At 71.2% G+C, this 56,807-nt stretch carries 54 protein-coding genes (2 of these 54 cut by a window edge); 28 read left to right on the top strand and 26 right to left on the bottom strand.

Translation table 11 applies throughout. The features are described from left to right. Window positions 1-410, top strand: partial view of a PadR family transcriptional regulator gene (locus EDF55_RS08160; protein WP_123654391.1) — the 3' portion only. 163 nt of this gene lie to the left of the window's left edge; the window shows 410 of its 573 coding nt (coding positions 164-573); its start codon lies off the left edge, out of view; it ends in the stop codon at window positions 408-410. Between the two features lie 232 nt (window positions 411-642). Here EDF55_RS08160 and EDF55_RS08165 read toward each other — a convergent pair whose 3' ends face one another. Continuing rightward, complete coding sequence (locus tag EDF55_RS08165; RefSeq protein WP_123654392.1) at window positions 643-1,431, bottom strand: MerR family transcriptional regulator; 789 nt, start codon at window positions 1,429-1,431, stop codon at window positions 643-645. Between the two features lie 130 nt (window positions 1,432-1,561). On the opposite strand from EDF55_RS08165, the gene EDF55_RS08170 reads away from it, so the two are divergent. The 4 genes from EDF55_RS08170 (at window position 1,562) to EDF55_RS08185 (ending at window position 5,553) form a co-directional block, all read left to right on the top strand. Further along, window positions 1,562-3,796 carry an APC family permease gene (locus tag EDF55_RS08170; RefSeq protein WP_123654393.1) on the top strand — a complete coding sequence of 745 codons (2,235 nt, stop codon included), beginning with the start codon at window positions 1,562-1,564 and terminating at the stop codon, window positions 3,794-3,796. Between the two features lie 30 nt (window positions 3,797-3,826). Continuing rightward, a complete protein-coding gene (locus tag EDF55_RS08175; RefSeq protein WP_123654394.1) occupies window positions 3,827-4,591 on the top strand; it encodes a hypothetical protein in 765 nt (254 codons plus the stop codon). A gap of 139 nt (window positions 4,592-4,730) precedes the next feature. After that, complete coding sequence (locus EDF55_RS08180; RefSeq protein ID WP_123654395.1) at window positions 4,731-5,006, top strand: DUF3072 domain-containing protein; 276 nt, start codon at window positions 4,731-4,733, stop codon at window positions 5,004-5,006. Between the two features lie 106 nt (window positions 5,007-5,112). Next, window positions 5,113-5,553, top strand: coding sequence for a DoxX family protein (locus EDF55_RS08185; RefSeq protein WP_123654396.1), 441 nt, complete (start codon window positions 5,113-5,115; stop codon window positions 5,551-5,553). Window positions 5,554-5,651: 98 nt separating this feature from the next. Here the strand turns inward: EDF55_RS08185 and EDF55_RS08190 are convergent, their stop codons facing one another. After that, window positions 5,652-6,764 (bottom strand): NAD(P)-binding domain-containing protein, encoded by a 1,113-nt coding sequence (locus EDF55_RS08190; RefSeq protein ID WP_123654397.1) that lies wholly within the window; start codon window positions 6,762-6,764, stop codon window positions 5,652-5,654. 162 nt (window positions 6,765-6,926) lie between these two features. Between EDF55_RS08190 and EDF55_RS08195 the strand changes: the two genes are divergently transcribed. After that, complete coding sequence (locus EDF55_RS08195) at window positions 6,927-7,151, top strand: DUF3073 domain-containing protein (protein WP_123654398.1); 225 nt, start codon at window positions 6,927-6,929, stop codon at window positions 7,149-7,151. Window positions 7,152-7,421: 270 nt separating this feature from the next. On the opposite strand, the gene purM is transcribed toward EDF55_RS08195, so the two are convergent. Beyond that, window positions 7,422-8,516 (bottom strand): phosphoribosylformylglycinamidine cyclo-ligase, encoded by a 1,095-nt coding sequence (gene purM, locus EDF55_RS08200; protein WP_123654399.1) that lies wholly within the window; start codon window positions 8,514-8,516, stop codon window positions 7,422-7,424. 72 nt (window positions 8,517-8,588) lie between these two features. On the opposite strand from purM, the gene purF reads away from it, so the two are divergent. Beyond that, entirely contained in the window at window positions 8,589-10,046 is a 1,458-nt protein-coding gene (gene purF, locus EDF55_RS08205) for an amidophosphoribosyltransferase (RefSeq protein ID WP_123654400.1), read from the top strand. 86 nt (window positions 10,047-10,132) lie between these two features. On the opposite strand, the gene EDF55_RS08210 is transcribed toward purF, so the two are convergent. Continuing rightward, on the bottom strand, window positions 10,133-10,528 hold the full coding sequence (locus EDF55_RS08210; protein WP_123654401.1) for a hypothetical protein: 396 nt from the start codon (window positions 10,526-10,528) through the stop codon (window positions 10,133-10,135). A 108-nt stretch (window positions 10,529-10,636) separates the two neighbouring features. Here EDF55_RS08210 and EDF55_RS08215 point away from each other — a divergent pair, with 108 nt between their 5' ends. After that, window positions 10,637-13,213 (top strand): LuxR C-terminal-related transcriptional regulator, encoded by a 2,577-nt coding sequence (locus tag EDF55_RS08215; RefSeq protein WP_123654402.1) that lies wholly within the window; start codon window positions 10,637-10,639, stop codon window positions 13,211-13,213. 335 nt (window positions 13,214-13,548) lie between these two features. Here EDF55_RS08215 and EDF55_RS08220 read toward each other — a convergent pair whose 3' ends face one another. Continuing rightward, complete coding sequence (locus EDF55_RS08220) at window positions 13,549-13,911, bottom strand: sterol carrier family protein (RefSeq protein WP_123654403.1); 363 nt, start codon at window positions 13,909-13,911, stop codon at window positions 13,549-13,551. Between the two features lie 57 nt (window positions 13,912-13,968). Between EDF55_RS08220 and purD the strand changes: the two genes are divergently transcribed. Then, entirely contained in the window at window positions 13,969-15,237 is a 1,269-nt protein-coding gene (gene purD / locus EDF55_RS08225) for a phosphoribosylamine--glycine ligase (RefSeq protein ID WP_123654404.1), read from the top strand. Then, window positions 15,234-16,115 (top strand): phosphoribosylaminoimidazolesuccinocarboxamide synthase, encoded by an 882-nt coding sequence (locus tag EDF55_RS08230; RefSeq protein ID WP_123654405.1) that lies wholly within the window; start codon window positions 15,234-15,236, stop codon window positions 16,113-16,115. Before purD ends, EDF55_RS08230 begins: the two co-directional genes overlap by 4 nt. 316 nt (window positions 16,116-16,431) lie before the next feature. On the opposite strand, the gene EDF55_RS08235 is transcribed toward EDF55_RS08230, so the two are convergent. Next, entirely contained in the window at window positions 16,432-17,634 is a 1,203-nt protein-coding gene (locus EDF55_RS08235) for a PP2C family protein-serine/threonine phosphatase (RefSeq protein WP_123654406.1), read from the bottom strand. Window positions 17,635-17,802: 168 nt separating this feature from the next. On the opposite strand from EDF55_RS08235, the gene EDF55_RS08240 reads away from it, so the two are divergent. The 5 genes from EDF55_RS08240 to EDF55_RS08260 are packed head-to-tail and all read left to right on the top strand — an operon-like array spanning window position 17,803 to window position 21,777. Beyond that, on the top strand, window positions 17,803-18,711 hold the full coding sequence (locus EDF55_RS08240) for an ABC transporter ATP-binding protein (RefSeq protein ID WP_123654407.1): 909 nt from the start codon (window positions 17,803-17,805) through the stop codon (window positions 18,709-18,711). Then, window positions 18,708-19,520 (top strand): ABC transporter permease, encoded by an 813-nt coding sequence (locus EDF55_RS08245; protein WP_243698157.1) that lies wholly within the window; start codon window positions 18,708-18,710, stop codon window positions 19,518-19,520. Before EDF55_RS08240 ends, EDF55_RS08245 begins: the two co-directional genes overlap by 4 nt. A gap of 53 nt (window positions 19,521-19,573) precedes the next feature. Beyond that, window positions 19,574-20,824, top strand: a complete 1,251-nt coding sequence (locus EDF55_RS08250) for a sensor histidine kinase (RefSeq protein WP_123654408.1) — start codon at window positions 19,574-19,576, stop codon at window positions 20,822-20,824. Next, window positions 20,821-21,447 (top strand): response regulator transcription factor, encoded by a 627-nt coding sequence (locus EDF55_RS08255; RefSeq protein ID WP_123654409.1) that lies wholly within the window; start codon window positions 20,821-20,823, stop codon window positions 21,445-21,447. Before EDF55_RS08250 ends, EDF55_RS08255 begins: the two co-directional genes overlap by 4 nt. Window positions 21,448-21,456: 9 nt before the next feature. Further along, complete coding sequence (locus tag EDF55_RS08260; RefSeq protein WP_123654410.1) at window positions 21,457-21,777, top strand: hypothetical protein; 321 nt, start codon at window positions 21,457-21,459, stop codon at window positions 21,775-21,777. A gap of 6 nt (window positions 21,778-21,783) precedes the next feature. Here the strand turns inward: EDF55_RS08260 and EDF55_RS08265 are convergent, their stop codons facing one another. The 4 genes from EDF55_RS08265 to EDF55_RS08280 form a co-directional block, all read right to left on the bottom strand. Continuing rightward, a complete protein-coding gene (locus tag EDF55_RS08265; protein WP_123654411.1) occupies window positions 21,784-22,800 on the bottom strand; it encodes a YhcG family protein in 1,017 nt (338 codons plus the stop codon). A gap of 63 nt (window positions 22,801-22,863) precedes the next feature. Further along, complete coding sequence (locus tag EDF55_RS08270; RefSeq protein ID WP_165931282.1) at window positions 22,864-23,691, bottom strand: AraC family transcriptional regulator; 828 nt, start codon at window positions 23,689-23,691, stop codon at window positions 22,864-22,866. A gap of 17 nt (window positions 23,692-23,708) precedes the next feature. Next, window positions 23,709-24,320, bottom strand: a complete 612-nt coding sequence (gene lepB / locus EDF55_RS08275) for a signal peptidase I (RefSeq protein WP_123654413.1) — start codon at window positions 24,318-24,320, stop codon at window positions 23,709-23,711. Next, window positions 24,317-24,784: a hypothetical protein gene (locus EDF55_RS08280; RefSeq protein ID WP_123654414.1), complete on the bottom strand. Its 468-nt coding sequence runs from the start codon at window positions 24,782-24,784 to the stop codon at window positions 24,317-24,319. Before EDF55_RS08280 ends, lepB begins: the two co-directional genes overlap by 4 nt. Window positions 24,785-25,033: 249 nt before the next feature. Between EDF55_RS08280 and EDF55_RS08285 the strand changes: the two genes are divergently transcribed. Further along, complete coding sequence (locus tag EDF55_RS08285) at window positions 25,034-25,918, top strand: VOC family protein (RefSeq protein ID WP_123654415.1); 885 nt, start codon at window positions 25,034-25,036, stop codon at window positions 25,916-25,918. Between the two features lie 140 nt (window positions 25,919-26,058). Continuing rightward, window positions 26,059-26,625 (top strand): GNAT family N-acetyltransferase, encoded by a 567-nt coding sequence (locus tag EDF55_RS08290; RefSeq protein WP_185017230.1) that lies wholly within the window; start codon window positions 26,059-26,061, stop codon window positions 26,623-26,625. 105 nt (window positions 26,626-26,730) lie between these two features. Here the strand turns inward: EDF55_RS08290 and EDF55_RS08295 are convergent, their stop codons facing one another. Together EDF55_RS08295 and EDF55_RS08300 are read right to left on the bottom strand one after the other, a co-directional pair. Then, entirely contained in the window at window positions 26,731-28,260 is a 1,530-nt protein-coding gene (locus EDF55_RS08295; protein WP_123654417.1) for a catalase, read from the bottom strand. A 103-nt stretch (window positions 28,261-28,363) separates the two neighbouring features. Next, window positions 28,364-28,807, bottom strand: coding sequence for a Fur family transcriptional regulator (locus tag EDF55_RS08300; protein ID WP_123654418.1), 444 nt, complete (start codon window positions 28,805-28,807; stop codon window positions 28,364-28,366). A gap of 215 nt (window positions 28,808-29,022) precedes the next feature. Between EDF55_RS08300 and EDF55_RS08305 the strand changes: the two genes are divergently transcribed. Further along, window positions 29,023-29,823: a cytochrome c oxidase assembly protein gene (locus tag EDF55_RS08305; RefSeq protein WP_185017233.1), complete on the top strand. Its 801-nt coding sequence runs from the start codon at window positions 29,023-29,025 to the stop codon at window positions 29,821-29,823. Between the two features lie 263 nt (window positions 29,824-30,086). On the opposite strand, the gene EDF55_RS08310 is transcribed toward EDF55_RS08305, so the two are convergent. Both EDF55_RS08310 and EDF55_RS08315 read right to left on the bottom strand, forming a co-directional pair. Then, on the bottom strand, window positions 30,087-31,718 hold the full coding sequence (locus EDF55_RS08310; RefSeq protein ID WP_123654420.1) for a DHA2 family efflux MFS transporter permease subunit: 1,632 nt from the start codon (window positions 31,716-31,718) through the stop codon (window positions 30,087-30,089). Then, on the bottom strand, window positions 31,715-32,323 hold the full coding sequence (locus EDF55_RS08315; protein ID WP_260235864.1) for a PadR family transcriptional regulator: 609 nt from the start codon (window positions 32,321-32,323) through the stop codon (window positions 31,715-31,717). The genes EDF55_RS08310 and EDF55_RS08315 overlap by 4 nt, the downstream gene beginning before the upstream one ends. A 145-nt stretch (window positions 32,324-32,468) precedes the next feature. Here EDF55_RS08315 and purS point away from each other — a divergent pair, with 145 nt between their 5' ends. From purS to EDF55_RS08335, 4 genes are read left to right on the top strand one after another with little or no spacing between them, the layout of a single operon-like run. Next, entirely contained in the window at window positions 32,469-32,723 is a 255-nt protein-coding gene (purS, locus tag EDF55_RS08320; RefSeq protein ID WP_123654421.1) for a phosphoribosylformylglycinamidine synthase subunit PurS, read from the top strand. 5 nt (window positions 32,724-32,728) lie between these two features. Further along, on the top strand, window positions 32,729-33,424 hold the full coding sequence (purQ, locus tag EDF55_RS08325; protein ID WP_123654422.1) for a phosphoribosylformylglycinamidine synthase subunit PurQ: 696 nt from the start codon (window positions 32,729-32,731) through the stop codon (window positions 33,422-33,424). Between the two features lie 50 nt (window positions 33,425-33,474). Next, window positions 33,475-35,856, top strand: a complete 2,382-nt coding sequence (gene purL, locus EDF55_RS08330; RefSeq protein WP_123654731.1) for a phosphoribosylformylglycinamidine synthase subunit PurL — start codon at window positions 33,475-33,477, stop codon at window positions 35,854-35,856. A 6-nt stretch (window positions 35,857-35,862) separates the two neighbouring features. Further along, on the top strand, window positions 35,863-36,783 hold the full coding sequence (locus tag EDF55_RS08335; protein WP_123654423.1) for a 2-hydroxyacid dehydrogenase: 921 nt from the start codon (window positions 35,863-35,865) through the stop codon (window positions 36,781-36,783). Window positions 36,784-36,893: 110 nt separating this feature from the next. Here the strand turns inward: EDF55_RS08335 and EDF55_RS08340 are convergent, their stop codons facing one another. Both EDF55_RS08340 and EDF55_RS08345 read right to left on the bottom strand, forming a co-directional pair. Further along, window positions 36,894-37,967 carry a beta-propeller fold lactonase family protein gene (locus EDF55_RS08340; protein WP_123654424.1) on the bottom strand — a complete coding sequence of 358 codons (1,074 nt, stop codon included), beginning with the start codon at window positions 37,965-37,967 and terminating at the stop codon, window positions 36,894-36,896. Next, window positions 37,964-38,269, bottom strand: coding sequence for a chorismate mutase (locus EDF55_RS08345; protein WP_123654425.1), 306 nt, complete (start codon window positions 38,267-38,269; stop codon window positions 37,964-37,966). The genes EDF55_RS08340 and EDF55_RS08345 overlap by 4 nt, the downstream gene beginning before the upstream one ends. A gap of 114 nt (window positions 38,270-38,383) precedes the next feature. On the opposite strand from EDF55_RS08345, the gene EDF55_RS08350 reads away from it, so the two are divergent. Then, a complete protein-coding gene (locus EDF55_RS08350) occupies window positions 38,384-38,788 on the top strand; it encodes a DUF1304 domain-containing protein (RefSeq protein WP_123654426.1) in 405 nt (134 codons plus the stop codon). A 41-nt stretch (window positions 38,789-38,829) separates the two neighbouring features. On the opposite strand, the gene EDF55_RS08355 is transcribed toward EDF55_RS08350, so the two are convergent. After that, window positions 38,830-39,846, bottom strand: coding sequence for an iron-siderophore ABC transporter substrate-binding protein (locus tag EDF55_RS08355; RefSeq protein ID WP_260235865.1), 1,017 nt, complete (start codon window positions 39,844-39,846; stop codon window positions 38,830-38,832). Window positions 39,847-39,904: 58 nt separating this feature from the next. Between EDF55_RS08355 and EDF55_RS08360 the strand changes: the two genes are divergently transcribed. Beyond that, on the top strand, window positions 39,905-40,780 hold the full coding sequence (locus tag EDF55_RS08360) for a shikimate dehydrogenase (protein WP_185017235.1): 876 nt from the start codon (window positions 39,905-39,907) through the stop codon (window positions 40,778-40,780). A gap of 14 nt (window positions 40,781-40,794) precedes the next feature. Here EDF55_RS08360 and EDF55_RS08365 read toward each other — a convergent pair whose 3' ends face one another. From EDF55_RS08365 to EDF55_RS08375, 3 genes are read right to left on the bottom strand one after another with little or no spacing between them, the layout of a single operon-like run. Next, a complete protein-coding gene (locus EDF55_RS08365; protein ID WP_123654428.1) occupies window positions 40,795-41,751 on the bottom strand; it encodes an SDR family NAD(P)-dependent oxidoreductase in 957 nt (318 codons plus the stop codon). Window positions 41,752-41,769: 18 nt separating this feature from the next. Further along, window positions 41,770-42,153: a YchJ family protein gene (locus EDF55_RS08370; protein ID WP_123654429.1), complete on the bottom strand. Its 384-nt coding sequence runs from the start codon at window positions 42,151-42,153 to the stop codon at window positions 41,770-41,772. Between the two features lie 4 nt (window positions 42,154-42,157). Continuing rightward, window positions 42,158-42,583 carry an organic hydroperoxide resistance protein gene (locus tag EDF55_RS08375; protein ID WP_123654430.1) on the bottom strand — a complete coding sequence of 142 codons (426 nt, stop codon included), beginning with the start codon at window positions 42,581-42,583 and terminating at the stop codon, window positions 42,158-42,160. A gap of 131 nt (window positions 42,584-42,714) precedes the next feature. On the opposite strand from EDF55_RS08375, the gene EDF55_RS08380 reads away from it, so the two are divergent. Both EDF55_RS08380 and EDF55_RS08385 read left to right on the top strand, forming a co-directional pair. Then, complete coding sequence (locus EDF55_RS08380; RefSeq protein WP_123654431.1) at window positions 42,715-43,386, top strand: hypothetical protein; 672 nt, start codon at window positions 42,715-42,717, stop codon at window positions 43,384-43,386. A 32-nt stretch (window positions 43,387-43,418) separates the two neighbouring features. Further along, a complete protein-coding gene (locus tag EDF55_RS08385; RefSeq protein ID WP_123654432.1) occupies window positions 43,419-44,150 on the top strand; it encodes an SOS response-associated peptidase in 732 nt (243 codons plus the stop codon). On the opposite strand, the gene EDF55_RS08390 is transcribed toward EDF55_RS08385, so the two are convergent. Next, window positions 44,131-45,252 (bottom strand): acyltransferase, encoded by a 1,122-nt coding sequence (locus EDF55_RS08390; protein WP_123701372.1) that lies wholly within the window; start codon window positions 45,250-45,252, stop codon window positions 44,131-44,133. The two genes, EDF55_RS08385 and EDF55_RS08390, sit on opposite strands and share 20 nt — an antisense overlap. 169 nt (window positions 45,253-45,421) lie before the next feature. Continuing rightward, entirely contained in the window at window positions 45,422-51,265 is a 5,844-nt protein-coding gene (locus EDF55_RS08395; protein ID WP_185017237.1) for an Ig-like domain repeat protein, read from the bottom strand. 150 nt (window positions 51,266-51,415) lie between these two features. Between EDF55_RS08395 and EDF55_RS08400 the strand changes: the two genes are divergently transcribed. Next, window positions 51,416-52,279: a VanZ family protein gene (locus EDF55_RS08400; protein WP_185017239.1), complete on the top strand. Its 864-nt coding sequence runs from the start codon at window positions 51,416-51,418 to the stop codon at window positions 52,277-52,279. Between the two features lie 85 nt (window positions 52,280-52,364). After that, entirely contained in the window at window positions 52,365-52,550 is a 186-nt protein-coding gene (locus tag EDF55_RS08405) for a hypothetical protein (protein WP_123654436.1), read from the top strand. Window positions 52,551-52,628: 78 nt separating this feature from the next. On the opposite strand, the gene EDF55_RS08410 is transcribed toward EDF55_RS08405, so the two are convergent. The 4 genes from EDF55_RS08410 to gmd form a co-directional block, all read right to left on the bottom strand. Then, a complete protein-coding gene (locus EDF55_RS08410; RefSeq protein WP_123654437.1) occupies window positions 52,629-53,186 on the bottom strand; it encodes a hypothetical protein in 558 nt (185 codons plus the stop codon). 391 nt (window positions 53,187-53,577) lie between these two features. Further along, on the bottom strand, window positions 53,578-55,398 hold the full coding sequence (locus EDF55_RS08415; protein WP_123654438.1) for a DUF4012 domain-containing protein: 1,821 nt from the start codon (window positions 55,396-55,398) through the stop codon (window positions 53,578-53,580). 35 nt (window positions 55,399-55,433) lie between these two features. Continuing rightward, on the bottom strand, window positions 55,434-56,405 hold the full coding sequence (locus tag EDF55_RS08420) for a GDP-L-fucose synthase (RefSeq protein ID WP_123654439.1): 972 nt from the start codon (window positions 56,403-56,405) through the stop codon (window positions 55,434-55,436). Then, window positions 56,405-56,807, bottom strand: partial view of a GDP-mannose 4,6-dehydratase gene (gmd, locus tag EDF55_RS08425; RefSeq protein ID WP_123654440.1) — the 3' portion only. It continues 626 nt past the right edge of the window; 403 of the gene's 1,029 nt are visible here — the last part of the coding sequence; its start codon lies beyond the right edge, outside the window; it ends in the stop codon at window positions 56,405-56,407. The genes EDF55_RS08420 and gmd overlap by 1 nt, the downstream gene beginning before the upstream one ends.

Genomic DNA, 56,807 nt, shown 5'->3' on the forward strand with positions numbered 1-56,807 from the left:
AGGACGACGGCCTGGTCACGAAGACCGCCGACGGCCGCAAGACCGTCTACGCGATCACCGATGCCGGCCGTGCCGAACTGGCCGCCCGTGCGGACGAGATCGCTTCGCTCGAGGAAGGCGTCAACGACTCCGTGAAGTCCCTGGCCGACGGCGTCCGCGCCTCGGTCGGTGACGCCATGCGGTCCCTCCGCGCCGACCTCGCCGCCTCCGCGCAGAGCGCCACCGCCGAAGAGCCCGTGTCGGTCCCGTCCGAGAGCGCCCGCGCCCTGCGCGAGCTCGAGATGGCGCTGTCCTCGTTCCGGCAGCAGGTCCGCGCCGACCTCCGTCGGCGGGCGACCCGCGGCACGCTCGGTCCGGACACCGTCACGCGCCTGCGCGACGGCCTCGAGGCGCTGCGCAAGTCGCTCTGACGGCCGTGCCGGCGGGGCGGCGGCGGCCACGGCCTCCCGTCGGCCCGCCGCCGGCCTCCCGTCGGCTCGTCGCCGGCCCGTCGCCGGCCCGTCGCACTACCGAAACCGGCCCGAACCACGGAATTCCGTGGTTCGGGCCGGTTTCGGTTGTGCGGAGCCGCCCCGCACCGCCGGCGACGGCGCCGCCCGCGGCGCACGCGGCGCCCGCGGCCGCGCCCCGTGACGCGGGCGCCTACAGCCCCGCGTCCGCCAGCGCGTACATCGCGTCGCGGAGCGCGCGCGACGCGCCGGCCCCCGCCCACTCGTAGGCGTGCGTGAACCGCTCGTCCGCGATGTACATGTCGGCGAGCGTGCGGAACCGCTCCGCGGTCAGCTCGGCGGGCGGGGTCGCCTGCGCGAGCCAGGCGAACTGCCGCCGCGCGAGCGCGATGCCCTGCTCCGAGGTCGGCGCCGCCCCGGACGCGGCGAGCGCTGCCGCATCCGTCGCGATCGCGCGCTGCTCGGCCTGGAACGCGTCCTTCGCGGAGCCGTCCTGCGCGCCCCACCACGCCGCCCCGCGTTCCCAGGCGTCGGCGCCCCAGCGTTCGGCCACCTCCTCCCGGAACCGGGACTGGTCGAATCCGTCGAACGTGTCGTGCATGGTCATGTCCTCTCCCTTCCGGAGCCTGGTGATGGTGGTGCGCACCGCCTGCAGTTGCCGGGCGATGCGGTCGCGTTCGCGTTCGAGACACGCGACGTGTGCGGTGAGTGCGACGACGTCGTCCTGCTCGCCGTCCAGGACGTCCCGTATCGCGGACAGCCCGAGGCCGAGTCCGCGGAGCAGCAGGATGCGCTGGAGCCGGACGAGCGCCCGGTCGTCGTACCGCCGGAGCCCGCCGTCCCCGACCGCGGTCGCGGGCAGCAGGCCGATCGCGTCGTAGTGCCGCAGCGTCCGGCTCGACACACCGGCGGAACGAGCGACGTCGGCGATGCCGTGGGGCGCTTTCGCAGCTGGGTCGTCGGTGTCTGTCGGATCACTCATGCAGGACACGGTACGGGTTGACGCTGCGTCAACCGCAAGGGTCAATCTGGGAACCGGTCGACAGAACGTGACCCGGGGCGGAATACCCCGTCCCGCACTCGTGTTGACTCGCGCCCGGAACCGAGTAGGTTTGCCGCTCGTGACGAACGAGATCCGGTCGCTGAAGTCGCGACTGATCGGGGATCCCCTCCCCTCCGAGAAGCTCGAGGGACAGCTGCTCCCGAAGCACCTGGCACTCCCGATCTTCGCGAGCGACCCCCTCTCCTCGGTGGCCTACGCCCCGCAGGAGCTCCTCATGATCCTGCTGCTCGGCGGGATGTCGTTCCTGACCTTCGCGCCGTGGGTCGCCGCACTCGTCGTCCTGCTGCTCCTCGTCGTCGTCGCGTCGTACCGGCAGCTCATCAAGGCGTACCCGTCCGGCGGTGGCGACTACGAGGTCGCGCACCGGAATCTCGGCGAGAAGGCCGGCCTGGTCGTGGCGAGCGCGCTGCTCGTCGACTACGTGATGACCGTCGCCGTGTCGGTGGCGTCCGGCGTGGACAACATCATCTCGGCACTGCCGGTCCTCAACCAGTGCCGCGTCGAACTCGCACTGGTCTTCGTGGTGCTGCTCGCGGCGGCGAACCTCCGTGGCGTCCGGGAGTCCAGCAAGGCCTTCGCGATCCCGACCTACCTGTTCGTCGCGAGCGTCTTCGTGATGGTCGTCACCGGCCTCATCCGGGTGCTCGCCGGCAACGCCCCGGTCGCCGAGTCCGCGAACTACACGATCACGAACGTCGAGCACACCACGCAGGCGGCCTTCATCCTGCTGCTCCTCCGCGCCTTCGCATCCGGCTGTTCCGCGCTGACCGGTGTCGAAGCGATCGCGAACGGCGTGCAGGCCTTCCGCCGCCCGAAGATCAAGAACGCGCAGGCGACCCTGGTGGCGATGGGCGGCATCGCGATCGTCCTGTTCGTCGGGCTGATCACCCTCGCGCTGGTCTCCCGCGTGCACTACGCCGAACGCGCGTGCGACCTGCAGGGCTTCGCGAACTGCGCCACCACCCCGCAGCGCTCCCTGATCGCCCAGATCGCCGCGGCGACCTTCGGCGACAACTCACTGCTCTTCTTCGTGATCCAGGCGACGACGGCGGCGGTCCTGCTCCTCGCGGCGAACACCGCGTTCAACGGGTTCCCGCTGCTCGGCTCGATCCTGGCGCGCGACTCCTACGCGCCGAAGGCCCTCTCGACCCGCGGCGACCGGCTGATCTACTCCAACGGCGTCATCGTGCTCGCGCTCGTCGCGGCCGCACTCCTGGTGGTCTACCGGGCGAACGTCACGAGCCTCATCCAGCTCTACATCATCGGCGTGTTCGTGTCGTTCACGCTCGGGCAGACCGGCATGGTCCGGCACTGGACCCGCCTGCTCCGCGAGGACCGGGCCGGCACCGCGGCCGAACCCGTCAACCGCGGCCAGGTGATGCGGTCCCGCGCGATCAACGCGACCGGCGCCACCTTCACGTTCGTCGTCCTCGTCATCGTCACCATCACGAAGTTCACGCACGGCGCCTGGCTGGTGTTCGTCATCATGCCGATCCTGTTCGTGCTGATGCTCGGCGTGAACCGCTACTACCGCGACGTCAAGCACGAGATCCAGGCCGACGTCGAGACCGAGTTCGGTGCGACCGGCGACCACGCGATCGTCCTCGTGAACAAGCTGCAGAAGCCCGTGCTGAAGGCGCTCGACTACGCGATCGCCGCGAAGCACGCCGGTCTCGAGGCGGTGCACGTCTCCATCGACGAAGCCGACGCGGAACTGCTGCGGCAGCAGTGGGCGGAGCACGGCATCGAGGTCCCGCTCACGATCGTCCCGAGCCCGTACCGCGACATCTCGATGCCCCTGATCAAGTACATCAAGGCGCACCGGATGCAGCACGGCTCCGAGGTCGTCACGGTCTACACACCGGTCTTCATCGTCGGCCACTGGTGGGAGGGCCTCCTCCACAACCACCGCGGCCGTCGGATCCGGAAGAAGCTGCTGCTCGTGCACGGTGTCACCGTCGCCCTCGTGCCGTGGCTGCTCGACTCGTCCGAGCTCCTCTACGGCCGCCGCTCGCGCCCGTTCCCGGGCCAGGACCGCCGCGGCGAGCCCGTCCGACCGGCGCTCCGCCGCTCGCCGAACGGCGTGTTCCGCAGCGAGGAGGAGGACCGCCTCCTCCGCTCGGCGCACCGCAACAGCCTCGCCGTGCAGCGCACCGGCGCACAGCCCCGCCGGGTGACCCGACCGGCCGGTCCCGCCGACGGCGTCGACCCGGCCCAGTGCACCGGCGAGCTGAAGGCCCTGGTGCCGGCGTCCCCGGGACGCACGCCGACGTCCGCGGAGTGATCCGGGCCTCCCGGCATACGATCTGAAGCCATGACCGACGTTCCCGACCTGCGCACCTACGCGACGTTCGACGGCCACGGCGGCAAGGTGTCCAAGCGCGTCGAGGTCCTCGACCATGCACCGCTCGACGAGCGGTACGCCGGCCTGGTCGCGGTCCGCGGCGAACACCCGCTCGGCGCGCTCGACGAACGCGCCGTCGACGACGACGCGGAACTCGCCCGCGGCGTCGCGAGCATCGGCTGGGTCGACCCGGCCACCCTCCGCGACTGGTACCGACCCGACCGGGTCGTCGTGCCGCTCATCGAGGCACGTCGCTCCGGCCTCGAAGCCGGGATCTACGCGGACACCCGCGGACGTGGTCGCGTCCAGATCGACGGCCTGGAGGCACACCTCGCCCCCGACGGTCGGCCCGCCTTCCGCGCACTGGCCGGCTCCGGGGCCGTCGACGCGCCGCTCCCGAAGGACCAGGTGGTCCGACTGGTCACCGTCACGGCCGACGCGACGACGACCTCCGGCGCAGCGGGCGTGGAGATCGTCACGACGCCGATCAGCCCGCTCCTCGCACCGGGGACGTACCCGGCGTACGCGGACGACGTGCCGGGCCTGCCGCCGCGCCCCGCGTCCGGGACCGTGCTGGTGAGCGCCTCGGTGCTCCTCGACGGGGTGCTGCTGCCGGTGGAGCGGCTCGACGAACCGGCGAACACGCTCTGGGTGACGCGCGACGGGCGGTCGGTGCCGCTCGCGGCGAACGAGGTCGGGCCGGACCTGGTCCGGTACACGGCGGTCCCGGGCTGACGGCGGTCCGGGCGTCCGCGTTCTGCGCCGGGCGGCCGGTCCGGGCGTCCGCGTTCTGCCCCGGGCGGCGGTTCCGGGCGTCCCCCGATCTGCGCCGGGCCTGATCTCGGTGTCGTGGGCCCGGCGTAGCGTCCACGGCATGAGTGATGCATCTGGTGAGACCCTCGGTGGCGCACGCCCCGACCCCTCGACCACCGCGAGCAAGGACCCCGAGCAGTGGGTCACCGGCGACGAGCCCATGACGGGCCCGCAGCGCAGCTACCTCGACACCCTCGCGCGCGAAGCCGGTGAGGAACTGCCCGCCGACCTCTCCAAGGCCGAGGCCTCGGAGCACATCGACCGCCTGCAGACGAAGACCGGACGGGGCACCCCGGACAGCACGGACACCTCCGGCACGATCGGGGCGACGTCCTGACGGGTCCGCTCTTGTGAGGACCCCGGGCTGGGCATGTCCTGGCGATACCCGGCGAGACCCCCGGACAGGGGTGATCGATGACACGTCAATCTCTACCGTCGTGGGAATGCGAACGACATCGACATCGATCGGCCTGACCGTGCTCCGCGTCGTCCTCGGGGTGGTGTTCATCGCCCACGGGGCGCAGAAGTTCGGGCAGGGCATCCCCGCCGTGGCCGACGGGTTCTCCGGGATGGGCGTCCCCCTCGCCGAGGTGGCGGCGCCACTCGTCGCCGGGCTCGAACTCGTCGGCGGGGTCCTGCTCGTCCTCGGGGTCGCGACGCGGATCGTGGGCGTGCTGCTCGCGGTCGACATGGTCGTCGCCGGGGTGCTCGCGCACTCCTCCGCGGGGTTCTTCTCGCAGGACGGCGGGTTCGAGTACGTGCTCGTGCTCGCCGCGGCTGCGCTCGCGGTGGCGCTCACCGGGCCGGGGCGGCTGTCGCTCGATGCGCTCGTGCTGCGGGCACGGCGGCGCCGACGCGGCGTGGCCGAGCCGCTGCCCGCGTAGCGCGGCTCCGCACGCTCCGCACGCGCCGCGCGCGCAGTGTGCGCCGGGTCCCGCAGTGTGCGGGGCCGCACCGGCGCGGGACCTCGCACCGTGCGAGGTCAGGACGCGGCGAGCTCGTCCATCACCTGGCGGGCGATGAGCCGGCCGGCCCGGTTCGCGCCGATCGTCGAGGCCTGGGGACCGTACCCGGCGAGGAACAGCCGCGGCTCCTCCGCCGAACGACCGTCCGCGACCACCACGCCGCCCTTCGCCGTCCGCAGGTGCAGCGGCGCGAGGTGCCGGAGGTCCGCGCGGAACCCCGTCGCCCAGACGATCGCGTCGGCATGCACGTGCTCGCCGTCCGCGGTGACCACCCCGGACGGCTCGATGCGCGCGAACACCCGCTCGTCACGGAGCACCCCACGGTCGAGTCCCGCCCGGATCCGCCGGGAGACCGGGACGCCCGTCCCGCTGACGATGCTCGGCAGGACCTCACCGGCCCGGGCTGCCCGGTCCTGCTCGTCGACCGCAGCGACCGCGGACTCGAGGTCGAGCGCCGACGTATCCGACCACGTCATCGGCCGTCGGGTGAACCACCGCGTGGACCGGGCGACGCCGTCGAGCTCGAGCAGGAAGCCGATCGCGCTCGTGCCACCGCCGACCACGACGACGTCCTGGTCCTGGAACTCCGCGGCGCTCCGGTACTCCGTCGTGTCGAGCTGTCGCCCGGCGAACGTGTCGCGTCCCGGGTACCACGGCACGAAGGGGGTGCCCCACGTGCCCGAGGCGTTGACGACCACCTCGGCGTGGATCCGGCCCTCGTGTCCGTCAGCGGTCCGGGTCGCCACGCAGAGCCCGCCGGTCGTCCGGGTGACACTCGTCACCGCGACCGGGCGGCGCACCCGGAGTCCGTAGTGCTCCTCGAACCGGCGGTAGTACGCGCCGACGACGTCCCGCGCGGGACGGGAGCGGTCGGCGTCCTCGAACGCGAGCCCCATCGCCCGCATCCCGGGCAGGTCGTGCACGCGGTGCGCCGACCCGAGCCGGAGCGCCTCCCACCGGAACTGCCAGGCGCCGCCCGTGCTCGGCGCCCGGTCGAGGACGACGAGGTCGGTGCCGGGCTCGAGGCCCAGTCGGCGCAGGTGGTAGGCCACGGAGAGACCCGCCTGCCCCGCACCGATCACGACCACCCGGGCGTGCTGGTCGTCGGTGGTCGGTGTCAGGTCCGTCATCACTTCCGATTCTGCTGGACGCGCACGGTCGCCGGCCATGTCCAGATAGGGGTACATGGTAGAGTGATCGGCAGATTTCCAACCACGAACCGTTCGGATTCTCCGGGTGATGACTCGTCTCCCGTAGCGCTGGACACGAGCCGACACACGAGGGGGTCACGCATGGGGCGCGGCCGTCAGAAGGCAAAGCACACCAAGGTCGCCCGGGAGCTGAAGTACTTCAGCCCGGAGACGAACTACGGTGCGCTCGAACGCGAGCTCTCCGCCGGGCACGACTCGGACGAGAACTCCTACGTCGACCGCTGGGCAGACCAATACGGACCTGACCAGTACGAGGAAGACGACGAGTTCGAGCCCCAGCAGGACCAGCAGAACAAGTCCGCCTGACTCGCGGATCCCGAACGCCGCGCACCCTTCCGGGAGCGCGGCGTTCGTGCGTGTCCGGCGCGTGCGCGGGCCTCTACGTCCGCATGAGTCGACACCGCACGAGTCGATCGACTTCGGCGGTGTCGATCCCTGCAGACGCATCCTCTGCGTCTGCAAGTTTCGACACGACACGAGTCGATCGACTCCAGCGATGTCGAAAGAGTCCTGCGGCAGCGCCGGGCAGCTGCGGCAGCGGGCAGCAGCGCGGCAGCGCCGCGAAGCGCCCGCGCCTCAGCCCGCGTACGCCCCGGTGAGCCGCACGGCTCCGCCGTCGACGCCCTTCGCGCCCTGCTCGAACCCGTCGAGGTCGCGCGCGGACATCGACACCGTCCCGACCGGCCACGACGCGAGCCCGGCCGACCCGAGTGATGCGATGACGTCGGACGCGGCGGCAGCGGACACCACGGCGAACATGCCGATGCCGAGGTTCCAGGTGCCCTCGGTGTCCTCGATCGGCGTCCCGGCCATGTCGGCGAGGACCCGGAACACGGGGAGGGGCTCCCACGTGGCACGGTCGACCTCGACCCAGGACCCGACGGGCAGCACGCGCGCCAGGTTCGCGGCGATGCCGCCACCCGTCACGTGGGACATCGAGTGCACGGCGCCGGGGTGGTCCGCCAACAGGCCGAGCAGCGGCGTCGTGTAGAGCCGGGTCGGCTCGAGGAGCGCTTCGCCGACGAGCCCGCCGAGCTCCGGGAGGGAGTCCGTGTAGGCGACCCCGCGGGACGACAGGATGTGGCGGACGAGCGAGTACCCGTTCGAGTGCAGCCCGGAGGACGCGATCGCGACGACGACGTCCCCGTCGAGCACGCGCTCGGCGCCGAGCACCTCGGAGGCCTCGACCGCACCGACGGCTGCGCCGGCGACGTCGTAGTCGTCAGGACCGAGGAGCCCCGGGTGCTCGGCGGTCTCGCCACCGACCAGCGCGGTGCCGGTCATCGCGCAGCCGCGGGCGATCCCGGCGACGATGTCCGCGATGCGGGACGGGACGACCCGGCCGCACGCGATGTAGTCCGTCATGAACATCGGCTTCGCGCCGACCACGACGATGTCGTCGACGACCATGCCGACGAGGTCCTGGCCGATGGTGTCGTGCTTGTCGATCGCCTGCGCGATGGCGACCTTCGTGCCGACCCCGTCGGTCGAGGTGGCGAGGAGCGGCCGTGAGAAGCCCTTCAGGAACGAGACGTCGTACAGGCCCGCGAATCCGCCCACACCGCCCAGCACGGAGTCGTTGTGCGTCGCCGAGACGGCGGACTTCATGAGCTCGACGGCCAGATCACCGGCTGCGGTGTCGACCCCGGCCTCTGCGTACGGGTTGGGCATGCGGAGTCCTCCGTCGTGGCATGGCAGACTTGTTCGGTACCACCCGATTCTACGGTCTGGAGCACTCCGCGAATGTGCGGCATCGTCGGCCTCGTTGCGCAGGGGCCTGCAAACCAATCCATCTACGACGCTCTGCTCCTCCTGCAACACCGGGGACAGGACTCGACGGGCATCGCCACGGTCGAGGGTCACATCCACCACATGCACAAGACCCGTGGTCACGTGCGGGAGTCGTTCCGCACCCGTGACATGCGTGCCCTCCTCGGCACGATGGGGCTCGGGCACGTCCGGTACGCCACGAAGGGTGCCGCCAGCAACGAAGAGGAAGCCCAGCCGTTCTACGTGAACGCGCCCTACGGCATCGTCCTCGTCCACAACGGCAACCTGACGAACACGCGGGAACTGACGCGTGAACTCTTCGACATCGACCGTCGGCACCTCAACACGAGCTCGGACACCGAGCTCCTGGTGAACGTCCTGGCGCACGAGCTGCAGGGCCAGGTGCGCGGCAAGGACCTCGACCCCGGTCAGGTCTTCGACGCCGTCGAGCGCGTGCACCAGCGCGTCGAGGGCTCGTACGCCGCCATCGCGACGATCGCCGGGCACGGACTGCTCGCGTTCCGCGACCCGTTCGGCATCCGGCCGCTCATCCTCGGGCACAAGTTCGACGACGCCGGCAAGTCCGAGTGGGTCGTCGCGTCCGAGTCGCTCGTCCTGGAGTCCGGTGGCTACGACATCGTCCGCGACGTCGCCCCCGGCGAGGCGATCTTCGTCGAGATGGACGGCACGATGCACGCCAGGCAGTGCGCGGCGAACCCGCGCCTGGTGCCGTGCTCGTTCGAGTACGTCTACCTCGCACGCCCCGACTCCGTGATGAACGGCATCTCGGTGTACGACGCCCGTCTCCGCCTCGGCAACCGTCTGGCGGACACGATCGCGCAGTACGCCCCGACCGGTGACATCGACGTGGTCATGCCGATCCCCGACTCGAGCCGTCCCGCCGCGATGCAGGTCGCGCAGAAGCTCGGCATCGAGTACCGCGAGGGCTTCTACAAGAACCGCTACGTCGGCCGGACGTTCATCATGCCCGGGCAGGCGGAGCGGAAGCGCTCCGTGCGCCAGAAGCTCAACGCGATGTCGTCCGAGTTCAAGGGCAAGAACATCCTCATCGTCGACGACTCGATCGTGCGCGGCACGACGAGCAAGGAGATCGTGGAGATGGCCCGCGCCGCCGGAGCCAACGAGGTGACCTTCACGAGCGCCGCTCCCCCGGTCCGGTTCCCGCACGTCTACGGCATCAACATGCCGACGCGGCAGGAGCTCATCGCGCACGACCGGAAGATCCCGGAGATCAACCGCGTGCTCGGCAGCGACCACCTGATCTACCAGGAGATCGGCGACATGCGGGACGCCATCATCGAGGGCTCGGACGTCACCGACCTCGAGATGAGCTGCTTCACGGGTGAGTACGTCACCGGCACGGTGAGCCCGGAGTACCTGTCCTGGGTGGAAGCCAACCAGCTCAGCTGAGCGGGGGTCGCGAACGCGACGACCGAACGGACGGGAGGCACGGTGCCAGCTGGCACCGTGCCTCCCGTCAATGGCTCTGGTCGCGACTACCGCTGCTGGTCGCCGTGGTCCTCGATCTCACCGTCGACGGTCTCCGGGGGCATGTCCACCGCGACGCGCTCCGCGGTGAGGCGGGCCGCCCGGCGGGCGAAGACCCGGTCGAGGACGATCGCGACGACCGCGCCGACGAAGCCGCCGATCGCGACGCCCCACAGGCCGAAGTAGCCGACGAGGCCGCTGAAGCCGACGGTCTCGGTCTGGTCGCCGCGGTCCAGGTTCAGGGTGAGGGCGATCACGATGACCGTCACCACGAAGCCGAGGACTGCGCCGCCGACGATGAAGACCCCGAACTTCGGGGCGCGGCGGATGGTGACCTCGTCCGAGGAGGACACGGTGGCGGGCTCAGGAACCGGAGCGTCGTCGGGTCGATCGGTGTTGCTCACGACTCCATTGTCCCCCACTGTGGGACGTGCTCCGGCCTGCCCGTGGAGCCCGTTCCGAGGCAAGATGGACCGTACCGAGTGGTATCCCATGGGTGGAGGTGACGCTGGATGACCGGTTCGACCGCTGCCGACCCCCGCCGACGCCCCGTCCCCGCTCGGATCGCCTGGCCGATCGTGCAGCGACGCGAAGAGGACCGCGCCGTGTCCGTCGTCGCGGAGCACCGCACCAGCGTCGCCCTCGTCGGAGCGCCCGGGCTCGGCAAGAGCACCGCCGCCGCCCGTGTCACCGACCGCGTCGCCGGACGCGAGGCACCCGGCCGCCTGCTCGTCGTCCCGATCACCGCCGTCGCGACCGGGGCGTCGATGCCCTTCGGCGCCGTCTCCGAACGTCTCGGCGACCTGCCGGCCGAGGTCCTCGCCGACGCGGCCGGCGCGGAACAGCGCCTGCGTGAGGCCGCGGACGTGGTCGACCGTGACCTGCTGCTCCGCGTGGACGACGCCGACCACCTCGACGCGATCTCCGCCCGGTACGTCGCGTGGCTCGTCCGGTTCCAGGGGGCGCGACTCGTGCTCACCTGCCGGGACTTCACCGCGCTCGCCGAGCCGCTGCGGTCGCTGTGGCAGGACGACCTGCTCGAGCGGATCGACCTCGGACCGCTGGACCTCCAGGACACCGCCGCGTTGATCGGCGACGCGCTCGCAGCCCCGCTCGAATCGGCGTCGGTCGAGCGGGTGCACCGCGCGACCGAGGGCAACCCGCTGTACCTGCGGGAGGTGGTGCGTGCCGCGCTCGCGTCCGGGGCGCTCGAGCACACCGCGTCCGGCTGGTACTGGCGCGGTCGGATCACGGCGTCGAACAGCCTGGCGGACATGTACCGGACGGAGCTCGGCACGCTGCCGGAGGACCTCCGCGACGTCGTGGACATCGTGGCGCTGGCCGATCCGATCCCGTTGTCCCGGTTGCTCAGCCTGGTCGGCGGCGGGGACGTGGACCGCGTCGTGGCGCTCGGCCTCGTCCGCATCGACTCGCTCGCCGACGGCGCTCCGGTCGTCCGCCCCTCCCACCCGCTCGTCGGCGAAGTGGTGCGCTCCCTGGTCCCGGTCGCCCGGCGCACGACCCTGTTCGCGCGGGCCAACGCCTTCCGCACCGATCACCCAGCCGGCGCCGTCCCCGCGGCACGACTCCGCGCAGCGCTGTGGGCGCTCGAGTGCGGGGTGCTCCCACCCGTGCCGCAGCTGCTCGACGCCGCACACGTCGCGACGCGGTTGCAGGAGCTCGAGAGCGCGGTCGCCCTCAGCTCCGCCGTGCTCCGCGCCGAGCTGTCCCCGACCGAACGCGTCGCGGCGCTCTGCCTGCGGTCCCTCGCCCACGGCTACAGCAGCGGTCGCGAGGCCGGCCGCGCCGACGCCGAGGCCGCGTGGGAGATCGCCCGGACCCGCAGCGACGAGGTCGCGGACTCCGCGGTGGTCGAGGCCTGCGAGACCCTGGCGAACATCCGGCAGTTCCACGACGACGACCCCCTGGCCGCCGCCGCCCTGACCGACGTGGCGATGGGACTGGTGCGCGCCGACGCGGCCGAACGACTCCGACTGCTCCGGCTCGCGCACCTCGGGTGGGGCAGCCGCTTCGACGAGATCCGCGCGGAGATCGACCGGACCGGCATCGTCGACGCACCGACCGTCCCGGTGTCGTTCCTCTGCGTCGCACCGTGCGCGGTGATGGCCCTCGCGACGGGCGGCCGGCTCGACGACGCGATGACGCTCGGGCGAGCGTCCCTGGCGACGGCGGCCGTGCACATCGAGGAAGCACCGTGGAGCGTCGGGGAGATCATCTCCGTCCTGCACCAGGTCCAGGTGTGGCGGGGCGAGATCGACGACCTCTTCACCGAGGTCTCGCTGAACCGGTCGAGCCCCTTCCTCAAGTACGACTTCACCCTCGAGCTGATCGGCGCCGGCAACCTGGCGCTCGGACAGCGCCGCTGGGACGACGCCATCGCGGCGTTCTCCGCCGCCTGCGAGCGGTACGCGGTGGCCGACCACGGCGGGTTCGGGGCGTACCCGTGGGCCCGGCTGGCGATGGCGCTGGCGTACGCCGGCCGTGCCGAGGAGGCCGGCGCGGCCCTCGAGCGCGCCCGGACGACCCCGCCACGCGCCATGCGCATCACCGGCGAACAGATCGCGACCACCATCTCCTGGACCGAGGCGGTGCTCGGCAACCCGGCCGGACTGCAGCACGCCGACGAGCTGATCGAGCGGGCGACCGCGAGCGGCGCGTGGACCCACGTCATGTACGCGCAGACGCTGCACTACGCGAACGACATGCTGAACGGGCAGGACACCACCGCGTCGCTCGACCGGATGCGGGACGCGGCCAGCCGGGTGGACGGGCCACTCGCCGGCGCGATCGTCGAGTACGCGGACGCGATCCGGGCGGGCGACCGCACCCGGACGATCGCGGCGCAGACGGTGCTGGCCGCGTGCGGGATGGCCGTCACGGCGGGGCGGGTGCGACCCCCGCTCACCCGGCGCGAGTACGAGGTGGCCGGGCTCGCGGCGCAGGGGCTGTCGAACCGGCGCATCGCGGAACAGCTCGGGTTGTCGGTGCGGACCATCGACGCGCACCTGTCGCGGGTGTTCGCGAAGTGGGACCTGCACGCGCGGTCCGAGCTGAGCGCGCTGCTCTGAGTCGACCGCTCGCGGGGGCCGCGTCCGCTGACATTGCGGCTTTCGGACTTGCGGGTGCGATGAAATCGCAAATCCGTTGCGGAATGCAGCACGCCACGCCGAATGGTTGACACGTGACGCGGAACATCGCGTAGCGTTGGGTCCGTCGCCGGGTTCGGACCCGTTCGGGTCGGGTCCGAATCCCGGCGGCTTCTACGCTACGGCCGTCGCCGTGGCCACCGCATCGGTAGGGCCTACCTAATTCGATCCCGGTCGGTACGCATCTGTTCGTGCCGCGTCGTGGCGGTCCCCGCGGTCGGTCGTGAGACGCTCGTCAAGTGCCCGTCAAGTGCTCGTCAGGCGCTCGTCCGCACCGGCAGGAACGGTGCCAGGTCGGCCCGCGAACCGGAGGCGCTCACCGCCGCTGCCGTCGCCGCGTCGTCCCAGCGCAGCGCCCCGGTCGCCAGTGCGATCCACGTCGTCGCGTCCGTCTCGATGACGTTCGGGGGCGTCCCGCGCGTGTGCCGTGGTCCGGGGACCGCCTGCACGGCGGCGAACGGTGGGACGCGCACCTCCACGGCGTTCCCGGGGACGTCCTCGGCCAGGCGCTGCAACGTCCACCGGACGGCCGTCGCGACGCTCGGGCGGTCCGTCGCCCCCGCGACCACCGCGGCCAGTGCAGCGGCGCCTTCCGCGTCGTCGATCGTCCTGCCAGGCATCTCCACAGGCTAGCCGGTGCATCGCAGCGCGGGCCCCTGGCTCGGTAGGGTGATCGGGTGCGAATCCTCGTCCTCGGTTCCGGTGCCCGCGAGCACGCGATCATCACGGCGCTCCTCGCAGAGTCCGCCGGTCACGTCATCACGGCAGCGCCCGGCAACGCCGGCATCGCAGCCGACGTCGAGACGGTGTCGCTCGACCCCACGAACGGGCCGCTCGTGGCCGAGTACGCGATCGAGAACGACATCGAACTCGTCGTCATCGGGCCGGAAGCGCCGCTGATCGCCGGCGTCGCGGACCCGCTCCGCACCCGCGGCATCCCGGTGTTCGGTCCGAGCAAGGCCGCCGCTGCGCTCGAGGGGTCGAAGGCCTTCGCGAAGCGGATCATGTCCGAAGCGAACGTGCCGACCGGTCGCCCGGTGTACGCCGGCACCATCGACGAAGCCGTCGCCGCGATCGACGAGCTCGGCGCCCCCTACGTCGTCAAGGCCGACGGGCTCGCGGCGGGCAAGGGCGTCCTCGTGACCGAGGACCGCCAGGCAGCCGTCGACCACGCCACCTACTGGCTGCAGCACGGCCCCGTCGTGGTGGAGGAGTTCCTCGACGGCGAAGAAGTGTCGCTGTTCTTCCTCAGCGACGGTCACGACATCGCGCCGCTCAGCCCCGCGCAGGACTACAAGCGCCTCGGCGACGGCGATGCCGGCCCGAACACCGGCGGCATGGGCGCCTACTCGCCGCTCCCGTGGCTCGCCGACCGCTGGGGCTCCGAGGCCGCCTTCGTGGCCGAGGTCGCGGACCTCGTCGCACTGCCCACCGTCCGCCGTCTCGAGCACGAAGGCACGCCGTTCGTCGGCCTGCTCTACTGCGGCCTGATCGTCACCGAGCAGGGCGTGCGGGTCATCGAGTTCAACGCGCGCTTCGGCGACCCGGAGACGCAGGTCGTCCTCCCCCGCCTCGCCACCCCGCTGAGCGAGCTCCTCCTCGCAGCCGCGTCCGGGCAGCTCGGCAGCCACCCGGCGCCCGTGTTCCACGACGACGCCGCCGTGACCGTCGTCCTCGCGAGCGAGGGCTACCCGGAGAACCCGAAGACCGGCCGCGTGATCACCGGCATCGACGCCGCGAACGCCCGTGACGGCGTCTCGGTGCTGCACGCCGCCACCGGGCTGCTCGACGGCAAGCTCGTCGCGACCGGCGGCCGGGTGCTCAGCGTGGTCGCCACCGGCACCGACTTCACCGAAGCGCGGGACCGCGCGTACGCCGGTCTCCACGACATCACCCTGCAGGGCTCGCAGTCCCGCACCGACATCGCCGCGAAGGTCACCCGATGAGCGCAGCAGCACCCCGGGTCGACGGATGGAAGCACGTCTCCTCCGGCAAGGTCCGTGAACTCTACGTCCCCGCCGACACCGCGAACGTGGCCGGCGCGACCGAGCTCCTCCTCGTCGCGTCCGACCGGGTCAGCGCCTACGACTTCGCCCTCGAACCGCCGATCCCGGGCAAGGGCGAGCTCCTCACCCGCCTGTCCCGCTTCTGGTTCACGCAGCTCGGCGACGTCCCGAACCACCTGCTCGGCCCGACGGGCACGAGCACGCCGGTGCCGGCGGACATCGCGAGCCGCTCGATGCACGTGATGCCGCTCCGGATGTTCCCCATCGAGTGCGTCGTCCGCGGGTACCTCGTCGGCAGCGGATGGGCCGAGTACCAGGAGTCCGGCAGCGTCTGCGGTGTCGCGCTCCCCGAGGGGCTCGCCAACGGCGACCGTCTGCCCGAGCCGATCTACACACCCGCGTACAAGGCGCCGCAGGGCGAGCACGACGAGAACATCTCGTTCGAGCGCACGGAAGCACTCGTCGGGCCCGAGATCGCGGCGCAGCTCCGCGACCTGTCGCTGCACGTCTACTCCGAGGCAGCGGCCATCGCCCTGCAGCGCGGGGTCATCATCGCCGACACGAAGTTCGAGTTCGGGCACGACACCTCCGGGCAGATCCGCATCGGGGACGAAGTCCTGACGAGCGACTCCAGCCGGTACTGGGACGCCACCTCGTACGACCAGGGCAACCGGACCGACTCGTTCGACAAGCAGATCGTGCGGAACTGGCTCAGCGACCACTGGGGCAAGCAGGGCGTGCCGCCGGTGCTCCCCGACGAGATCGTCGAGCGCACGGCCGCCCGCTACCGCGAGCTCATCGAGCGCCTCGGCGCGTAGCGCGCTCGCTCGCCCCCCCCTCTGCGAAGGTGGTCGAATCGCGCGTCGGTGGTCAGTTCTCCCGACCGCCGACGCGCGTTTCCGCTTTCCATGGCGCGCGTTGTGGGTCAGGACGCACCGCCTGGAGGCACGGTGCCACACCGCCGGACCGGCACCGGGCCTCCAGGCGGTCCCGTCCGGTCGCCGCGACCACCGCGCGTCGCTGAGATCGCAGTTGGTGTCGCCTATTCGGCGCAGGTTCGACACGAAGTGCGACCTCACCGAGACTGCGGGCGCGCGACGCGACGCGACGCGCGCGCGCGACGCGCGCGCTCGCTCAGGCGTTGCGCGCGACGACGACGACCGTCAGGTCGTCCCCCGGGTCGTGGGACGCCGCGCGGGCCCGGATGCGCTCCAGGAACACCGCGGCGTCCGCCGACTTCCGGTACAGCCCGCCGAGCCGGGACAGCGACGCGAGCGTGGAGTCCCACAGCTCGAGCGCGCCGTCGCTCACCAGGATCAGGGTGTCCCCCGGCTCGAGCAGCAGGGACCCGGCGGTGCGGGACAGCCCCGTCGGGTGCAGTCCGAGCGGCAGGTCGAACGAGCGGTGGATGGTCTCGGTGCCGTCGGTGTGCAGCTGCAGGACGAGGCCGTGCCCGGCGTCGACGAAGTCCACGCGACCCGTCGCCGGAGAGAGCACCCCGTGGAACAGCGTGGCGAAGGACTCGGCGCGGCTGAGCTCCGGGGCGACCTGGGCCTCGAGCGCGGTGACGGCTGCGTCCGCCGGGGACGTGGCGTGTGCGAGCAGCGCGCCGCGGATGTTCGCCGCGAGGAGCCCCGCCGACATCCCCTTCCCCATCACGTCGGAGACGGTGACGTGGAGTCCCCGGTCGGACACGTGCCAGTCGTGGAAGTCACCCGACACGACACCGTGCGGGACGGACATCCCGGTGACGCGGTAGCCGGGCACGTCGACGGCTCGGGGTTCGAGGTCGGCGAGCACCGAACGCAACCGGTCCTCGTCGGCGCCGGCCGCGAGCTCCCGCGCAGCCCAGGTGCCTAGCTCCTCGAGCAGGGCGACGTCGTCGGGTTCGAGCGTCCGCGGGGTCGGGTCGATGAGACAGAGCGTGCCGACCTTGACGTCCTCCGACCCGACGTGCAGCGGCACCCCGGCGTAGAACCGCACGTTCGGGTCGCCCGTGACCATCGGCAGGTCGCGGAAGCGTGCGTCGATCTGCGCGTCCGGCACGAGCACCGGCCCGGTGCTCGCGAGGGTCCGCCCGCAGAAGGTGTCCTGCAGCGGGATGACCGGCTCGAAGACCCTGGCGCTCTGCTGCGACTTGATGACCAGGTGGTCGTCGCCCGCCAGGTTGAGGAACGAGCCGGAGACACCGAACGCCTCTCGCGCGATGCGGGTGATCCGGTCGAAGCGTTCCTCCGCGCCACCCTCGACGACGTCGAGCGCGGCGAGCAGTGCCGCGCGCCGGACCGCGTCGGTCTGGGGTGTCGACGGCACGGTCGTCGCGGTCTCGGCTGTCATGGCTCCACGCTAACGCGCCAACCGGACAGGTCCTGTCCCCACATCGGAGGACCAGCGCCCCCAGTAGACGGGCCATCCCGCCGTGGACGGCCACCGTGACAGAAGTCACGGGAGATCCGTGACGGCTGCCCCATGGGCGAGTCGCGCCCGCCCCGGATGCTGGAGGACATGAACCCAGCACCCGTGATCCAGCTCAGCGGTCTCCGGAAGCGCTTCGGCCCGGTGACCGCGGTCGACGGTGTCGACCTCACCATCCGCACCGGCGAGGTGGTCGCCCTGCTCGGCCCGAACGGCGCCGGGAAGACCACGACGGTCGACCTCGCGCTCGGGCTCTCCTCCCCCACCGAGGGCACGGTGCGCCTGTTCGGCGACGACCCGCGCCGTGCGGTGATCGACGGCCGCGTCGGCGCGATGCTCCAGGGCGGCGCGCTGCTGCCCGACATGACGGTCCGGGAGGCGGTCGCCCTCGTCGGCGCCGCGCACCGGAGCCCGATGCCGATCGACGAGGCCCTCCGCCGCGCACGCTGCACCGAGATCGCCGGCCGCCGGGTGAACAAGCTCTCCGGCGGGCAGCTGCAGCGGGCACGCTTCGCGGTCGCCGTGGTCTCCGACCCGGACCTGCTGGTCCTCGACGAGCCGACCGCCGCGATGGACGTCGAGGCCCGGCACACGTTCTGGTCCTCGATGCGGGAGTTCACCGACGCCGGCCGCACGGTCGTCTTCGCCACGCACTACCTCGACGAGGCCGACACCTTCGCGGACCGCATCGTCATCCTGCGCTCCGGTCGCGTCGTCGCCGACGGCACCCCCGCCGAGATCAAGGCGATCGCCGCGACGCGGACGATCCGGTTCGGCGGGGTCCCCGAGACCGCGCACGACGCGCTCCTGGCACTGCCCGGCACGGTCGGCCTGGAGGCGCGGCACGGCTCCGTCACGCTCCGCACCGACAGCTCGGACGTCACGCTCAGGGCCCTCCTCGCCTCGTTCCCGGAGGCGCACGACATCGAGGTGGTCGCCTCCACGATGGACGACGCCTTCCTCGCACTCACCCGTGACCCGATCGGAGTCCCCGCATGACCACCACGACCTCCGCGGCCGCCGTCGCCGCGCCCCTGTCCGTCCCCGCCGGCCGCGGCGGCCGGATGCCCGTCCGCTACGTGCTCCTCGAGACCAAGCGTCAGCTCCGGAACGTCCGGGCGATGGTGTTCACCTTCGCCGTGCCGGTCGTGATGCTCCTCGTCTTCGGCGCCGCGTACGGCGCCGAGCACGACCCGACCACGGGGCTGCCCTACCTCGTCGTCACCACGCTGCAGATGGCGTCGTACGGCGCGATGATGGCGGCGCTCAGCCAGGCGTTCGCGATCGTCAACGAGCGCTCGATCGGCTGGAACCGGCAGCTCCGGGTCACGCCGCTCTCCGGATGGGGGTTCCTGGTGTCGAAGGTCATCGCCGCGATGGCCTTCTCCGCGATGTCGATCGCGGTGACGATCCTGGTGTCCGTCCTGGCGCTGCACGCGTCGCTCAGCCCGATGCACTGGCTCGCGGCGGCGTTCGGCATCTGGTGCGGGGTCGTGCCCTTCGCGCTCATCGCCATCCTGATCGGGCAGTTCGCGAAGCCGTCCTTCGCGCAGCCCCTCTTCATGGTCGTGTTCATGGGGCTCGCCATCCTCGGCGGGCTCTGGGTGCCGCTGTCGATCATGCCCGCGTGGATGGGGAGCATCGCGCACCTGCTGCCCTCGTACTGGCTGAACCGGATCGGGCAGATGGGTGCCGGCGCGACCGGGACGAGCGGCATGCTCGACCCCGCGCTGGTCCTCACCGGCTGGGCGATCGTGCTCGGTGCCGTGATCATGTGGCGCTACCGTCGCGACGCCGCGCGGCAGTGAGCCGCTCCACCGGCGCGCGCACGACCGGTGCTGACGGCCCTAGCCTTGCGTCCATGGACGAGGTGACGAGCGTGGCGGGCCCGAGCCGGGCCTCCCGTCAGGGGCCACGCTCGTTCCCGTGGGCCGCACCGCCCAGCAGCGACGCGGCGGAGATCGCGCACGCACGTCGACGCTGGTACGGCGGAGCGGTCTTCGGGCTGCTGTGGCAGGTGCTGCTCATCGTGGCGCTGTGGACCGACGGCCGCTCGCTGACGGACCACGTCGTCGCGACCGTCACGCTGACGCTCGTCTACGCGTTCTACCTGGTCGCGCCGGAACTGATGTGGCGGCGGGGGCTGACCGGACGCACCGTCGTCGTCGGCTTCTACGCCCTCTGCTCGGCGCTCCTGCTCGTCGTCGTCGGCCCCCTTGCGGTGTGGTCCTGGCCGCTCCTCGTGGCGCTCTCCGGGTTCGTCGCCGCCCGGTTCTGGGTCGCCCTCGTCGTCGTCGTGCTCACCGTGCTCGGCGAACTCGTCGTCGCAGCGGTCATGGGCTGGTCGAACGCGGCGGACCTGGGGATCCTGTTCGCTCCCGTCATCACCGTCTCCGTCGGTGCGTCGATGCTCTTCTTCGGCCGACAACGCGACGCCGAGCAGCGACTCGGCGTCGCCCAGGACGAGATCACCCGGCTGGCAGTGGTCGAGGAGCGCGCCCGCTTCTCCCGCGACCTGCACGACGTGCTCGGCCACTCCCTGACCGTGGTCGCGATGAAGTCCGAACTCGCGGCGCGCCTGGTGGAGGTCGATCCGGCCCGGGCCAAGGCCGAGATGCAGGACGTCGAACGGCTCTCCCGCGAGGCACTGCAGGGACTCCGGCAGGCGGTCAGCGGGTACCGGGAGGCCGACCTGTCCGCGGAGCTCGTGTCGGCACGGGCCGCACTGTCCGCGGCGTCGATCGACGCGGACCTGCCCGTGTCGGGCGACGTCGCCGCGACGGACGTGCGGAGCCTGTTCGCGTGGGTGCTCCGCGAGGGCGTGACGAACGTCGTGCGGCACGCTGCGGCGTCGGCGGTGCGGATCACGCTGACGCGGACGTCGTTGACGGTGGAGGACGACGGGACCGGGGTGCTCGGTGCCGGTGGCGGTGCCGGTGGTGCTGGCGCTGCCGGCCCTGCCGGTGGTCCTGGCGTCCGGGGCGGGGACACACTCGGGGGGAACGGGCTCCGTGGACTCCGTGAGCGGGCCGACGCCGTCGGTGCGACGCTCGTCACGGGCACGAGCGACCTCGGCGGCTTCCTGCTCCGGGTGGAACGAGGGAGACGATGACCGACACGATCCGGGTGCTGCTCGCCGACGACCAGGCGCTGGTCCGCGGGGCGCTCGCGTCCCTGCTGTCCCTCGAACCCGACATCGAGGTCGTCGCGCAGGTGGCGAGGGGCGACCTGGTCCTCGACGCCGCCCGTGAGTCCGGCGCCACCGTCGCGCTGCTCGACGTCGAGATGCCCGGCGCCGACGGGCTCACCGCAGCAGCCCAGCTCGCCGCGTCGCTGCCGTCCTGCCGCTCCCTCATCGTGACGACGTTCGGCCGCCCCGGGTACCTCCGGCGAGCGCTCGAGTCCGGCGCCGCCGGGTTCGTCGTGAAGGACACGCCCGCCGAACAGCTCGCCGACGCCGTCCGTCGGGTCGCCGGGGGCTTCCGCGTCGTCGACCCGGTCCTCGCCGCCGAGTCGCTCGCCGCCGGCCCGTCCCCGCTCACGCCACGGGAGACCGACGCGCTCATCGCGTTCCGGACCGCCCCCACCGTCGCCGGGGTCGCCGCAGCGCTGCACCTGTCCGAGGGCACCGTGCGGAACCACCTGTCCGCGGCGATCGGGAAGACCGCCGCGCGGAACGCCACCGAGGCGCTGCGCGTGGCCGCCGACAACGGGTGGCTGCTCGGTTCCGCGTAGGCTTGGCGAGTGCTCCGTCGTCTCCCCACCGTCCTCGTCCTCGGTCTCGCCGCGGGCCTGGTCCTGACCGGGTGCGGTGCACAGGACTCCACCGGACGGATCTCGATCACCGTCTCTGCGAACGAAGCCGAACACGGCTACCTGGTCGAGGTCCTCGTCCCGAACGGTCGGGCCGCGGCGCACCAGAAGGCGTTCCCCGGCGACACCCTGAACTTCGCGGGCATCGCCGTCGGCAAGGTCACCGTGCGCGCCGACGGCCTGTGCGCGAAGACCGCGACGATCGCGAGCGGCGAGGTCACCGACGTGACGCTGACGTCCAGCGGCTGCTGACCCGACTCAGTCACCGACACTCGCAGCCAACAAGCCCTCGAGTTCATGTTCTGAGGGCAGCGCGTCCCGTACGTCCTCCGGCAGCAGATCGTAGGTCGCGACGCCCACCGGGCTCTGGTGCGCTCCAAGGGAGTACCGCACGGTGGACTCGTTCTTGCCGGCGACGAGCAGGAGACCGACGGTCTCGGCGTGCGTGGACCGACGAAGACGATCGTCGACGACCGCGACGTAGAAGGACAACTGGCCCAGTTGCTCCGGTCGGAACTTCCCCGTCTTCAACTCGATCACGACGTAGCGCAGCTGGTCCACGTGGAAGAACAGCAGGTCCACGAAGAAGTCGTCCCCACCCACGTCGAAGTGCACCTGCCGCCCGACGAACGCGAATCCGTTGCCGAGTTCCCGGAGGGTGTCGGAGATACGGTCGACGAGCCGCTGCTCGAGCGCGCGTTCACCGCTGTCCCCGTCGAGAGCGAGGAAGTCGAGGACGTAAGGGTCCTTCGTGATCTGCTTCGCGAGGTCGGAGGCCCCGGGCGCGAGGGCACGCTCGAAGTTCGTCGGTGCGCCCTCGAACCGTTCATGCGCGTTCGCCCTGATGTGGTGTTCCAGGACGCTTCGTGACCACCCGTGGTGAACCGCACGCTCGGCGTACCAGTCACGTCGTGACCGATCGTCGAAGCGACTCAACAGCACGGTGATGTGGCCCCACGGTAATTGTGCAACAGGCTGTTGCAGATCCTCAGGGTCCTGCAACGCCCTCGCGAACGCGCGCATGTACGCCAGGTTGCGCGGCGAGAATCCCTTCATGGACGGAAACGCGGTTCGCAGATCGGCTGCCAGACGAGCGACGACACCCGACCCCCACCCCGACCGCCGCTGGCGATCGAGGATGATCGCGCCGATGCGCCAGTAGAGCCGGACGAGCTCGGTGTTCACGCGCCGCTGGGCGGTGAACCGTGCGCTGCGCACCTGCTCCTTCAGCAGGTCGAGCGTCTGGACGTAATCTCTCGGAACGGGGTCTCCCATGCCGGCGACGCTAGGTCCGCGGGCATCCGCAGACGAAACATGTTGTATTCACACCCGCCCGGGTCAGGCGCCGCCAGTCCGCGCCAGCGTCTCGTTCGGGCTCTCCCCGAACCGCCGGCGGTACGCGGCGGCGAAGCGCCCGAGGTGCGCGAACTGCCACCGCCCGGCGACCTCCCGCACCGTGACGACGCCACGACGGCGCACCTGCAGCTCGAGGTGCACCCGGTCGAGCCGGACCTCCCTGAGGTACTGCATCGGCGTGACGTCGAGCGTCCGGCGGAACAGGTCCTGCACCCCGCGCTCACTCAGGCCCGCTGCATCGCCGATGTCGCCGACGGTGACGTCGTGCGCGGCGTGTTCGTGCACGAACCGCACCACGCGACGCAACCGGTTCTCGACGTCCGAGCGTGACCGGGTGAACGTCGACAGGACGACCTTCGCCACCCGGCGGTTCACGGCCCGCCGGTCGGCGTCCGGCAGTCCCGGGTCGAGGATCTGCGTGGTGACCTCGCGGAGCAGCGTCCGGAGCGGCTCGAGCCGGATGTCGCCGGCGACGGGTTGGACGAACTCCCACGGGTCCGTCCCGGCGTCCGCCCGAGCCGCGACGGTGTGCAGGAACGACGGCGACAGGTGCAGCAGTGTCATCCGGGTGGCATCGGTCTCGAAGGCGTACGCGACCGGGGCGGAGAGCATCACCGGCCGCCCTGCCTCGACCTCCCAGCGCTCGCCCGTGTCCGCGGTGACGACCGCTCGACCGTCGGACAGCCAGAACAGCACGTGGTCCGGTCGGGGGCCGATCGTGCCGGCCTGCGGGCCGTTCGTGCCGATCCGCCGCAGACGGACGTCGTCGTCACCCCCGGTGACGTACTCGAACGGCGGTGTCTCGGCCACGCGACACGGTACCGCGATCAGTTCGGGTCCGGTACCGCGTCCCATTCGTTGCCGTAGCGCGACAGCGTCGACCACCGACTGATCGGCCAGGTGATGACGAAGGCGCGGCCGACGATGTCCGACTCCGGTACGGGGCCGTGCACCCGCGAGTCCGCGGAGTTGTACCGGTTGTCGCCCATCACCCAGATCTTGCCCGCCGGGACGGTCTCCGTGAAGTCGGTCGACACGCGATCCGATCCCTGGTCGTGCAGGACGTACGGTTCGTCGACCGCGTGCCCGTTCACCTGCAGTCGTCCCTGCGCGTCACAGCACGAGACCGTGTCGCCCGGCAGTCCGATCACCCGCTTGATGAGGTCGTCACCGAGTCCCGGCCCGAGCCAGCCGCCCGGGTCCTTGAAGACGACGACGTCACCGCGCTGCAGGCCGACGGTCTTCGGGACGAGCTCGTTGACGAGCACCCGGTCCCCCACGAGCAGCGTGTTCTCCATCGACGCCGAGGGGATGTAGAACGAGCGCACCAGGTACGCCTTGACGAGGAACGACGCGAGCAGCGCGGCCACGACGATGATCACGAGGTCCCGCAGGAACCGCCAGTTCGACCGTTTGCCGGTCGTCGAGGATCCGCTCAATGCGTCAACACCACCTTCACGAGGCCGATCACGAAGGCCACGGCGGCGAGCACGATGCCGCCCCACAGCCCGAGGAACGTCGGGCGCTTGCCACTGAACCGCTGCATGAACACGCCGACCATGCCGATGCGGACGACGAGGATCACGAGCGCTGCCGTCTGGGCCCACGGCGCCGGGATCCAGCCGATCCACGCCGCGGCGTAGAGCACCGCGGGGATCATGCCGGACGTGGCGATCGGGTTCGCGTTGCGCACGATGCTCACGACGGACTCGCGACGGGCGTCGTCGTCGGTCTCGTCGTCGCCGATGCCGTGCGCGACGAGGTGTGAGAGCACGTGCGCCAGGTACGTCAGGACCGCCGTCGCGAGCACCGCCCACACCGCCGAGCCGTGGTGGATCGCCTCGGGGTCGACGGCGATGGCAGCAGCGAGCACGGTGATGTTCCCGTAGATGTACGAGGACATCCGGTCGCGCATCTGCGCAACGGGGAACGCCCGCCCGCCCGGACCCCGCCGGTCCGGACCCTGCCCGTCCGGACCCTGCCCGTCCGGACCCCGACCGCGGGGAGGTCGGGCGCGATCGGTGGCGCGTCGTGAGCGTGGCATCCCTCCATCTTGGCCCTGCCCGACCGCGCTCCGCCGACAGGACGCCGAGTGCGATGCTGAGGGCGACGTTTGGTTGACGCGTCAACTATTTGGGCGGACACTGGTCCCATGCACACGCAGGACCTCCTCGCCGCCGACACCGGGATGGGCGCCGTCACGCTCCGGGTCGCGAACCTCGACCGGATGATCGGCTACTACCGCGACGGCATCGGACTGTCGCTCTTCGCGAACGACGGCGGCGTCGCCGTCCTCGGACGACCGTCCCCGTCAGGCGTCGCCGTGCCGATCGTGATCCTCGAGCACTCCCCCGCGCTCGCACACGCCGGCGCCCACGAGGCCGGCCTGTTCCACACCGCGATCCTCTTCGACACGAAGGCCGACCTCGCGGCCGCCCTGTACTCGGTCGCAACGAAGTACCCGCAGACGTTCACCGGCAGCGCCGACCACCTGGTCAGCTTCGCGTTCTACTGCACGGACCCCGAGGGCAACGGCGTCGAGCTCTACTGGGACCGCGACCGCACCGCGTGGTCGTGGACGCACGGCATGGTCGACATGGACACGAAGTACGTGGACCCGAACGCCTTCCTGCAGGAGCACCTGACGTCCTCCGCGCTGGAGTCCACAGCGACCACCCCTGGCCGGGTCGGACACGTGCACCTGTCGGTCGGCGACGTCACCGCCGCGAAGGACTTCTACGTCGACAAGCTCGGCTTCGCGACGACGGCGGGGTGGGGCGAGGCACTCTTCGTCAGCGCCGGCGGGTACCACCACCACATGGCGATGAACACGTGGAACTCGCGCGGAGCCGGACGGCGGCAACTCGGGCTCGGGCTCGGCCTCGTCCGCATCGAGGTCCCCGGCACGGACGACCTGGGCGCGCTGACGACCCGGATGCGCGACCACGGCGTGCAGACCGCGGACGACGGGCGGACGGTCGCGTTCGAGGACCCGTGGTCGAACCGCATCGAGGTGACGGCCCCCGGCCGAGGCTGACGCCTGTCGCGTTCCGGGATCACTCCACAGCCCCGAGGAGGACTTTCGTGATGCCCATGGTGGTCCCTGCCGATCCGCGAGCGCTTCGCAGTGACGTCCAACAGCGCAAGCCCCTGGGAGCCGTCGGGCAGGATGGACGCATGAGCGACGACATCCGGTGGGAGGTGGTCGAGGAGAGCACGCTGACCCTCCCCGACCACGAGGCGATCGCGGCGATGCTGGGGCAGGCGTTCCCGGACTGGTCGCACTGGTACGTGGGCGGCCGCAGCTGGTCCGGCATGCAACCTGAACGCCGGGTGATCGCGCGCGATGCGGACGGGGTGGTCCTCGCGCACGTCGGCATCCGGCGGATGTTCGTCACGGTCGGCGGCGAGGACGTCCTCGTGGGTGACACCGGCCTCGTGGCCGTCTCCCCTCGGCTGCAGGGCACCGGCGTCGGCCGCGAACTCATGACCAGGACACACGCCGTGCTCGACGGGCTCCGCGTTCCCTACGGGTTCCTCGGCGCCGGGGAGAACCGGATCCCGTTCTACAGCCACCTCGGCTGGCACGAGTTCCCGGAGGCGGTCGGCACGTTCTCGGCGTTCACCGCCGAGGGCGCCGGCGTCAGCAACACCGAGCAGGGCGGCTGGATGGTGCGGCCGGTGACCGCAGCGCTCGAGGACTGGCCGGCAGGCCCCATCTGGCTGAACGGCCAGCAGGTCTAGCAGACGGCCAGCAGCTCTCGCAGGTCCAGCAGGTCTCGACACAACCAACGGACGGGAGGCACGGTGCCAGCTCGCACCGTGCCTCCCGTCCGTGGAGATCGGGGCTTACGCCTCGACCGCGACCTTCTCCGGGTCCTCGTTCGAACCCGGCGCGCTCGGCGCGACCGCGGCGCGCACACGCGCACCGAGGTCGGCGTCGACGTTCGTCCAGTACGCGAAGACGCGCTCACGCAGGTCGTCGCGCGTCACCTTGGAGACGTGACCGGCGATGTTGCCGACCAGGCGCTCGCGGGCGGCGTCGTCGAGGACCTCGCGGTACATCGTGCCGGCCTGACCGAAGTCGTCGTCCTCCGGGTGGAGGGTCGCCGCGGAACGCTGCAGCGCACCGTCGGACTCCCAGCCGGGGGCGTCGTCGGTCGCGGCGGGGTCGGCGTGTGCGCCACCGAGGGAGTTCGGCGCGTACACGGGGACCTCGGACTTCTGGAAGTCGAAGCGCATCGCGCCGTCCTTCGAGTACGAGTGCACCTCGTTCTTCGGCGCGTTCACCGGGAGCTGCGCGTGGTTCGTGCCGACGCGGTACCGCTGGGCGTCCGCGTAGCTGAAGATGCGCGCGAGGAGCATCTTGTCCGGGCTCGCCGCGATGCCGGGCACGAAGTTCGACGGCGCGAAGGTGGCCTGCTCGATCTCGGCGAAGTAGTTCTCCGGGTTGCGGTTCAGCTCCATCGTGCCGACCTCGATGAGGGGGTAGTCCGCGTGCGGCCACACCTTCGTCAGGTCGAACGGGTTGAAGCGGTAGGACGCGGCGTCCTCGTAGGGCATGACCTGCACCTTAAGGGTCCAGCGCGGGTTGTCGCCACGCTCGATCGCTGCGTGGAGGTCGCGGATGTGGAAGTCCGCGTCCTCACCGGCGATGCGGTCGGCGTCCTCCTGCGTCAGGGTCGCGTGGCCCTGCTCGGTGAGGAAGTGGTACTTCACCCAGAAGCGCTCGCCCTCGGCGTTGACCCACTGGTACGTGTGCGACCCGAAGCCGTCCATGTTCCGCCATGAGGCCGGCAGACCACGGTCGCCCATCAGCCACGTGACCTGGTGCGCGGACTCGGGCGAGAGCGTCCAGAAGTCCCACTGCATGTCGTGGTCGCGGAGGTGCGAGCCGGGCAGACGCTTCTGCGAGCGGATGAAGTCGGGGAACTTGATGCCGTCGCGGATGAAGAACACCGGGGTGTTGTTGCCGACGAGGTCGTAGTTGCCCTCGGTCGTGTAGAACTTCAGCGCGAAGCCGCGGGGGTCGCGCCAGGTGTCCGGGGAGCCCTGCTCGCCGGCGACGCTGGAGAAGCGGGCGAGCATCTCGGTCTGCTGTCCGGGCTGCAGGAACGCGGCGCGGGTGAAGCGGCTGACGTCCTGCGTGACGGTGACGGTGCCGAACGCGCCGCCGCCCTTCGCGTGGACGACCCGCTCCGGGACGCGCTCGCGGTTGAACTGGGCGAGCTTCTCGACGAGGTAGTGGTCGTGGAGGGCGAGGGGCCCGTCCGCGCCGACGCCCATGGAGTGCTGGTCACTCGACACGGGGGCGCCGCTGTTGGTGGTCGTGGTGGGGGTGCCGGCCGGCTGGCCGGGCGTCGTGTTCTGGTCGGACACGGGTCCTCCTCGGTTGGAACGGTTGTGCGGTCAGGGGTGCTTCGGGTGGTCGGTGGGGCGGTTGCGCTGGTGCTCGCGCTCGCGCCGGTTCGTGCTGGCGGGGCTAGGCCGTGACGGGCTCGGCGTCGTCGCGCTCGGCCGCCGCACACTGCTCGCAGATCCCCCAGTAGGTGACCTCGGCGGTGGTGACGGCGAACCCGTGCGCATCCGACGGGGTCAGGCACGGCGAGTGCCCGACCGCGCAGTCGACGTCCGCGATGGTGCCGCACATGGTGCACACGATGTGGTGGTGGTTGTCGCCGGTGCGGCGTTCGTAGCGCGCGGGGCTGCCGGCCGGTTCGATCCGGCGGACGAGCCCGACGCCGGTCAGCGCCGCGAGGACGCCGTAGACCGCCTGGTGGCTGGTGGTCGGGAGCTCCGCCGCGAGTGCGGTGACGATGTCGTCGGCCGTCGCGTGCGGCATCGTCTCGGTCGCACGGAGGACCGCGAGCCGCGGGGTCGTGACGCGGAGACCGGCGGTGCGGAGCAGGTCTGCATCGGCGTCCATGGGGTCCCCTTCTTTTGCAGCAATCAAGACAACACCACTGTACACGGTTCTGCTCCTGAACCGGTTCTCACGGCGGACGGCCCCGATCCACCCGGTCGTGCGCGGAGGATTGTCGGTGCAGCGACCACAGGAGGCACCCCACGCCGTCACCGTCCGAGTTCTGGAGCACCTGGCACCTCGACCCCCTCGCCGCGGTCCTGATCGCCGTCGCCGGCGTGACGTACGGCTGGTGGGTCGTCGGCGCGCATCGACGCGGCGCGCCCTGGCCGTGGTGGCGGACGCTGTCCTTCGCCGGAGCCCTGGTCCTGTTCGGGATCCTGCAGTTCGGCATCGTCGGCGTCTACGACCAGACCCTGCGGTGGGCGTTCGTGCTGCGGCTCTCGCTCCTCTTCTTCGCGGTCCCCACGTTCGCCGCGTTCGCAGCGCCGGTCACGTTGCTCCGGACGGGAGGCCCGGATCGGCTCGCCCGCGGAGCCTCCGTCCTGATGGGGTCGCGTCCGGTGCGCGTGCTCGGCAACGCGATCGTGTCGCCACTGGTCGCACTCGCGCTGTTCTGCCTCCTGCTGACACCGCTGTCGGCGGCGATCCGGCCGTCCTCGGTCTGGGCCATCGCCATCACGGTGCTCGTCCCGGTGCTCGGGTTCGGGCTGCTCGCGCCGCTGTCCGAGCCCGGGGTGCTGCGCTCGTCGACGTTCGTCACGGCGGAGTTCCTGCTCGCGTTCGTGGAGTTGATGCTCGATGCGATCCCGGGCATCGTGCTGCGGATCACCGACCACGTGCTGGACGGTGCGACGCGGATGGCCGTCGGGCCGGGGTGGTTCCCGTCGCCGCTGCGTGACCAGCACCTCGCCGGAGACCTGCTGTGGTTCATCGCCGAGGTCGCGGACATCCCGGTGCTGATCTCGCTGTTCGTGCGGTGGCAGCGGACCGACCGCCGCGAGGCCCGCGCCGTCGACGCCCTCTCCGACGAGGAGATGGAGGCGCTCACGCGGGCGCACCTGTCCCGCCGCGGGTGAGCGCCGCGCGCCGGCGGGTCGGGTGGCGCGGCTGCGGGGCGTCGCGAAGGGTCGACTCGGAACGACAGGCCCGCTGTCGTACGACAACGACCTCGTCGTCAGGCGGTGTGCGCAACTGTTGCGCACGCCTGCGGACGACAGGACCGCTGTCGTACGACAGCGGTGTTGTCGCGCCGGGCCGAGCGGAGCAGGCCGAACGCGCCGGGCCAGGCACGACGGAGCCCCCGTCCACCGAGGTGGGCGGGGGCTCCGGGTGGCGCGGGTCACACGTCGGCGTGACGACCGTGGTGATCGGACGCGGCGAGCTCCGCTTCGGGGCTCGTCGGCGCGGCACCGGCGGCGTGCGAGCCGTGCTCGGCGCGGGCCGGCTCTTCCGGGGCGCCGGGCTGCGTCGCGACCGCACCGGTCTGCGCCCAGGCGACGGTCTGCTTCGGCTTCGCCAGGAACAGCGCGGCGACGATGGCCACCACGAGGACGACCGCCGGCAGGATCAGCGACTGCCCCATGGCCTTCGAGAACGGGTCGAGCAGGAAGGACGGCAGCGAACCGACCTGCTGCTCGGCGCCGCCCGCGGACGACCCACCCGTGGAGGACGGGAAGTTCGCGGTGATGCGAGCTTCGATCAGGGCAGCGATGCCGGCCGAACCGAGCACCGCACCGATCTGACGCGTGGTGTTGTACACGCCCGAGCCGGCACCGGCGAGGCGCGGCGAGAGGTTCCGCGTCGCGGAGACCGACAGCGGACCCCACATGCAGGCGTTGGCGATGCCGAGCAGGGCGCTCGGCAGCAGGATGACCTGCCAGCCGGCGTTCGCCGCGACGAGGCCGGCGAACCAGAACAGACCACCCGAGAAGCAGGCGAGACCGAACGCGGCGACCCAGCGCGGGTTCCAGCGGTTGAGGTTCTTGCCGACCAGCGGTGCGAGGGCCGCGGAGAGCACGGCCATCGGGACGAGGAGCAGCGCGGCCTGCGTCGGACTGAAGTCCTTGACGTCCTGTGCCCAGAGCATCAGCGGGAGGGCGAACGAGGAGATCGCGACGCCGACGGCCGTGATCGCGATGTTCGCGAGCGTGAAGTTGCGGTCCTTGAAGAGCCCGAGCGGCAGCAGCGGCTCGGTCTTCTGCACGCCCTGCCAGACCACGAACGCGGCGAGCACGACGAGGCCGGCGATGATGAGCGCCCAGACGGAGATCGGACCGGCGATGGTGCCCCAGTCGTAGGTCTCGCCTTCCTGGATGCCGAAGACGAGCAGGAACATGCCGACCGCGGAGAGCACGATGCCGAGGTAGTCGAAGCGGTGCTGGTGCCGGTCGAACGAGGGCACGAAGCGCTGCGCGAGGACGAACGCGACGACGCCGACGGGGACGTTCACGAAGAAGATCCACTCCCAGCCGAAGCCGTCGACGAGCAGGCCGCCCGCGATCGGACCGACGAGGGAGGCGATGCCCGCGGTGGCACCCCACAGGCCCATGGCCGCGCCACGGTTCTGCGGCGGGAACATCCGCGTGATGACGGACATCGTCTGCGGGGTCATCATCGCGGCGCCGAGGCCCTGCACGACGCGGGCGACGATGAGCATCTCGATCGAGCCGGAGAGCCCGCACCAGAGGCTGGCGAGCGTGAACACCACGAGGCCGACCTGGTACAGGACCTTCGGGCCGAACCGGTCACCGAGGCGGCCGGTGATCAGCAGCGGCACCGCGTACGCGAGGAGGTAAGCGCTGGTCACCCAGATCACGGCGTTGATGTCCGCGTCCAGCTTCTGCGCGATGGTGGGGGTGGCGACGGACACGATGGTCGAGTCGACGAGGATCATGAAGAAGCCGACGACGAGCGCCCAGAGCGCGGGCCACGGCTTCTTCTCGGTCGTCCGCGGGGGCGTGACGGTGGTCATCGAGTGGTTTCCTTGCTGTTCGTGGTGATGTCGTCGGGGACGGCCGGACCGTCCCAGGGGATGTCGCCGCTCGCGATCCGGTCGGCCGTGGCGGAGAGCCACTCGATCTGCGTCGTGAGCATGGCACGGACGTACGACACGTCCAGGCGGAAGCGTTCCGCGAGGCCCTTGGCGCGCATGTCCGCGAGTCCCTGGTCGTAGAAGGCCAGTTCGTCACGGAGCGCCGCCACTCGCACCCGGACGGCATCGACCGCCTCGGGCGCGGGGAGGTTCTCGATCTCCGCGAGGGCGAGGTGGAACTCCGGGTACTCCTCGGCGGGCTCGGCGACCATGCGTCGGAGCCCATCGCGGAGCGCGGAACGCCCGGCGTCGGTGATGGCGTAGGTGGTGCGTTCGGGGCGGTTGCCGTCCCGGTCGGTCCCGACGACCTCGGCCAGGCCGAGCTCCGTGAGACGGCCGACCTGGTGGTAGAGCGTGCCGGGCCGCACCTTGACGTGTCGGTCGTCCTTGCGGTGGATCATCGTCTGGAACATCTCGTAGGGGTGCATCGGCCCCTCGGCGAGCAGGCCGAGCGAGGCGAACGCGAGCGGCGTGAGCGACGTCACACGAGCCTCCAGTCAGATGTTCCGGGTGGACTATTCGAGTTGGAATATACGCGTTGGAGGAGTTCTCCACAACCGGTCGGGCGCGCCGCGCGCGCCGCATAGACTGATGCGGTCCCCACCCGACCCCCCGTGCTGGAGTGAACACGTGCCAACGATCGTCGTCGAGGTCATGCCGAAGGCCGAGATCCTCGACCCCCAGGGCAAGGCGGTGGGCAACGCCCTCGCCCGCCTCGGCAAGAACGACCTGACCAACGTCCGCATCGGCAAGCGATTCGAGGTGACCGTCGACGGCCCCGTCGACGACGCCAAGCTCGCCGAGGTCCGCGAGATCGCGGCCGACATCTTCTCCAACGCCGTGATCGAGGACGTCGTCTCGGTCAGCGTCGCCGACGCGGAGTGACCTCCATGCGCATCGGTGTCATCACGTTCCCCGGTTCGCTCGACGACCGCGACGCCCAGCGCGCCGTGCGTCTCGCCGGCGCCGACCCCGTCGCGCTGTGGCACGGCGACCACGACCTGCAGGGCGTCGACGCCATCGTGCTCCCCGGCGGGTTCTCCTACGGCGACTACCTCCGTGCCGGAGCGATCGCCGCCAAGGCGCCGATCATGGCCGAGGTCATCGACGCCGCGGGCAAGGGCATGCCGGTCCTCGGGATCTGCAACGGCTTCCAGATGCTCGCGGAAGCGCGCCTGGTCCCCGGCGCCCACACCCGCAACGCGCACCAGCAGTTCATCCGCCGCGACCAGAAGCTCCGCGTCGAGAACGCCGGCACCGCCTGGACCTCCGGGTTCACCGCGCAGCAGGAGATCACCATCCCGCTGAAGAACGCCGACGGCCGCTTCGTCGCGGACGCCGACGAGATCAAGCGCATCGAGGACAACGGCCAGGTCGTGTTCCGCTACCTCGGCGTGAACCCGAACGGGTCCATCGACGACATCGCCGGCGTCTCGAACGAGCGCGGCAACGTCGTCGGCCTGATGCCGCACCCCGAGCACGCGACCGAGCCCGGCTTCGGCCCGGACACCCCCGCGGCGATGGCCTCCGGCACGGACGGCCTCACCTTCTTCACCTCCGTGATCGAGTCGACGCTCGTCAAGTGACCGAGCCGACCGACGTGACCGACTCCACTGCAGCAGGGAACGACAACACCGTGACGACCTTCGTGCGCCCCGAGCCCGACACCGTCCAGGACGCCGCAGCGACGCCCGACAAGGACCAGCCGTACGAGGCCCTCGGGCTCAAGGCGGACGAGTACGCCAAGATCCGCGAGATCCTCGGCCGCCGCCCCACCTCGGGTGAGCTGGCGATGTACTCCGTGATGTGGTCGGAGCACTGCTCGTACAAGTCGAGCAAGAACTACCTCCGGCAGTTCGGCAAGAAGGTCACGCCGGAGATGACCAAGAACCTGATGGTCGGCATGGGCGAGAACGCCGGCGTCGTCGACGTCGGCAACGGCTGGGCGGTGACCTTCAAGGTCGAGTCGCACAACCACCCGTCCTACGTCGAGCCGTACCAGGGTGCTGCCACCGGTGTCGGCGGCATCGTCCGCGACATCATCTCGATGGGCGCCCGCCCGGTCGCCGTGATGGACCAGCTCCGCTTCGGCGCGATCGACCACGAGGACACGGCGCGCGTCGTGCACGGCGTGGTCGGCGGCATCTCGTTCTACGGCAACTGCCTCGGCCTGCCGAACATCGGCGGCGAGACCTACTTCGACTCCGTGTACCAGGGCAACCCGCTGGTGAACGCGCTCGCGGTCGGCGTGCTGCGTCACGAGGACCTGCACCTGGCGAACGCCTCCGGCGCCGGCAACAAGGTCGTCCTCTTCGGCGCCCGCACCGGTGGCGACGGCATCGGCGGCGCGTCGATCCTGGCGTCCGACACCTTCACCGAGGGCGGCCCCACCAAGCGCCCCGCCGTGCAGGTCGGCGACCCGTTCGCCGAGAAGGTCCTCATCGAGTGCTGCCTCGAGCTGTTCCAGAAGGAGCTCGTCGAGGGCATCCAGGACCTCGGTGCCGCCGGCATCTCCTGCGCCACCTCGGAACTCGCCAGCAACGGCGACGGTGGCATGCACATCTCGCTCGACGACGTCCTGCTGCGCGACCCCACGCTCACCGCCGAGGAGATCCTCATGTCGGAGAGCCAGGAGCGCATGATGGCGGTCGTCCGCCCCGACAAGCTCGACGCCTTCCTGGCCGTCGTCGACAAGTGGGAGGTCGAGACCAGCGTCCTCGGCGAGGTCACCGGCACCGGCCGTCTCGTCATCGACTGGCAGGGCAAGGAGATCGTGAACGTCGACCCGCGCACGGTCGCCGTCGACGGTCCGGTCTACGACCGCCCGGTCGCGTACCCGACCTGGATCGATGCCCTGCAGGCCGACGGCGCGGACTCGCTCGACCGCCCGGAGACGGGTCCGGCGCTCAAGGCGCAGTTCCTCCAGCTCCTCGGCTCGCCGAACCTGTCGTCGAAGAACTGGGTCACGAACCAGTACGACACCTACGTGCTCGGCAACACGGCGCTCTCCTTCCCCGACGACGGCGGCATGATCCGCGTCGACGAGGAGACCGGGCTCGGCGTCGCGATCGCCACCGACGCCAACGGCCGCTACTGCCAGCTCGACCCGAAGCAGGGCGCGCGTCTGGCCCTCGCTGAGGCGTACCGGAACGTCGCCGTCACCGGTGCCGTGCCCGCGGCGGTCACCGACTGCCTGAACTTCGGCTCCCCGGAGAACCCCGAGGTCATGTGGCAGTTCTCCGAGGCCGTCGAGGGCCTCGCGGACGGCTGCATGGAGCTCGGGATCCCGGTCACCGGCGGCAACGTGTCGTTCTACAACCAGACCGGGTCGACCCCGATCCACCCGACCCCGGTCGTCGGCGTGCTCGGCGTGATCGACGACGTCGCACTCCGGATCCCGTCCGGCTGGCAGGACGACGGTCACAACATCTACCTGCTCGGCACGACGAACCTCGAGCTGGACGGCTCCGCATGGGCCGGCACGGTGCACGGTCACCTCGGTGGTCGGCCGCCGCGCGTCGACCTCGCGCGCGAGAAGGCACTCGCCGAGCTCGTGCACGCCGCTGCGGACGAGCAGCTCCTGACGAGCGCCCACGACCTGGCGGACGGCGGTCTCGGCCAGTCGCTCGCCGAATCGGTCCTGCGCTTCGGCGTCGGTGCACGCGTCGTGCTCGACGAGCTCGAGAGCCGTGACGGCATCGACACCGCGACGGCACTCTTCTCGGAGTCGACGGCCCGCGTCATCGTGACCGTCCGCCGTGAAGACGACGTCCGCTTCCAGGGTCTCTGCAACGGCCGGGGCTTCCCGGTGCTGCGCATCGGCGTGACCGACGGCACCTCGCAGGCGCTCGAGGTCCAGGGCGCGTTCGAAGCGACCGTGGAGGAGCTCCGTGGCACGCACGGCGCGACCCTGCCCGGCCACTTCGGCGACGTGATCCAGGAGACCGTCACCGAAGGTGTCCTGGGCCGTGGCCCGCTCGCCTCGGACGGCACCTTCTCGCCGCGCACCGACAGCTGATCCCCGGTGCCGATCGTCACGCTGCCCTTCGCTGAACTCGTCGACCGTTTCGGCCCCGTGCCGGACGGCGTCGAGCTCGACGTCTGGGACCTCGAGGCGCCGTACCCGCGCGCGGACGAGGTCGCGGTCGCGCTCCTGCCGTTCTACTTCCAGGGGCGCCACCGCTGGCAGTACGTGCACGACCTGCCGAACCTGCAGCTCCTGCAGCTGCCGAGCGCCGGCTACGAGCACGCGGTGCCGCACGTCCCCGGGCACGCGCAGCTGGCGAACGGCCGTGGGATCCACGACGACGAGACGGCGGAACTCGCCGTCGGGCTCGCGCTGACGTCCCTCCGCGAACTCGGGCAGTTCCAGTTCGACCGTGCGAACGGCGTCTGGGACGTCCGGCAGACCCGGTCACTGGCCGACCGGCGGGTCACCGTCGTGGGCTACGGCGCGATCGGCGGTGCGATCGCCACCCGGTTCGAGGCGTTCAAGACCGAGGTGACCGTGGTGGCTCGGACCGCCCGCGAGCAGGACGGCCGGCACGTGCACGCGTTCAGCGAGCTGCCCGAGCTCGCGCGGACGACCGACGTGCTCGTGCTCATCACGCCGTTGACGGACGAGACCGAACGACTCGTCGACGCCGATCTCCTCGCCGCACTGCCCGACGGCGCCCTGGTGGTGAACGTCGCGCGCGGCAAGGTGGTGGACACCGACGCCCTCGTCGCCGAGCTCTCGAGCGGCCGACTGTCCGCCGGGCTCGACGTCACCGACCCCGAGCCGCTCCCCGAGGGGCACCCGCTCTGGACGACGCCGAACACGGTGCTGACGCCGCACGTCGGCGGCAACACGGACCTCAGCGTGCCGCGGTCCATCGAGCTGATGCGCCGTCAGGCGGCGGCGCTGGCCGAGGGCCGCGCGTTCGAGAACCTCATCGAGGTCTGACCGAGCGCGACCCGCAAGCCAGCGCGGCCCGCAGGTCCGCGGCCCGCAGGCCCGCAGGTCCGCGGCCCGCAGGCCCGCAGGCCCGCAAGCCAGCGCGGCCCGCAGGACCGCTACAGCGGGACGATGCAGGTCGGCGTCCCGACCGGGATCTGCGCGACTGCCTCCCCGGGGACGCCGTCAGCACCCACGGGCAGGACCGCGATCGCGTCCGACATCTGGTTCGCGACCAGGACGTACCCGGGCACCCGGGCGAAGTGCCGCGGCCACACCCCGCCGCACGGTGCGGACCCGACGAGCGTCAGCCCGCCGTCCGCGGCGTCCAGCACGACGATCACGTCACGTCCACGGACGGCGACGACCACGCGGCCGTCCTCGTCCACCTCGATGTGGCTGAGGAGCGACTCACCGACCGGACCGTCGAACGTCGGTGCGGACGCGACGACGCGGAATGCACCGGACTCGTCTCGACGGAGGCGGTGCACGCGACCGTCGAGCTCCCCCGCGACGAACAGGTCGCCGTCGTACCAGGCCATGTGCCGCGGGCCGACGCCGGGCTCGACGTGGTGCACGCGCACCACCTCGAGCGCGACGGACTCCGGACCGAGGTCCACCCGGTACTCGTGCAGTGCGTCCCCGCCGAGGTCCGCAACGAGCAGCGTGCCGTCGGGCGTCGCGATCGACTGGTGGGCGTGCGGCCCCTCTTGTCGGTCCTCGACGGGGCCGGTGACGTCGGGGAGCACCGCGGTGTCCACGGCGGATTCCGGGACGACGACGGAGTCCCCTGCCCCGTGCGCACCGACGACCCCGTCGCTCGCCAGGACGGACGCGGCGAGTGACTCCGCTGCGGCCAGGGACACGGCCGTGACGGTGCCGGACACGTAGTTCGTGACGACGAGCGTGCCGGACGGATCGACCCGGACGTGGCACGGGGCGTCCCCGCCGGACGGTGCGTCCCAGAGGTGCTCGAGGGCGGTCCCGCGGCGGCGGAAGGCACTCACGCTGCCGTCGGCGAGCTCGGACACGGCGTACACGCGGTCCCCGGAGACGGCCAGGAACGAGGGGTCGTCCAGCACGGCGACGGTCGAGGCGACGCCGTCCTCGACGACGGAGATCCCGGTCGCGGTGCCCCCGCCGGTGGCGGTGTACGACCCGACGAGCAGCGTGGGCAGCGCCGGAGCGCTCACGCTTCTTCCTCGGCGATCTGCTCGTGGTGGTGGATGACCTCGGCGACGATGAAGTTCAGGAACTTCTCCGCGAACGCCGGGTCCAGGTGGGACTCGGCGGCGAGGGAGCGGAGTCGGGCGACCTGGATGCGCTCGCGGTCGGGGTCCGCCGCCGGCATCCCCGCGCTGGCCTTGAGGTACCCCACACGCTGGGTGTACTTGAAGCGCTCCGCGAGCATGTGGATCACGGCGGCGTCGATGTTGTCGATGCTCTGCCGGATGCTCTGCAGTTCAGCCACGGCCGCGTCGTCGTACTCGCTCATGTGCCGAGCCTAACGGCGTCCGGCTGGCCGCCAGGTGTCGGTTACGCGAGAGCGCGCCACGTCCGAAGCTGAGTGGGACCTGAGCACCCCTTCGGTGCTGGGACAATGGAACCCATGTCGGTGCTCCTCGTCATCTCGAGTGTGTGCGCGGTCCTCGCTGGACTCGTGCACGTGTACATCTTCTTCCTCGAGTCGGTGGCTTGGACCAGCCCCCGGGTCCGGCGGATCTTCGGCATGGCCTCGGACGCCGAAGCCCGGGCGACGCGAGCCCTCGCGTTCAACCAGGGCTTCTACAACCTGTTCCTCGCGATCGGCGCCGTGCTCGGTGTCCTGTTCGTCGTGACGGGCAGCGCGGCGAGCGGCTGGACGCTGATCGTCTTCTCGACGGCGAGCATGCTCGGCGCCGCAGTGATCCTCGCGGGGACCGGTCGCCGGTACCTCAACTCCGCGTTCGTCCAGGGCTCCCTGCCGCTCATCACGCTGCTCTTCGCGTTCCTCGGCTCGCTCTTCGCGAACTGACCGCACTGCGAACCGACCCGCCCGGGCCCGGCCCGGGCTGATCAGCCGAGCTTCGACGCGAACTGGTCCGGCAGGCGCTTGAGCGCCCACTCGATCGCAGCGGTGGTCCCCATCGAGAACGCGGACGAGACGTCCTTGTCGGAGAACACGATGAAGTGGCCGGCCTCGACCGACGGCACCTTCTGGAACAGCGGATCGGACTCCGCCGCCGACGCCTCGACGTAGATCGGCAGGATCACCGTGAGGTCGGCGTTCAGCAGGTCGAGGTTCTCGTCGGAGAGGTGGACGGAGAACTGCTTGCCCGCTTCCTCGTCGATCTTCGCCGGGATCGTGAAGCCCAGGTTCTGCATGAAGGTGGCCCGGCTGTCCGCGGAGGCGTAGGCACCGAAGCCCTCCGACGTGTAGGCGCCGATCACCGCGGTCTTGTCCTGGAACTCCGGGTGCGCCTTCCGCGCGGCGGCGTACGCGTCGTCGACGCCGGCGAGCAGCTTCTTGCCCTCGGAGACCTTGCCGAGCGCCTTCGCGATCATCGTGGTCTGCTGCTTCGTCGAGGCGAGGTAGTTCTCCGCGCCCTTCGGGATCGCCACGGTGGGCGCGATCGCGGAGAGCTTGGCGTAGCGGTCCTTGTCGCCGGAGGACTTCACGTCGAGGATCACGTCCGGCTTGAGCTTGAGGATGTCCTCGTAGCTGGGCTCGAGCGTGTTGATGATCTTCGGGGACTTCGTGTACGCACCCTTGAGCCACGGGCCGACGCCGTCGCCGCCGAAGGCGAGCCAGTCGCTGGCGCCGACGGGCTGCACGCCGAGTTCGAGTGCGGTCTCGGCGTCGCCCCAGCCGAGGGCGACCACGCGCTTGGGCTGCGAGTCGATCTTCGTCGTGCCGAGTGCCGTGGTGATCGACACCGGGAACTGACCGTCGGCGGAGGACGACGACGCCTCCGGCGAGGTGGTCGACGAGCCGGACGAGCATCCGGCGAGGACGAGCGAGGCGGCCACCACGGCACCGGCGGCGGCGAGTACGCGCCGGAAGCGCTGCTTGGAGAGGGAGGTACGGATCACAAAGGTAAGCCTAACCTAAGGGTCCGCCACGAAACGCGGGTGGATAGGCTCTGGACCCGTGGCCACGTCGTACCAGGACCCCGATCGCACGCGCCTCGCCGTGCTCGGCTCGCCGATCGCACACTCGCTCTCGCCCACGCTCCACGCAGCGGCCTACGACGTCCTCGGGTTGCCCTTCACGTACGGGAGGCACGAGGTCGCCTCCGGCGGTCTGGACGCGTTCATCGCCGGGCTCGGTCCAGCGCAGCGGGGGCTCAGCCTGACGATGCCGCTGAAGCGCGAGGTGCTCCCGCTGCTCGATCGCACGACACCGCTCGTGGACGAGCTCGGGGTCGCCAACACGCTCGCGTTCCGTTCCGAGGGCGGCCGGGTGGTGCGCGCCGGCGCGAACACCGACGTCGAGGGACTGGTCCGTCCGGTCGCCGCCCTCGGGCACGTCCCCGGTGAGGCGACGATCCTCGGCGGCGGGGCGACGGCGGCGAGTGCGCTGACGGCATCGCTCCGCCTCGGCGCCCGTGTCGTCCGGGTGTTCCTCCGCGACACCGCGAAGGCGCGGGACCTCGTCGGCCTCGCGACCCGGCTCGGGATCACGCTCGAGGTGCACCCCCTCGCCGACCTCGAGCAGGCGGGGCCGCTCGGCTTCGTGATCTCGACGCTCCCCGGCGGCGCGGCCGACGAGCTGCCACTGCGCCCGTCGGGCTCCGACGCGGTGCTCTTCGACGTCGCGTACGAGCCGTGGCCGACCGCGGCGTCCACGCGCTGGGAAGCCGCCGGCGGACGGGTGCTGAACGGCCTGGACATGCTCACCGAACAGGCGATCGGCCAGATCCGGTTCTTCCTGACCGGCGACGAGGACGAGCTCCTGCCGTCGGAGGCCGCGGTCCGCCGTGCGATGCGCGGCGCCGTCGGACTGCCCGAGCAGATCGGCGGCTGACCCCGGCCGTCCGGTCAGGCCTGTCGGGTCCGACCCTCGGCGTCGAGGAGCGCGACCGACACGTCCCACAGCCGGTCGGCGTCCGTCGGGTCGAGCGCCCACGGCCGAACCCCGTACAGCCCGTCCTGGATCGCGTCGACGACGGCGGCCTCGTGGCAGTCCTCGTAGTACCGGCCGGAGACTCCGGCGAGTTCCGGAGCGGTGGCGAGCAGGACGGACGTGGCCGCGCCCTGCTCGGGCGTCTTCACGACGTCGGCGGCAGCCACCTTCGTCGCCGCCAGGACGTCCGGGTCCCAGTGCTTCTGCAGCCCGGTCCAGATCCCGCCCGGCATGCAGGAGTTCGCGGTGATGCCGTCCTCGGCCCAGCGGAGTCCGACCCCGACGGCGAAGAGGGCGTTCGCCGTCTTGGACTGCGCGTACGCCAGCCCGGGCTCGTAGGGACGGCGGCGGAAGAACAGGTCGTCGAACACGACGGGCGATGATCCGTGGCCGGTCGACGACACGGCGACGATCCGCGCGGAGCCGGACGCGGCGAGTGCCCGGTGCAGGCCGCGTGCGAGCGCGAAGTGCCCGAGGTGGTTCGTCGCGAACTGCGACTCCCACCCGGCCGCCGTGTACGACTCCGGCGCGTCCATGATCCCGGCGTTCGCCACCAGGACGTCGAGCGGGCCGTCCCAGTCCGCCGCGAAGGCCTCGACGGAATCGGGGCGGTCGAGGTGCAGTGCACGCACCGCGGGTGCTGCTCGTCCGGTGGACCGGGCGATGTCGTCTGCCACACGGTGCCCCGCTGCGACGTCGCGCACGGCCATCGTCACGACGGCACCGGCGCCGGCGAGCGCCCGGGCGGTCTCGATGCCGATGCCCGAGGCGGCGCCGGTGACGATCGCCGTCCGTCCGGTGAGGTCGATGCCGTCGAGGACCTCGGCGGCGGTCGTCCGGGCACCGAAGGCGGCGAGGTCACGGGACGGCATGGGCACTCCTGTCGGGACTCAGGTGGCGACCACGCCGTCGACGTAGAACCAGCGGCCCTGTTCGCGGACGAAGTCGCTCGTCTCCTCGAGCGTGCCACGCTCGCTGTCGGTGCGCCACCACGCGCGGAACGTGACCTGTCCGCGCGAGTCGAACGGGCCTCCGTCCCGGGTCGACAGGACGTCGAGCCGTGTCCACCGCTGCTCCGCGTCGAGCTCGAGCGTGTCCGGTCGGGTGCTCGGGTGCCACGAGAGCAGCAGGTACTCGGGCAGCCCGAGCGCGAACGCGGAGAAGCGCGAGCGCATCAGCCGTTCCGCCGTCGGCGCCGCGGCGCCCGCGTGCAGCGGGCCGCAGCACTCGTCGTACGGGTTCCCGCTGAGACAGGGACAGCGCGTGGTGGCCACGAGGTCAGTCGACGAGGGACAGCGTGACGGTGATGTTGCCCCGGGTGGCGTTCGAGTACGGGCAGATCTCGTGCGCGCGCTCGACGGCCCGCTGCCGCTTGGCCTGCTCGACGTTCGGCGTGTAGACGTCCAGCTCGACGGCCAGCCCGAAGCCGCCGTTGCCGTTGCCGCCGATGCCGACCTCCGCCGAGACCTCCGCGTCCGTGGTGTCCACGCTGAGCTCCTTGCCCGCCGCGTGCAGTGCGCCGAGGAAGCACGCCGCGTAGCCGGCGGCGAAGAGCTGCTCCGGGTTGGTGCCCTCGCCGCTGCCGCCCATCTCCTTCGGTGGACGCGTGTCCAGGTCGAGACGGTCGTCCTCGCTGCGGACGTGCCCGTCGCGGCCGCCTCCCGAGGCGTGGGCGACGGCGGTGTAGACGATGTCGAGACTCATGGGATCAGGTGACCGTGCCTGTCTGGACGATTCCTGACGAGCGGCTCCGCGACGCGGACCAGCGCGTGTCCGAACCCGGCTCGTCGGGCGTGTCCGAGCGATGCTCAGCGCTGAGGAGTACCAGGGACCACATGAGCACGTACGCCCTCGGCTGGCGCGTCTTCCGCGACCACTTCGGCCGGGACGTGCCCGCGGACCGACGCCGCTTCGGGTTCGTCGTCGGCGTCGTCACCGCGGTCGCCGCGTTCGTGGTGCTGGTGGTCGTCGGCCTGGTCGCCCCGTGGCCGGACCTCCAGGAGCCGGCGGCGTGGATCGGAGCCGCGCTGCTCGCAACCGGACTCGGCGCCTTCGCGGTCGCCCTCGTCCCGCTCCGCCCGCGGACCGCCGACGGCGCACGGCTGTACTGGTCGGGATCGCAGATGGCTGCGCCGGACCACGTCGAACGGTACTTCCGGGCGAGGACCGCCCCGACGGTCGACCCGCGCGACCGGGACGACGTGCTGCGCGATGCCGAGGCCGTCCGAGCCGGCGTGCTCCCCGAGGTCTACCGGGGCCTGGTCGTCGTCGCGGCGACGGTCCTGGCCGTCGCCGGCGTGGCCCTCCTCGACCTCCCCGCACGCATCGTCGTCTGGGTGGCGCTCATCACGGCGGTGCGGACCGTCATGAACGTGATCCGGCTCGGCCGCGTCGAGCGCGCCCGAGCCCTCGCCGCGACGCTCCCCGACGTCCCGGCCGCTCCGGAGCGGCCGCCCGGGCGACGGCGTTCCCCGAACGGGTCGAAGATCCAGCTCCCCGGGGACTGACGACTGTCGGCGGCAGCGGGCACACTGGGCGCATGTGTGGCCGCTTCGTCGTCTCCGACACCACCGCTGACCTGCTCCCCGAGCTCATCGGGGAACTCGCCGATCGCACCGAGCACGTCGACGAGGACACCGGCGTCGTCGGCACCGGGCTCGTCCCGAGCTGGAACGTCGCCCCCACTGACCCGGTCTTCGCCGTCCGGCAGCGCCACGGGGAGCGCGAACTCCCGCAGATCAGCTGGGGCTTCGTCCCGAGCTGGGCGAAGGACTTCCAGAAGCAGCGCCCGAAGCCGATCAACGCCCGCATCGAGACCGTCGCGACGAGCGGCATGTTCAAGCGCGCCTTCGCCACGAACCGGTGCATCGTCCCAGCGCAGGGCTACTACGAGTGGGTGGTGCGCGAGGACGGCAAGGAACCCCACTTCGTGCACGAGCCCGGCGGTGCCCTCGCGATGGCCGGGGTCGTCAGCGCGTGGCCGGACCCGACGAAGCCCGAGGGTGACCCGGACAAGTGGAAGCTGTCGCTGGCGATCATCACCAGGGACGCCCACGTCGCCCCGGGGGAAGTGCACGACCGGATGCCGGCCTTCCTGACCCCGGACGGCTACGACGACTGGCTCGGCGGGGAGCTCCACACCGACGACCTGCTCGCGCTGCTCGACCACGAGTCGCTCGAGGTGGCCGCGGGCCTCGAGCAGTACGAGGTCTCCCGGACGGTCAACAGCGTGAAGAACAACGGCCCACAGCTCATCGAGCCGGTGGCGTAGCCGACAGGGACCGCTCCTCGACGTGCCCCTCTGCATCGACGGGGCGTCGGGCGAACACCCGCTTGAGGCGCATCGCCGGTCGCTCGACGAACAGCCAGCTCGCCCATGCGAACGGCAGCGCCGCCACGACCGACAGCGCCGCGAACACGACGACCGGCAGCTGCTGGTGCGGGAACGCGAGCACCATCGTCTGCTGCACGGGGAAGCCGTAGATGTACAGGCCGTACGAGACGTCGTTGCGGGCGCCCATCCAGTGCAGCGGCAGGAGGATGCCGGCGACCAGGCACAGGTAGGCGAGGGGGACGCCGACCAGCGCACCGGACACCCCGAGCGCCGCGACGGCCACCACGAGTGCAGCGGCCAGCAGCACGAGCGGCCAGGCGACCGGGATCCGGTCGCGCTGCAGGTAGAGCAGCGCACCGCCGCCGAAGTACCCGCCGAGCCGGGCGGTGGCCTCGATCTGTCCGGGGAGGTGCAGCACCCCGGCTGCCTGCAGGAGGACGATCGCGGCACAGACGACCAGCAGCGCGACGACCGCGCGCGTCCGCCACCGCACGGCGACGAGCGACACCAGGAACCCGATCGCGAGGTAGCAGAGGAACTCGAAGAACAGGGTCCACAGCGAGGCATCCCACGCGTTCGGGTACGGGACGTGCCCCAGCGTGCCCGTGATGCCGTACTGACGGATGTAGAGGAACGCATCGTGGAAGACGTACCCCGCCGCGCCCGTGAACGTCCAGGTGCCGCCACCGGGGAACATCGCGACGACGGCCGGGGCGATCCCGAAGGCGACCACGACGAGCGCGACGATGAACGCCGGGTAGATCCGGAGCACCCGGCGCCAGACGAAGTCGACGAGGGAGCGGCTGTTCACCCGGCTCGTGGTGATGAGGTAGCCGGAGATGCAGAAGAAGCCGGCGACGGCCCAGCTCCCGAGGCCCTGGTCCCCGAGCACGGGATCGGGGCCGTACCCACCGATGGGCCACGAGTGGGACAGCACGACGAGTCCGGCCAGGATCAGCCGGATCGCGTTCAGCGAGTTCCTGCGCGGATCGAACCGCGCGCCGAGGCTGCGTCGCCCCTGTACGTCAGCAATGCTCACGGGGCCGAGGGTAGACAGCTCGGGCGCGCGGAACGACGGTGATCCGGATCAATGCGGAAAACCGCCACCGCACGTGCGCGCCCGGTGCGAGCACGGCGAACGACGGGAGGCCCGTGTCGACGTCCACCGCGTGGCGGACGTGACCCGGGCCTCCCGTCCCGATCTGGATCTACCCCTTGCGGAGCGGGCCGATCGGTCCCTGCTCGTCGCGGAGGCGACGGGCGAGGAGGAGCAGGCCACCGGCCACCAGGAGCAGGACCGCGCCGAACCCGATCATGCCCACGGCGACCGTCGGTCCGGTGAAGGCCAGCTCGCCGACCTGCAGGACCTTCGCCGGAGCCACCGGAGCAGCGGATGCCGACGCCGTCGCGGACGGGGTCCCCGATGCTGCCGCGGGCGGGGTCCCCGGCGTCGGGTTCGCTGCGGCCGCGGCCGCCGTGACCATGACGGCGTCGTGCGTGGAGAGCACGGTGCCGGACGCCGACACCGCGGTCACGCGATACCAGTAGGTCGTGCCGGCGGTGAGGGCGTCGAGCGACGTGGTCGTCAGCGGCGCGTTCACCGTGACGGTGCGAACGCCCTTCGACAGCCCCTCGTCGGTGGCGACCGTGACCTGGTAGACCACCGCCCCCGTGATCGACGGCCAGACGAGCGGACCGGTCGTCCTTGACGACGACTCCACGTGCGTCGGGTTCACCGTGTGGATCGCGGTGACCGTGGCGAGGGTGGTCGCCGAGGAGCCCAGGTACGACGCGTCGCCGTCCCAGTCCGCGGTGACCGTGACCGTGCCGGGCTCGATGACGTCGGTGGTGCACGAGGTGGCGGGCAGGGCGATGGTGCAGATCTCCGTGCTGCCGACGCTGAGCACGACGCTGCCGGTTGCCCGCGCCGGCAGGCCACCGATGGTCAGCAGGGTCGAGGAGCCCCACGCGTGGGACGGGCCGGCGGTGACCGTGAGGGCTGTCGCTGCGCGCACGATGCCGACGGTGACCGGGTCACCCGTCGAGCCCGCGTGGTCGTCGTCGCCCGAGTACACGGGGGTGACGGGGTGCGAGCCGACGGGCAGGTCGGAGGGCGTGGTGCACGAGGTCGCAGGCAGCGTCACGGTGCAGACGGGGTCGCCGTCCTCGTCCTCGAACGTGACGGTGCCGGTGGCGCCGGCGGGCAGGCCGCTGACCGGGAGCGTCACGGGGTCACCGTAGGTGCCACCGATGCCGGTCCCGTTGCCGGTGCCCGTGCCGGTGCCGTCGCCGTCCCCGACGGCGACCGTGGTCGCCGCCTTCGTCACGGTGAGGGTGGCCGACGCGTCGGTCGTGTCGACCTCGTGGTCGTCGTCCCCGAGGTACGTCGCGGTGAGCTCGTACTCGCCGGCGTGCAGGGCGGGCGGCGTGGCGCAGCTCGATCCGGGCAGCGTGATCTCGCAGAGGGGGACGGTGGTGTCGCCCGACCGCGCGGTGACGATCACGGTCCCGCTGCCGTCGTCCGGCAGGCCGCCGATGGTGACGGTCGTCCCGGTACCGTACGGCGTCGAGGGGGTACCGGTGCCGATGGTCAGCTTCGGCGTCGCCTTGGCGACGAGCAGCCGGACCGCCGTCGCCGTGACGGTCTCGTGCTGCGTGTCGCCCGAGTAGGTCGCCCAGACGCTGTAGTCACCGCTGTGGAGGTGCTTCGACGTGGCGTACGGGGAGCCTTCCGCCGTGGCGTCGACGGTCCCGAGCTCGGTCCGCACGCCGTTCGCGTCCTCCGCGGTGTAGGTCACGGTGCCGGTGGCGCTCTTCGTCAGGCCCCACGCCTCGAGCGTGGCCGAGTCACCGTGGGTGATGGTGGTCACGGAGGTCTTGTCGACCGTCTCGACGAGTGGGACGCGGGCCTTGGTGACCGTGAGCGTGACGGCGTCGGCGGTCGCGCCGTCGTGGTTCCCGTCACCCGCCCACGTGGCGGTGACCCGGAGGACCCCGACCGGCTGGTCGGCCGGGACGGTGGTCGTCGGCTTGGCGGCCGTTCCCTTCCCGACGACGGTGCCGTGCTCGTCGGTGAAGGTGACGACGGACGCGCCGTCCGCGCCGGCCGGGAGGCCCGTGGCCTCGATGGTCGCGCCGGTTCCGTACTCGACGGTGGCGGTCGACTTCCCGTCGACGGTGGCACCGATGGTGGCCTTCGCCTTCGCGACGGTGACGGTCACGGGATCGCTGGTGTCGGACGCGTGGTTGCTGTCGCCCTTCCACGCCGCGGTGACCTCGTGGGTGCCGGCGGCGAGGGCGTGCTCCGGGGAGCAGCTCGCCGTGCCGTTCTCGATCGTCGCGGTGCAGAGCACGGTGTCGCCGTCCTCGAACGTGACCGTGCCGGTGACGCCGCCGGGGAGGCCACCCGCGGTCAGGGTGACCGGGTCGCCGTACGTCGGAGCGGTGGCGGAGGTACCGAGCGTGATCGCCGTGGCGGCCTTCTCGACCGTGAGCGAGACGGCGTCCGTCGTGGTGTTCGGGGCGTTGTCGTGATCGCCGCTGTAGGTGGCGGTCACGTCGTACTGCCCGGCCGGGAGGTCCGCCTTCGTCGTGCAGGATGTCGTCGGGAGCGTGGCGGTGCAGAGTGCGATGGCGTCGTCGCCGGTCCCGACGGTGAACTCGACGGTACCCGTGGCGCCGTCGGGGATCTCGCTGACCTCCACCGTGGTGGGCGTGCCGTAGGGCGTGGTCACGGGGTCCGTGGAGCCTCCGACCGAACCCGTGAGGCTCGGCTTCGCCTGCGTCACGATCAGCTCGACGGCGGCAGCGGTCACGGTCGAGTACCGGTCGTCTCCGGACCAGACGGCAGTGACCGTGTAGTCCCCGGTGGGCAGCCGCTTCGAGGTCGTCGCCGAGGCGCCGGTCTCGGATGCGTCGCCCTCGCCGAGCGTGACGGTGTGGCCGTCTCCGTCGACACCGGTGTACTCCACGGTGCCGGTGGCACCCTTCGGCAGGCCGACGACGGCGAGCTCGGCGGTGTCGCCGTGCGTGATCGTGGACCGGGTGCCCTGGTCGACCGTCTGGGAGATGGTGACGGTCGCCTTGGTCACGTGGAGCGAGATCGGAGCGGATGTGCTCCCGGAGTGGTCCGCGTCGCCGTCCCACTTCGCGGTGAGGACGAGGTCACCCACCGGCTGGTCCTCGGGCGTCGTGTACGTCGGGTCACCGGCCGTCGCGGTCGCGACGGTCTTGCCGTGGGTGTCGAGGAACGTCACGACGGACGTCGGGTCGGCGTCGGCCGGGAGGCTCGTGGCGCGGAACGTCGCGGTCGTGCCGTACTCGACGCTGGCGGTCTGGGTACCCTGCACGCCGGCCCCGATGGCCGAGGTCGCCTTCGCGACGGTCACGGTGACCGGGGCGCTGGTCGCCGGCTCGTGGTTCGCGTCCCCGGTCCAGGTCGCCGTGACGGTGTGCGTCCCGGTGGCGAGGTCGGTGACGGTCGCGCAGGACGCGGTCCGGTCCGTGACCGTCGCGGTGCACAGGGTGGCCGTGCCGTCGCGGAACGTCACGCTGCCCGTCGCGCCGACGGGCAGGCCGCCAGCGCTGAACGTGACGGCGTCGCCGTGCGCAGGGGTGGTGTCGGAGGCCGCGACCGTGACCGGTGACGCGACCTTCGTCACGGTGAGCGTCGCCGCGGTCCTGGACGAGGACGGCGCGTACCGTGCGTCACCCGAGTAGGCGACGGTGACGGTGTGCGACCCGGTGGCGAGCACGGACGGCGTTGCGCAGGCAGCGCCGACCGAGACGGTGCACACGGCGGCGCCGTCGACGGAGTACGTCAGGGTGCCGGTTGCGTCAGCGGGCAGCCCGGTCGTGGCGAGCGGGGCGGTGGAGCCGTAGGTCCGGGTCGCGGACGAACCGCCGTCGACGGTGACCTTCGGCGTGGTGCTGACCGTGGTCACGACGATCGTCGTCGAGTCGGTCGAGTCGGAAGCGGCGTTGGTCTGGTCGCCCTCGTACGAAGCGGTGACGACGTGGGAGCCGATCGCGAGGTCGCTCGGGGTCGTGCACCCCGGGTCCGCGGCGCCGGTGGCTGCGACCGAGCAGAGCGTCGTGGTGGTGCCGTCCGGGTCCGTCGCCGTGAAGGTGACGGTGCCGGTCGCGGTGCTGGGCAGTCCGGTCGCGGTGACCGTGGACGGCGTGCCGTACTGCACCTGCGCCGGCGCCGCCTGCACCGAGAACGCAGTGCTCCGCGCCGACGCGGTGATCGTCTGCGTCGCGGTGGAGCCAGTGTACGTGGGGTCACCGCTGTAGGTCGCGGTGATCGTGTGGGTGCCCTTGGTCGTCGGCGTGTAGGCGCAGGTCGCGATGCCCTTCGACACGGTGACACCCGAGCAGACGACGGTACTGCCCTCGGTGAACGTGACGGTGCCGGTCGCCCCGGTGAGGACCCGGCCGTCGGCGTCGACGACGGTCCCGGTGACGGTGGTGGAGTCCCCGGCCGTGACCTGGGCGCTGGCGAGGGTGGCCTTCGTGGTGGTCGGGACCTTCGCGACGGTGAGCGAGGCCGACACCGGCACCGACTTGAGCGCGTCCGTCGACGCGACGGTCGACGTGGCCTTCACGGTGGCGCCGATCGCGGCGGTGCCCGTGTACGGGACGGCGAGGTCGGGAAGGGCCTTCCCCGCGTCGACGGCGAGCGCGGCCGGAGTGGTGCAGACGGCGTCCTGGCCGGTGGTCGTGCAGGAGTAGGAGCCGGCGGTGAAGGTGCCGGACTTCGGCGTTGCGCCGGCGCCGAACGTGGTGCTGATCCGGACCTTGCCGAGCTCGGCACCGCCGGTGCTCGTCACGGTCGGGTGCACGGTGTAGGTGCCGGCAGCGCCCTGCTGCGGGGTCGCGTCGGAGACGTCGGCGGTGCCCGCGAGGACCGGCGTGCGACCGTTCGCCGATGTCGCGGTGAACTGGTTCACCTCGTGGATGTCGGTGACGCCACCCGTGGATGCGACCCACCCGTAGGTGAGCTTGTACGGCAGGCCCGTCGTCGGGTCGTACCAGTCGGACGAGACACCGGCGGCGGTCGTGGTCTTCAGCGACGGCAGCACACCGGACACGATCTTGGTGGCGGACTGACCGAGCGGCTTGACGATGATCGCCCAGTGCTTGGCGGCGACGGTCTGCTGCGTGAGGGAGCCGCTGAAGCCGGAGGACGTGACGGCCGCGTCGGACGTGTTCACGACCACCTCGACCGGGACCGCACTCGACGCGCGAGAACCGCTCTTGCCGCCGCTGATGCTGGCGTTGGTGAGGGTGCCCGTCGTGTTCGTGTCCGGGGTCAGCAGGCAGTAGCCGTTGACGCCGTAGCCCGGACCGCGGACGGAGACACTCGGGGCGGCGGTCGATGCCGCGCAGGCCTTGCCCTGGTAGGTGCTGGAGCGGAAGTTGCCGTAGGCGTCGAGCCCGAAGCCGAGGTAGCCGTTCGCCAGACCCGGCGTGCCGTTGGTCGCGTCGGAGTAGTAGGACGCGGAGTACCCGAGGGAGCCGCCCTTCGCACCGATCGTCGTCGGGACCTTCGGGTCGTACGGGTCGGTCGTCGCCAGGTAGAAGACGATGCCGTCCGCTCGGTCGCCGCCGTACTGGTACGAGTTGAAGGTCACGTCGAGGCCCTGGCCGGTCGGGATGGCGGTCGTCGCGCCGACGCCGCCCTCCTTCTCCCCCACGGCGTCGGTCAGCCGGAGCGCGCCGCTGCCCGCCGCGTTGATCGCGCTCGTGGAACAGCCGGGGATCGTCGCGCCGCTCGCGGTGCCGGTGCCGGCAGCCGCCGTGAGGCACGCGGAGTTCGTCATCGCGGTCGTGCCGTTCGCCGGCACGGCCGGCGCCTGCACACCACTGACCGTCGCGTTCGTGAAGGTCTCCGCCGCGTAGGGCGAGACGTTCGTCACGTCGATCGCGTTCGCCGCGCTCGTCGTGACGCCGACGGAGACACCGCCGAGGACGAGGGCCGCACCGAGGACGGCGAGGCGGCGGGCGACTTTCGGGCGCGCTCGATGACGAGCGCTCGCAGAAGCGAACAAGAAGATGTCCTGTCGGGTCAGGGCGATTCGGGAAGGCCACGCACAGACGCTCGTGCGGGACCATTCCACGGTAGTTGCTCCAGCGTCTCGGTACCGACCGGTACGGAGCCCCATTCCGGGGCACATCCGGCGCACGATAACGTCTGTGGGATGACCGGCCCGGCCCCCACTGTGCTCGCTCGTTCCGCGCTGGCCGCCGGGGTCGTCGTGGCGCTCACCCTCGCGTCCCTTCCTGGGCTCGTGACCGCGGCACTGGGCCCGTTCCATGCGGTGGTGACGGTGCTCCGCGGGGCCGGGCACGGCCTCCTGTCCGTCGAGGACGGTTTCGTCACCGCGACCATCGTGACGGCCGTCACCATCCCGTTGCCGGTACTCGTCGCCATGGCCGTCCCGGTCTCCGCCCGTCGTGCCGTGAGCCTGGCCGCAACCGGGGTCCTTGCACTCGAGGGCATCGCGGCGCTGCGGAGCGACCACCCCGGTGCGACGTTCACCTCGCTCGTGTCCGCGAGTGCGGCCGGTCTGCTGCTCGGCTGGCTGGTGTTCGCTCCTCGACGCGGACGCGGCGCCTGCGCGACGCCACGCAGTCGCAGGGTCGCGACCTGGCTGATCGTGGTCTACGGCGTCGCCGTGCTGCTGGTGGGCTTCACGGGATCACCGGTCGACGCGGGTGTGCACCCGGGGATCCTGCGGGCGCTCGTCGCAGCGCACCGCCTCGGCGTCCCCGACTGGTTCGGTTACGGGGCGCTCGAGTTCACGGCGAACGTGCTGTTCTTCGTGCCGCTCGGACTCCTCGTGGTCCTGCTGCTCGGTGGCCGACGCTGGTGGGTGGGCGCGGTCGCCGGGCTGCTGGTGAGCACGGCGATCGAGAGCGGGCAGGCGCTGTTCCTGCCGGCGCGTTTCGCGTCGTTCGACGACGTCCTCGCGAACACGAGCGGCGCCGCGATCGGTGCGCTGATCGGGGTCGCAGTGCTCGCGCGAGCTGCGCGACACCGCAACTCCCGACCCGGTCGGTGACGGATCACGCAATCGCCTTGCGGACCCCCGCAGCGCTCTTGCGAGCATCTTTCAGTTCCCCGTACCGCTCCGTATCGTCCCGTACGTGACCCGAACACACAGCACGATCGACGCGCACCCGACCCGCGTGCACGCGTCGTACGCCTACCACCCCGGCGTCCACGCGGCGCCGCGCCCCGTCAGGCGCGCTCAGGTCTTCCCCTGGTGGATCTGGGCGCTCAGCCCGCTGCTCACCGTCGGCGTCGTCGCCGCGATGCTGCTGGCTGTCTGACGTCACAACACTGAACACCGAACACGACGAAGCCCCCGGAGCCGATGGCTCCGGGGGCTTCGTTCAGTGCTGAGCGACTCAGACGGTCTCACGCTGGCGGCGAACCGACCCGCGGACGACCAGCAGGCCACCACCGAGGACGACGGCGCCGCCGGCGACCCAGAGGGCCAGCGCGGAGATGGTGCCACCGGTGAAGGCGAGGGTGCCGTTGGTGCCGGTGGTGGAACCGTCGGCGGCGACGGCCGTGGCGTCAGCCGGAGCGACGGTGAACGACGCGAGGCCGACGACACCCGAGGTGGCGCCCGTGGCGGTCAGGTTGTACGTGCCGGACGCGCCGGCCGGGAAGGTGACCTTCACGGCGAGCGAGCCGGTCGAGGAGGCGGTGTACGCCTTCGAGACGGTCGTGGTCGGCAGCGCGCCGAGCGTGACCGCTCCGGCGCCCGTGACCTGGACGTTGACGGTCTCGTTGTCCTGGAACGCGCCGTCGCTGAAGTTGACGGAGGCGACCCCACCGGCGGTGTAGGTACCGGAGACGGAGACGTTCGAGTCCGGCGTGTAACCGGCGGCGTTGGCAGCGGCCGGCGTTGCGAGCAGTGCGGCCCCAGCCAGCACCACCGCAGCGATGAGCTTCTTCATGAAGTGATTCCCCTAGTGATCTGATCCGTCAGACCCTGACACCCAGAGCCCGCTTCCTCACCTCATCGACCGCCCCAGCCGTGGTGATAGCGGGTGTGATTGGCGAAGTTGTCTCAATCTAGCGGATTCTCACAGCCTGTTGTCATTCGCATTGCAACTTCATCTTGACGAGGACGTGCCGGCGACAGAGCCCCGGACACCTGTGACTGCGGCACGGCTCGGTGCGCCTCCCACGGAAAGCCCCGTTCACCGCCGCACCCGCAGCCCTGGCCAGCGGACCTTGGACGGCGCTGCGACCGACCGCAGGTTGCTTGCTGCGCTCACAGGGTGCCGACTTGCCCCCCGTTCTGGGGTGCGCGTCGTTGCGCATCCTGGCGATCAGGATGCGCGATCACTTCGCGGCGGTCGGGTCCGAGCACTCGAAGGAGACCGGCTTCGCTTCGGTCTGATGCACGCCGGGCGTCGACACGGCCTGCACGCCGGCGTTCGCGAACTCCGCCGACCCCAGGAACGCCACCCGGAGCGTGGTGCTCTCCCCCGGCGCCAGCACCGTCCGGAGCTGCGTCACCGGATGCTCGCCGTCCTTCGTGGTCTGCAGCGCGGCCGGCTTGCCGTCCTGCGTCCCGCCGAGGTAGATCGCGTTCGCCGGCGCGTACACCGCGATGAGCGTCTTCACCTTGCCGGGCTCGGTGCCGAAGGATCCGCCACCCGTCACGTACGACGGCAGGCTCGTCGCCGCGTCCGCCGGTGCGGTGTTCTTGAGCGTGACCTCGACGACGGAGGTCGGCCGACCGTCCTTCCGGCACACCGAACTGCCGACCGCGACCGTCTTGTCGAGGTAGTAGTCCATCTTCGAGCCGGTGCCGTCGTTCAGGTACACGCCGAACTGCCGCGACGCTGCGGTCGCCGTGGGCAGCTCGCCGGCGAGTGCCGTTCCGCTCAGCCGTCGCTGCTCCCCCTTCGTGGCACTCCACAGCCGGAGCCGCCCCTCGTCCGATCCCTGGGTGAGCGCGGCCACGAACTCCTTCGTGTCGTAGCCCCCGCTCGACACCTTGTCGAACACCGCGCTGGCGGCGGATGCGAAGAACAGGTCCTGCACCGCCGGGTCCGGGTACTTCGCGTACACGTCGCTGAGCAGCATCTTGACCGCGTTGTCCGAGGTCAGGGTGTCACCGGTCGGAAGCTTGACCGGCCCGGTCGCCCGGAGGATGTAGCTGAGCGTCACGGGGTCCATCGCCAGGACCCCGTCGACCTGCTGGCCGAACTTCTGCTTCCACATCGCCTGCGCCAGCTTCGCGGACACGTCGAAGCGCGGGGTCAGCGTGACGTCCTGCATGTACTCACCCGTGATCGACCCGTACAGCGCCGTGGTGTCCGCCGACAGCGGCAGCACGGGCTCGTCGTACGGGCCGAACGATCCGCCCGCCGCCTGGCTTTCCAGCTTGATGACGCCGTCCTTGGCCTGCAGGAGCGCAACCGCCCCCGGGATCCCGCCGCCCGCACGCAACTCGGCGTTGTTCTGGAACAGCAGCACGTAGTTCCGGTCGCCGTCGTGCCCGAGCATCGCAGGGGCGAGCTGCACGATGCGGTTCACCGCGGTCACCTGCGCCGTTGCGGACGACAAGGCGTTCCGCAGCTGACCGACAGCGGTCGTCACCGGCGACAGGGTGTCGCTCGTGTCGATCGCGTCCGCGTCCTTCGTGGCCACCGACAACGTCTTCGTCGCCTTCGCGACCGCGGGTTGCGCGTCCTCGATCGGCTGCAGGTCCAGCTTGCCGTCCTTCGGGGCGAAGGAGTCGGTCCCGAGCTTCCCGACCACGCCGGCCACCGGACTCACGGCGTTCCGGGCGACGTCGTCCACGACGACGGAGACCTGCCGCACCGCGCTGAGGTTCGTCCCGAAGAACGGCGTGACCTGCGCCGCGCCCCACACCGGGTCGCCGGTCAGCGACCGCGCAGCGCCGGCTTCGTCCGACAGGTGCCGCGCGGTCTTCTGCGCTGCCGCAGTGTCCCCGCCGGTCAACTGCGACCGGAGTGTGCCGACGTCAGCGACCGCCTGCTCCAGGTGCCCCTTGGCGAGCACGGCACGGACCCCGACCCACGCGACGGCGAGGATCAGCAGCAGGACGAAGGCGAGGACGACCCACAGGACGATCCGGGGCCTGAACCCCCGGGGCGCTGCAGTGCGTCGCGACTCGGGAAGGTCGGACATGAGGCAATCCTACGGTTCCTCATGTCCGACCACCGTCACTGACGCACCGAACCCGCGTGCTCCCGGTACCACTCGACGGTGCTGCGCAGTCCTTCTTCGAGTCCGATCTGCGCCGTCCATCCGGCGTCCGCCAGCTTCGAGACGTCGAGGAGCTTCTGCGGTGTCCCGTCGGGCTTCGACGTGTCCCACACGGTCTCGCCGTCGAAGCCCACGATCTTCGCGATCGTCTCCGCGATCTCGCGGATGGTGACATCTGAGCCCGTGCCGACGTTGACCTGGTCCGGACCGTCGTAGTTCTCGAGCAGGTGGAAGACGGCAGCGGCCATGTCGTCGACGTGCAGGAACTCGCGACGGGGAGTACCGGTCCCCCAGTTCTCGACACGGCCAGCGCCCGACTGCGCCGCCTCGTCGTATCGACGGATCAGCGCCGGCAGGACGTGCGAACCCTGCGGCGAGAAGTTGTCGCCCGGGCCGTAGAGGTTCGTGGGCATCGCGGAGATCCACGGCAGCCCGTGCTGCCGGCGAACCGCTTGCACGTGGAGGATGCCGGCGATCTTCGCGATCGCGTACGCGTCGTTCGTCGGTTCCAGGTGCCCGGTCAGCAGCGCATCCTCGTGGATCGGCTGTTCGGCCAGCTTCGGGTAGATGCACGACGACCCGAGGAACACGAGGCGCTCGACGCCGTGCTCCACCGCAGCATCCATCACGTTGACCTGGATCTGCAGGTTCTCACTGAGGAAGTCGTGCGGGTAGGTGTTGTTCGCCATGATCCCGCCGACCTTGGCGGCGGCGAGGACGACGTGCTTGGGCTTCTCCTCGGCGAAGAAGTCGAACACCGCCGTGCGGTCCTTCAGGTCCAGCTCAGACGACGAGCGCCCGATGACGTCGTTGAAGCCCTCGGACTCGAGCTTCCGCCAGACCGCCGAACCGACGAGTCCACGGTGACCGGCGACGTAGACGCGCTCGTCTCGATCGATCGCACCTGGCGTGAAGTCGTGCGTGGTCATCAGGAACCCCAGCTCTCGAGACGGACGGTGTCGATCCACGGGCGCCCCTCGTGCTCGAGCGCCGAGATGTCGGCGTCGACCATGATGCGTGCGAGTTCCGCGGTGTCCACGGTCGCTTCCCACCCGAGCTTCTCCTTGGCCTTCGAGGCGTCGCCCACCAGGGCGTCCACCTCACTCGGCCGGAGGTACCGCTCGTCGAAGCGCACGTGGTCCTCCCAGTTCAGGCCGGCGTGGGAGAACGCCGTCTGCAGGAAGTCCTTGACGGTGAAGTTGCCGCCGGTCGCGAGAACGAAGTCGTCCGGCTCGTCAGCCTGCAGCATCCGCCACATGCCCTCGACGTACTCGGCTGCGTAGCCCCAGTCACGGATCGAGTCGAGGTTGCCGAGGTAGACGTTGTCTTCC

This window comes from Curtobacterium sp. ZW137 (assembly GCF_003762905.1).
Classification (GTDB): domain Bacteria; phylum Actinomycetota; class Actinomycetes; order Actinomycetales; family Microbacteriaceae; genus Curtobacterium.

Coding starts and splice junctions, on each gene's coding strand:
- EDF55_RS08165 (WP_123654392.1), bottom strand. CDS start 1,431: ATGAGTGATCCGACAGACACCGACGACCCAGCTGCGAAAGCGCCCCAC.
- EDF55_RS08175 (WP_123654394.1), top strand. CDS start 3,827: ATGACCGACGTTCCCGACCTGCGCACCTACGCGACGTTCGACGGCCAC.
- EDF55_RS08180 (WP_123654395.1), top strand. CDS start 4,731: ATGAGTGATGCATCTGGTGAGACCCTCGGTGGCGCACGCCCCGACCCC.
- EDF55_RS08185 (WP_123654396.1), top strand. CDS start 5,113: ATGCGAACGACATCGACATCGATCGGCCTGACCGTGCTCCGCGTCGTC.
- EDF55_RS08190 (WP_123654397.1), bottom strand. CDS start 6,764: ATGACGGACCTGACACCGACCACCGACGACCAGCACGCCCGGGTGGTC.
- EDF55_RS08195 (WP_123654398.1), top strand. CDS start 6,927: ATGGGGCGCGGCCGTCAGAAGGCAAAGCACACCAAGGTCGCCCGGGAG.
- purM (WP_123654399.1), bottom strand. CDS start 8,516: ATGCCCAACCCGTACGCAGAGGCCGGGGTCGACACCGCAGCCGGTGAT.
- purF (WP_123654400.1), top strand. CDS start 8,589: ATGTGCGGCATCGTCGGCCTCGTTGCGCAGGGGCCTGCAAACCAATCC.
- EDF55_RS08215 (WP_123654402.1), top strand. CDS start 10,637: ATGACCGGTTCGACCGCTGCCGACCCCCGCCGACGCCCCGTCCCCGCT.
- EDF55_RS08220 (WP_123654403.1), bottom strand. CDS start 13,911: ATGCCTGGCAGGACGATCGACGACGCGGAAGGCGCCGCTGCACTGGCC.
- EDF55_RS08230 (WP_123654405.1), top strand. CDS start 15,234: ATGAGCGCAGCAGCACCCCGGGTCGACGGATGGAAGCACGTCTCCTCC.
- EDF55_RS08235 (WP_123654406.1), bottom strand. CDS start 17,634: ATGACAGCCGAGACCGCGACGACCGTGCCGTCGACACCCCAGACCGAC.
- EDF55_RS08240 (WP_123654407.1), top strand. CDS start 17,803: ATGAACCCAGCACCCGTGATCCAGCTCAGCGGTCTCCGGAAGCGCTTC.
- EDF55_RS08245 (WP_243698157.1), top strand. CDS start 18,708: ATGACCACCACGACCTCCGCGGCCGCCGTCGCCGCGCCCCTGTCCGTC.
- EDF55_RS08250 (WP_123654408.1), top strand. CDS start 19,574: ATGGACGAGGTGACGAGCGTGGCGGGCCCGAGCCGGGCCTCCCGTCAG.
- EDF55_RS08255 (WP_123654409.1), top strand. CDS start 20,821: ATGACCGACACGATCCGGGTGCTGCTCGCCGACGACCAGGCGCTGGTC.
- EDF55_RS08265 (WP_123654411.1), bottom strand. CDS start 22,800: ATGGGAGACCCCGTTCCGAGAGATTACGTCCAGACGCTCGACCTGCTG.
- EDF55_RS08280 (WP_123654414.1), bottom strand. CDS start 24,784: ATGTCCTCGTACATCTACGGGAACATCACCGTGCTCGCTGCTGCCATC.
- EDF55_RS08285 (WP_123654415.1), top strand. CDS start 25,034: ATGCACACGCAGGACCTCCTCGCCGCCGACACCGGGATGGGCGCCGTC.
- EDF55_RS08290 (WP_185017230.1), top strand. CDS start 26,059: ATGAGCGACGACATCCGGTGGGAGGTGGTCGAGGAGAGCACGCTGACC.
- EDF55_RS08300 (WP_123654418.1), bottom strand. CDS start 28,807: ATGGACGCCGATGCAGACCTGCTCCGCACCGCCGGTCTCCGCGTCACG.
- EDF55_RS08310 (WP_123654420.1), bottom strand. CDS start 31,718: ATGACCACCGTCACGCCCCCGCGGACGACCGAGAAGAAGCCGTGGCCC.
- purQ (WP_123654422.1), top strand. CDS start 32,729: ATGCGCATCGGTGTCATCACGTTCCCCGGTTCGCTCGACGACCGCGAC.
- EDF55_RS08345 (WP_123654425.1), bottom strand. CDS start 38,269: ATGAGCGAGTACGACGACGCGGCCGTGGCTGAACTGCAGAGCATCCGG.
- EDF55_RS08350 (WP_123654426.1), top strand. CDS start 38,384: ATGTCGGTGCTCCTCGTCATCTCGAGTGTGTGCGCGGTCCTCGCTGGA.
- EDF55_RS08365 (WP_123654428.1), bottom strand. CDS start 41,751: ATGCCGTCCCGTGACCTCGCCGCCTTCGGTGCCCGGACGACCGCCGCC.
- EDF55_RS08375 (WP_123654430.1), bottom strand. CDS start 42,583: ATGAGTCTCGACATCGTCTACACCGCCGTCGCCCACGCCTCGGGAGGC.
- EDF55_RS08380 (WP_123654431.1), top strand. CDS start 42,715: ATGAGCACGTACGCCCTCGGCTGGCGCGTCTTCCGCGACCACTTCGGC.
- EDF55_RS08385 (WP_123654432.1), top strand. CDS start 43,419: ATGTGTGGCCGCTTCGTCGTCTCCGACACCACCGCTGACCTGCTCCCC.
- EDF55_RS08400 (WP_185017239.1), top strand. CDS start 51,416: ATGACCGGCCCGGCCCCCACTGTGCTCGCTCGTTCCGCGCTGGCCGCC.
- EDF55_RS08410 (WP_123654437.1), bottom strand. CDS start 53,186: ATGAAGAAGCTCATCGCTGCGGTGGTGCTGGCTGGGGCCGCACTGCTC.
- EDF55_RS08415 (WP_123654438.1), bottom strand. CDS start 55,398: ATGTCCGACCTTCCCGAGTCGCGACGCACTGCAGCGCCCCGGGGGTTC.
- EDF55_RS08420 (WP_123654439.1), bottom strand. CDS start 56,405: ATGACCACGCACGACTTCACGCCAGGTGCGATCGATCGAGACGAGCGC.